Here is a 57,005-nt window from a genome sequence, read left to right on the forward strand (position 1 = left end):
GTGCCGGTTTTGTGCCGAGCGTGCTGAATACCGGAATCTACGACGAGATTGTCCGCGTCAAGAGTGATGACGCGTTTGCCACGGCCCGTGACATGGCGCGCAAGGAAGGCCTGCTGGTGGGGATTTCATCCGGTGCTGCCACCTGGGCGGCCCTTGAGCTGGCCAGACGGCCGGAAAATGCCGGCAAGACCATCGTGGTGGTGATTCCGAGCTTTGGCGAGCGGTACCTGTCGACCCCGCTGTTTGCCGATCTGGGCGACTGATCCCGGCGGCCTTTGCACCCATTAAAACCGGCGGCGCATGTCGAATGCGCCGCCGGTTTTTTATCTGGCTTTCCCGTTGCTCCGGCTGTTGCCGGATGCGCCGGGAAAGTGCCCTGAATCCGCATGACCGTCAGGTCATTCGATGACTTCCCTGGCCTGCTGGTCTGCGTGGTAGCTGGAACGCACCATGGCACCGACGGCTGCATGCCTGAAGCCCATGTCGTAGGCTTTTTTCTCGAATGCCTTGAACTGGTCCGGCGTCACGTAGCGCAGCACCGGCAGGTGGCCGTTGGACGGTTGCAGGTACTGGCCGATGGTCAGCATGTCCACGTCGTGGGCACGCAGGTCAGCCAGTACTTCCAGCACTTCTTCGTCGGTTTCGCCAAGGCCGACCATGATGCCGGACTTGGTGGTGACATCCGGGTTGCGGGTCTTGTAGTCCTTGAGCAGTTGCAGGGAGTGGGCATAGTCGGCACCGGGGCGGGCCTGTTTGTAGAGGCGCGGAGCGGTTTCGAGGTTGTGGTTCATCACGTCCGGCGGCGTGGCCGAGAGGATGTCGAGTGCCAGTTCCAGCCGGCCGCGGAAGTCCGGTACCAGCACTTCGATGCGGGTGGCGGGCGAGCTGGCACGGATGGCCTGGATGCAGTCGGCAAAATGCTGGGCACCGCCGTCGCGCAGGTCGTCACGGTCGACCGAGGTGATCACCACGTACTTGAGCCGCATGGCGGCCACTGATTCGGCCAGGTGCTGCGGCTCGTTCGGGTCCAGCGGGTTGGGGCGGCCGTGGCCGACGTCGCAGAACGGGCAGCGGCGGGTGCAGATGTCGCCCATGATCATGAAGGTGGCCGTGCCGTGGCTGAAGCATTCGCCGATGTTCGGGCAGCTGGCTTCTTCGCAGACGGTGTGCAGCTTCTGGTTGCGCAGGATTTCCTTGATCTCGAAAAAGCGCTGGCCGGTGGGCAGCTTGGCCCGGATCCATTCCGGCTTGCGCAGTTTTTCTTCCAGCGGCACGACCTTGATGGGGATGCGTGCGGTCTTGGCTTCACCTTTGTGCTTGATGCCGGTCTGGTTGTCTTGCTTCATGCTTCGGTCTCGTGTTGCGGGCGGGCAAGCCGCGTTTCAAGGTGCGGGATCAGTCGTTCGGCCACCTGGGCCAGCGTGGCCTCGACACCGAGGTCGGTCATCCGGGTGACTTCCAGTCCAGCGTAGCCGCACGGGTTGATCCAGCCAAACGGGGCCAGGTCCATGCTGACGTTGAGGGACAGGCCGTGATAGGTGGCGTGGTTCTTGATGCGCAGACCCAGTGAGGCGATCTTGCGGGCGCCGACGTAGACGCCGGGAGCGTTGACATCGCCACGGGCTTCGATGCCGTAGTCTGCCAGCGTGTCGATGATGGCCTGCTCGATCCGGCGCACCATGTCGCGCACGCCATAGTCGCGGCGGCGCAGGTCCATCAGCAGGTAGACCACCAGCTGGCCCGGGCCGTGGTAGGTGATCTGGCCGCCGCGGTCGGTCTTGACCAGCGGGATGGCGGTCTGCTGCAACAGGTGCTCGGGCTTGCCGGCCAGACCCAGTGTATAGACCGGCGGATGCTCGACGATCCACAGTTCGTCGGGCGTTTCGCCGGTGCGCGTTTCGGTGAACGCCTGCATGGCGTGCCAGGTGGGTTCGTAGTCAACGAGCCCCAGGTGTCGGATATGCATGATGAGTAGTGTCCGGACATGCCCGAACGCGCTCCGCTGGAGCGCGCCGGCCAGATGGCCGCCTAGAGTACGACCTTGACCAGCGGATGACCAGTCAGGTCCTGGTAAATCCGGTCCAGTTGCGCCTTGGAGGCGGCGTTGACGGTCATGGTCAGCGACTGGTACTTGCCGCTGGAGCTTTCGCGCATGACCAGGTCCAGCTCGGCATCGAAGTCCGGAGCGTGGATCCGGACGATGTCGACCACGGTCGGCACGAAATCGTCGTGGCGGTCACCCATGACCTTGAGCGGAAAGCGGCATGGAAACTCGAGCAGCGTGTCTTCGGTATTGGCAGGCAGGTCAGCCATGATGACGGAGTCCTTTATGAGCAGTACGGGATGGCAGGGCCATCCCGTCAGGTCGGATCAACGGGCCGGCAGGGCGGTGTCAGGCAAACCAGAGCTTGATGGTGTCGATCAGGCGCGAGAAGAAGCCGCCTTCGTCAACCGTCTTGAGCGCGACGACCGGACGTTCGGTAATCACCTTGCCGTCCAGTGTCAGCGTCAGCTTGCCGACAGCCTGTCCCTGCTTCACCGGGGCGATCAGCGGCTGCGTGCTGGTCATGCTGACCTTGATGCGGCTGGCGGCACCCTTGGGCACAGTGACATAGACATCATCGGCAAAGCCGACGTTCACGTCGTTGGCGTCGCCCTTGTAGACGCGCAGCGTCGAAACACTCTGGTTGGCCTGGTAAAGTCGGGGCGTATCGAAAAACTGCAAGCCGTAGTTGAGGAGCTTGGAGCTTTCGACCGCACGCGCTTCCGGGCTGGTGGTGCCGACCACCACCGAAATCACCCGGCGGTCGTCGCGCTTGGCGCTCGACACTAGGTTGAAGCCGGCGCTGGCAGTGTGCCCGGTCTTGAGGCCGTCGACCGACGGGTCACGGTACAGCAGCAGGTTGCGGTTGGGCTGCTTGATCTTGTTGTAGGTGAATTCCTTCATCGAGTAGATGGGATAGAACTCGGGGTAATCGTGGATCAGTGCGCCCGACAGGATGCCGAGGTCGCGCACGGTCATGTACAGGTTCGGGTCCGGCAGGCCGGTCGAGTTGGTGAAGTTGGAACCGGTCATGCCCAGACGCTTGGCTTCCCGGTTCATCATCTGTGCGAACACTTCTTCGCTGCCGCCAATGGCTTCGGCCAGTGTCACGCAGGCATCGTTGCCCGACTGCACGATCATGCCGCGCATCAGGTCGTTGACCGATACCGGGGTGCGCAGGTCGAGGAACATGCGCGAACCTTCGGTGCGCCAGGCCTTTTCGGACGGTTGCAGCATCTGCTCGCCCTTGAGGCGGCCTTCCTTGATTGCCTTGAAGGTCAGGTAGGCCGTCATCAGCTTGGTCAGGCTGGCCGGTTCGATGCGGGTATTCGGATCGCGGGACGCGAGGGTCTGGCCGCTGTAGAAATCGTTGACGATATAGGCCTTGCCGGCAATGTCCGGTGCCGGCGGCACAAAGCCGGCCGTTCCCTCGGCGAGGGCCCAGCTCGACGTGAACAGCAGGGCGGTGGACAGGGAGGCTGCGATCAGTTTCTTCATGGATGAAATTCGGTGTTACGGGACAGGAAATGCGGGGGATTATACCCAGCGCGCCGTGAGGATGTTTGTTTGCGAAACCCGTGATGCGTAATGGTTTTTCGCACACGAATACAAAAGTTTCAGTTACCCTGCGTCATACCGAATTTGCATTATCAGATACTGAATCATGGCTACTGACTACCTGGAACGCATCCTGACGGCAAGCGTATACGATGTCGCCGTCGAAACCCCGCTGGACCCCATGCCCAACCTGACCGGGCGCCTGCAAAACACCGTGTTGCTCAAGCGTGAAGACCTGCAACCGGTGTTTTCGTTCAAGATCCGCGGGGCCTACAACAAGATGGCGCGCCTGTCGCCCGATGAGCTGCGCCAGGGCGTGATTACCGCCAGCGCCGGCAACCATGCACAAGGCGTGGCGTTGTCGGCCCAGCGGCTGGGTTGCGAAGCCACCATTGTCATGCCCTCGACCACGCCGGCCATCAAGATCAACGCCGTGGCCTCACGCGGTGCCCGGGTCGTGCTGCACGGCGACTCGTTCAGCGACGCCTATCTGCATGCGGTCAAACTGACCGAAACCACCGGTGCCACTTACATTCCGCCGTTTGACGATCCGGACGTGATCGCCGGCCAGGGCACCATCGGCATGGAAATCCTGCGCCAGCACACGCGGCCGATCCATGCCGTGTTCGTGGCCATCGGCGGCGGCGGGCTGGCCGCCGGGGTAGCTGCCTACATCAAGCGCCTCAAGCCGCAGGTCCGCGTGATCGGCGTGCAGACTGCCGACTCGGACGCCATGGCGCGTTCCATCGCTGCCGGCCAGCGGGTCGAACTCAAGGACGTCGGCCTGTTTTCCGACGGTACGGCGGTCAAGCTGGTCGGTGAAGAAACCTTCCGCCTGTGCCGCGAGCTGCTGGACGAAGTCATCTTGGTCGATACCGACGCCATCTGCGCCGCCATCAAGGACGTGTTCGAAGATACCCGCAGCATTCTCGAGCCGGCCGGTGCGCTGGCGCTGGCCGGTCTCAAGGCCTACGTCGAGCGCGAACAGCTTGGCGGCCAGACACTGGTGGCGGTTGCCAGCGGTGCCAACATGAATTTCGACCGCCTGCGCCATGTTTCCGAACGCTCGGAGCTGGGCGAGCGGCGCGAGGCGATCCTGGCCGTGACCATTCCGGAACAGCCGGGCAGCTTCAAGAAGTTCATTGCCCTGCTGGGCAACCGCAACATCACCGAGTTCAACTACCGTTACGGCGATGCGCGCGAAGCGCATGTCTTTGTCGGCATGCAGACCGAAAAGCGCGACGTGATGGCCGGCATCCTGCAAGAGCTGGCCGTCAGCGGCTTGCACGGCATCGACCTGACCGACAACGAGCTGGCCAAGCTGCACGTACGGCACCTGATGGGCGGCCATGCGCCGGCCCGCAACGAGCGGGTGCTGCGCTTCGAGTTTCCGGAGCGTCCCGGCGCACTGATGAAATTCCTCAGCACCCTGCATACCGACTGGAACATCAGCCTGTTCCACTACCGCAACCATGGTGCCGACTACGGCCGGGTGCTGGTCGGCCTTCAGGTGCCGGACAGCGATGCCGGCAAGTTCTACGAATCGCTGGACCAGCTGGGTTATCCGTACCTCGACGAAACCGACAACCCGGCCTACCGGTTGTTTCTGGGGGCCCTGCCAAACGCCTGAGTGCGTTCCGGCAGATTCACCGGCCCGGAAAGCCGGCACACGCTGCATGACCTTAGTCATGCAGCTTTTTTTCGTCTGCCGGACGGAGAAAACAATGGCCGGAAAACAGTCATCAGTGGCCGCATCCGACTTGATAATGGAATTTTCAAAAATTTTTTAGCAATCGATTCATTTTGTTCAAAACATGGCTTGACCCCGTATTTGAACTTGATAAATATCAAATTTGCACTAGTGGGTGAAGCGAAGATGGCCTCGTCTTTCACACTAGGAGCAGCCAATCATGGCCATGCTGCAAACCGTCCCCATGGAGGATCGCCGCTGCGGGATCCCTGGCTGGTGGATTACCGTTTTCCTGTTCTGGCTCGGCTGGGTGTTCATGTACGCCGACCGTACCATCCTCAACCCGATCATGAAGGACATCCAGCTTGAATACGGTCTGAGCGCAACCCAGCTGGGCCTGCTCAACTCGGTGTTCTTCCTGTCGTATGCCTTCCTGCAGGTGCCCGCCGGCGTGCTGGGCGACAAGATCGGCAAGAAAAAAGTGCTGGTGCCGGGCTTCATCTTCTTCGGCGTGTTCACCGCCGTGTCCGGCATGATGAAGTCGTTCACCGCCCTGCTGTTTGCCCGAGTGATGACCGGTGCCGGCCAGGCAACCTACTACGGCCCGCAATACGGCCTGTCGTCCGAGCAGATTCCGCCGGAACGCCGTACCTTCGGCAGCGCCATCATCAACTGCGGCATGGCCTTCGGTCTGGCCCTGGGCATGATGGTGTCGAGCTATCTGGTGTATGACCAGGGTTACAACTGGCGCGTGCCGTTCTTCGTGATGTCGGTGCCGACCGTGGTGATCGCCCTGCTGATCTGGTTCCTTGTCAAGGAAAAGAAATCCGAGCCGGTGGCCCAGCAGGCAGCTGACACCAAGAAGGGTTCCTTCATGGACCTTCTGAAGAACCGCAACCTGATGGTGACCTACCTGATGGTGTTCTGCTCGCTGTTCGGCTTCTTCCTGATGGTGACCTGGCTGCCGTACTACCTGCAGAACGAGCGCGGCATCGACGGTAGCCAGATCGGCAACATCTCCTCGCTGATCGCATGGGTATCGATCCCGGGCGGCCTGCTGTTCGCTTCGATCTCCGACAAGCTGGGTCGTCGCAAGCCGCTGATCATGTTCATGGTTCCGGTTGCCATCATCAGCCTGATCAGCATCGTGCAGATGCAGGACGTCAACATGATGATCGTGGCCCTGTGCGTGTACGGCCTCTTCGGCAAGCTCGCCATGGACCCGGTGCTGGTTGCCACCATCGCCGACAACGCTCCGAAAGAGTCCTACAGCTCGGCCTTCGGCATGTTCAACTTCGTCGGCATGTCCTCGTCGATCCTGGCCCCGACCATCGCCGGTGCCATCACCGACGTGACCGGTAGCCTGGCCGCTGGCTTCTACCTTTCTGCTGGCCTTCTGGTGATGGGTCTGGTGGGCATCATGTTCCTGAAGGAACACAAGCCGGCCAAGACTGCCACCGCCTGACTGGAGCGAACCATGTTGTACAGCTTTCTCCTCAAAGGCAGTTTCCAGGACTCGGTGAGCCTGATGCTGCTGTCGCGCAGCCTGAGTGATTACGACGACGTCAACAAGGTCTCGGTCATGATGGGCACGCCGGCCAACAAGGACGTGTTCCGCGAAACCGGCATGTGGCATGACGACCTGGCCGATGCCACGCCGAACGACATCTGCGTGGTGATCGACAGCAACGCTGACGAAGCAATCGTGGCGAGCGTGCGCGAACGTCTGGAAGCAGGCCTGACGGCCTTGAGCCAGAGCCGCAAGAGCGGTGGCCTGAGCTTCCCGACCGTGCGCAGCTGGCGCCGTGCCTGCCAGATGCTGCCGGAAGCCAACCTGACCCTGATCTCGATCGCCGGCGCCTACGCCTTCGAACCGGCCATGGCCGCGCTCAAGGCCGGCCAGCACGTGATGCTGTTCTCGGACAACGTCAGCCTCGAGCAGGAACTGGCGCTCAAGCAGTACGGCCGTGACCAGCGCCTGCTGGTGATGGGTCCGGACTGCGGCACCACCATCGTCAGCGGTGCTCCGCTGGCCTTCTCCAACGTGGTCGCCAAAGGCCCGGTGGGCGTGGTGGGTGCTTCGGGCACCGGCATCCAGGAAATCACCACCCAGCTGGCCCGTCTGGGTTCCGGCATCACCCACGCCATCGGCCTGGGCGGCCGCGACCTGTCGGAAACCATCGGTGGCCTGTCGGCCCTGACCGCACTGGAAATGATGGCTGCCGACCCGGCCTGCAAGATCGTGGCCTTTGTGTCCAAGCCGCCGGCTGCCAGTGTCAAGGCCCGCATCATCGAGGCCATGCAGGCACTGGGCAAACCGGTGGTGGCGCTGTTCCTCGGCGAAGTGCCGGCCCGTCGCCGCGTTGGCAACGTGCATCTGGCCTACACGCTGGACGAAGCCGCCCGCATGGCTGCCGAACTGGCGAACATCGAGCTGCAAATGGCTGATCTGCCGTCCGTGGCCGGCAAGAAGCTCTCCGGCCTGTATTCGGGCGGCACGCTGGCTGCCGAAGCCGCCATGCTGTTTGCCGAAGCCATGGGTGCGGAAACCGATCATGAACACGCGGAAGGCTACATGTTCCGCCATGACGGCCACACCATCATCGACCTGGGCGACGACGTGTACACCCGCGGTCGTCCGCACCCGATGATCGATCCGACCCTGCGCATGCAGATGATCAAGGACACCGGCGACGACGAAAACTGCGGCGTGCTGCTGCTGGATGTGGTGCTGGGCTTTGGTGCCCATGCCGATCCGGCCGGCGAAATCGCCCGGGCCGTGGCCGAGGCGCAAGCCCGCCGCGCCGGCAAGAGCCCGCTGGTGGTGATCGCCACCGTGACCGGTACCCGCGAAGACCCGCAGGACCTGGAAGCCCAGATGGAAGTGCTGGAAGACGCCGGCGTGGTGCTGGCCGACAACGTGCAAAGCGCCATCCTGCTGGCTCACCGCCTGCTCGAAACCGGTACGGCCAGCGAAGGCAGCGTGCCGGCCCTGTTCGACAGCCCGGCCCGCGTGATCAACATCGGCCTCAGGGGTTTTGCCGAAGACCTGCACAAGAACGGCACCGCCGTGGTGCAGCTGCAATGGGCGCCGACTGCCGGTGGCAACGAGCGTTTGCAGCGCCTTTTGGCACAAATGGTTTAAAGATCCGGAAAGACACAGACATGTACAGCGATATCAATCAGGCCAACGCCGCCGTTATCGAAAAGATCAAAGCCGCCCGCCCGCGCTGGGTGGACGTGAAAACCGCCGCCGACTGCATCCCGGCCCTGCGTGAAGGCAAGACCCTCCTGCACGCCGGCCCGCCGATCGAGTGGGCCGACATGACCGGTCCGATGCAGGGTGCGGTACTGGGTGCCTGCCTGTTCGAAGGCTGGGCCAAGGATGCCGAAGAAGCCCGCGCACTGGCCGAGAGCGGTGCCATCCGCTTCTCGCCGTGCCACCACAACTCCGCAGTCGGCCCGATGGGCGGCATCACCTCCGCCAGCATGCCGGTGCTGGTGGTGAAAAACGAAACCGACGGCAACGTGGCCTACTGCAACCTGAACGAAGGCATCGGCAAGGTCATGCGCTTTGGCGCTTTCGAAGGCGAAGTGCAGACCCGTCTGGTGTGGATGCGCGACGTCCTCGGCCCGGTTCTGGCCAAGGCACTGGCCGGCATCGACAACGGGATCGACCTGACCGCCCTGATGGCGCAGGCCATCACCATGGGTGACGAGTTCCACCAGCGCAACATCGCTGCTTCGGCCCTGCTGCTGAAGGCCTTGGCTCCGGCCATCATGACCACCGATGCCGGCGAAACCGCCAAGCAGGAAGTGGTGTCCTTCCTCGGCCGCACCGACCAGTTCTACCTGAACGTGGCCATGGCCTACTGCAAGTGCGTGATGGATGCCGCCGCCACCATCAAGGCCGGTTCGATCGTGACCGCATTGACCCGCAACGGCCGCATGTTCGGCATTCGCGTGTCGGGTCTGGGCGACCGCTGGTTCACCGCACCGGTCAACACCCCGGTCGGCTTGTTCTTCACCGGCTACACCCAGGCAGATGCCAACCCGGACATCGGCGACAGCGCCATTACCGAATGCCTCGGCATCGGTGGTGCCGCCATGATTGCCGCCCCGGGCGTGACCCGCTTCGTGGGTGCCGGCGGCTTTGCCGACGCGCTGGCTGTCAGCGAGGAAATGTGCGAGATCTATCTCGACCATAACCAGGCACTGCAGATCCCGACCTGGGATTTCCAGGGTGCTCCGGTGGGTCTGGACATCCGTCGCGTGGTCGAAACCGGCATCACGCCGCTGATCAACACCGGCATTGCCCACAAGGACCCGGGCATCGGTCAGGTGGGCGCCGGCACCGTGCGTGCTCCGCTGGGCTGCTTTGAACAGGCTCTGGAAGCGCTGGCTTCCGAACTCGGCATCAAGGCCGAGTAATCCCCTCCAGGCCGGGGCCGGCGACGGCCGGTCCCGGTAGTGAGGCATCGGTATGATTGAACTCTCCGTAATCGCAACAAACCGGCACTGCGTACTTCCCGCAGTGCCGGGCCGGTGCCTGAGCGTGTACCGGCATGCCATCAACCTGCTCTGGCCATCCGGCGATCTGCTGACCCTGCACCGGCGCGGCAGCGGGATGTCCCCCATGGGGATGGTATTGCGACAGGACGATTTCGACTGGCTCGCCGGGTGTATTGCGCCCGGCGAACCTGTGTGTGCTGTTTCTGCCTGCATCCTGCAGCTTGGCGGATGCAGGCTGGCGCTGGACCGCGGACGCTGCCTGTCCATGGAACTTCCGCATCACGATGTTGCCGGCACCCGGGCGTGCGGCCTGTCTGCCTGGTTGCAGGCACAGCTGCAACCGGCAGGGCTGGGGCTGCCGGCCGCGACACTGCTGGCCGGAGCGCCGGGCTTGCTGGGGCAGCACGTGCAGGGACTTGCGCTGGCTCTAAGGTCTGACCGTTGTCCCCCTGTAGAATCCGTGCGCTTCCTGCTGGGGCGTGGCGAAGGTGTCACGCCCGCGGGTGACGACATGCTGGTCGGCATGCTGGCAGTCCTGGCCCTGAACGGCCGTTCGCCGGCACCGCTGGCGCAGGTGCTGTCGCCCTTGCTGGACGGACCGTTGCTGACCACGCCGGTCAGCCGGGCCTATCTGCTGCATGCACTGGCCGGGCGTTTTTCGTCGTCCCTGCTGCGGCTGTTGCGGCGCATGGCCGGCGGTCGGGCCGGAGTGAACGATTTCACGCACTTTTCCCGTCATGGTCATACCTCTGGTATGGATACCCTGTGCGGCATGGCTTTGCTGGAAAGGATGGGATAAATGACGACGGATCGTGCGCGGCGGCTGGACCCGGAGGCCCTGAAAACCTTCATGGAAGTGGCGCGTCAGGGGAGCTTTTCGGCAGCGGCCGAACGGCTCAACAAGACGCCGGCGGCGATCAGCTACCGCATCCGTGCCCTTGAAGACAACATGGGTACGCCACTGTTCGAGCGCACGACCCGTTCCGTCACGCTGACTCCGGCAGGTGAACTGCTCTTGGAGCGGGGGACGCAGATTTTCGAGTGGATGCAGCATCTGCCCGAAGAGTTGCAGCAGGTGAATGACGGCGTGGAGCCGCGCTTTCACCTGGTAATCAACAACCTCCTGTTCAACGCCGAGGCAGTCGGACGCCTGTTGGCCACGTTGTCGCGCAGCTTTTCGCATACCGCGTTCCGGGTGCGGCGTGCCGTCTACATGGGCGTGTGGGACGAGATGGTGTATGGCAGCGGCCATTTCGCCATCGGCATTCCGGGCTGGCATCCGATTTCGGATGCTTTTGAAACCCTGCCGCTCGGACAGATCGAATGGGTGCTGGTCATGAGTCCGGCCCATCCGCTGGCCGGCATCCAGCAGCCGTTGACCAATGATCTCTTGCGCCAGTATCCGGCAGTGAATGTGGAGGATACGTCAGAGCGCTTGTCCAAGCGCACGGCCTGGCTGCTGCCGGGCCAGCACGAAGTACTGGTGCCCAGCCTGCGCGCCAAGATTGCCGCCCATGTCCACGGACTGGGCGTGGGCTTTTTGCCGCGCAGCATCGCCGAACAATATGTCAGGACGCGCCAGCTGGTGATCAAGCAGGTGCGGCATGGCCGTACGCCCTCGCCGATGGCGCTGGCGTGGCGGCGGGAAGACAGCGGCCGTATCGGCGCTTACCTGCAAGCCCTGTTTGCAGCCGAAGATCCGCTGGTCAGTCCCTTTTTGAACAAAATCCAGCGGGGTCCGGGCCTGTCCTGAACTCCGCCATGCTTTGCAGGAGTTGGCATGAGGCGAATTCTCCTATCGGTTCTGTTTCTGGTGAACCTGGGGTGGCTGTCCCCGGCAACGGCCGCAAGTCAGGTGCTGCGCATGCACCACGACATGCCGGCCGACAGTGCGTTGCACAAGGGTGTCATGGTTTTCAAGCAACTGGTCGAAGCCCGCAGCCAGGGGCAGTACCGGGTGGAGGTGTTTGCTGCCAATTCGCTCGGAGACGATCTCGAGGTCGTCCAGCAGTTGCAGATCGGCGCGGTCCAGGCTGCGCCCATTCCGTCGGCCAAGCTCAGCAACCTGGCGCCGGCCTTGCAGATGCTCGACCTGCCTTTCCTGTTTGCCAGCGAGGCGAGTGCCGACCGCTTCATGGACGGCCCGGCCGGCGCACGCCTTCTGACCACCCTGCCGGCCCGCGGTCTTGTCGGCGCCTCATTCTGGGAATCCGGCTTCAAGCAGATGACCTGCCAGAACGTGCTCAGCCGCCCGTCCGGCCTGAAGGGCGCGCATGTGCGGGTGATGGAAAGCCCGATCCTGGCGGCCCAGTTCCGGGCCGTGGGCGGCCTGCCGGTGACGGTGTCGTTTGCCGAAACCTATATCGCCTTGCAGCAGGGCATGGTCAATTGCCAGGAAAACCCGATCGTCAGCATCGCCAAGATGCGCTTGCACGAGGTGCAGAACGAAATCTGGCTGAGCCGCCACGGCTACCTGGGCTATGTGTTCCTGTTTTCGCAGCACTGGCTCAGGCAGCAGCCGCCAGCCATGCAGGCCCTGCTGATGCAGGCGGCACGGGATGCGGCGCTGGAACAGCGGCGCATCGCCCGCGAAGAAGAGTCGACTTACCTCGAGACCATCATGGCCAGCGGCAAGGTGCGGCAGATCGACAATCCGGCCCTGCTGGCCCGGATGCGCAACGACATGCGCGCGATCTATCCGCAGTTCCGCAACGCCATCGGTGCGGGCATCTTTGACGCCTCGCTGGCCGACCTCGCCGCACAGGGAGGGAAATGATCATGCGCCATGCCCTTGAATGCTTGGATGGCTGGCTTGACCGCCTGTGCCACTGGCTGGAGCAGGTGTGCGCCGTGCTGCTGGCGCTGGCCTGCCTGGTCCTGCTGGTGGAAATCGTCCTGCGGGCGCTGTTTGGCCACGCCTTGCTGTGGGCCAACGAATTTGCCCGCTATGCGGTGATGTGGATGGTGATGCTGGGCAGCGTGGTGCTGGCCCAGCGCGGCGGCCACATCACCATCTCGGTACTGACCGAAGGCCGGCTCTGGCTGCAACGCCTGAGCCAGCTGGTCGCCGCCGGGCTGTGTGCCTGGCTGGCAGTGGTGTCGGTGCGTTTCCTGTTGCTGATTGCGCCGTTCGAGCAGGTGACGCCGACGCTGGCGCTGCCGACGGTGCTGATCTACAGCGTGTTCCTGCTGGCGTTTGCGCTGATGGCGGTGTGTTTTGCCGGGCGGGCCCTGTTGCTTGCCAAGGAGGTCTGAATGCTGCCCGCACTGGTCTTGTTGTTTGGCGTGGCCATCGGCCTGCCGGTTTTCCTGGTGCTGCTGGCTGCCGTACTGAGTTCGACGCTGCTGGACCCCAGCATTCCGGACCTGGTGATCATCCAGCGGGCGTTTGCCGGGCTGGATTCGTTCCCGCTGATGGCGATTCCGCTGTTTGTGCTGGGGGGCGAACTGATGGTACAGACCGGCGTGGCCGCCCGCATCATGAAGCTGGCGACGCTGGTGTTCGGCCACATCCGTGGCGGGCTGGCACTGGCCGTCGTCGGAGGCTGCACGTTCTTTTCCTCGATCAGCGGTTCGGCACCGGCGACGGTGCTGACCGTGGGCAAGCTCTCCGGCAAAAGTCTCGTCGACGCGGGCTACAGCCGCAATTTCATGCTGGGATTGCTGTTGAGCTGCGGTGGCCTCGGCATCGTGATTCCGCCCAGCATTTTCCTGATCGTGTTCGGCGTGGTGACCGGCACCTCGATCGCCCAGCTGTTTTACTGGAGCCTTCTGGCCGGCCTGCTGTTTGCCGGCGTGTTTGCCGTTTGCGCCATCATCTATGCCCGCATGCGTGATTTTCCGGTATTGCCGCGCCCGGTGCGGGCCGAGTTCGTGCGGGTGCTGCGCGACGCATTGCCCAGCCTGCTGATTCCGTTGCTGGTCATCGGTGGCGTGTCGTCCGGCGTGACCACCCCGACCGAAGCCGGCGTGACGGTGATTGCCTACGTGCTGCTGCTGGATGCCTTTCTCTATCACGAGCTGGACCGCAGCAAGCTGGTCCGGGTGTTCCGTGACGGCGCGCTGACCACGGCCAAGGTGATGATCATCCTGTCGGCCGCAGCGGCGCTGAGCTGGCTGATCACCGCCAGCGGCGTGGCGGCCGGGCTGGACCAGTGGTTTGGCGGATTTGAATCGAAATGGACGTTCCTGCTGGTGGCCAACCTGGTGTTCCTCGTGGGCGGCATGTTCCTCGATGCCACGTCGCTGGGCGTCATCGTGGGCCCGCTGCTGGTGGCGGCAGGCATGCAGTACGGGATTTCGCCGGTGGCCATCGGGGTGATCCTCGGGGTCAACGGCGCCATCGGCATGTATACGCCGCCCTTTGGCCTTAACCTCTTCGTGGCGCCCGAGGTCGGCGGTGGCTCGCTGGAAAGCACGGTCAGGACGCTGATCCCGTTCTACTGGGTGTCGCTGCTGGCGCTGGTGCTGGTCAATGCCATGGCGGTCCTGGTGATCTAGGCGCGCCCCACTGCCGTGACCGGCCCATGCGGCCCTTTGCAGCGGTCCCTGCCTGCCGGCAGGGGCCGCTTTGCTTTCCACTCCGCCGGCAGCGTACAGGCATCCTGCCGTGTGCTCCGGCGCTGGCGCCGCAGGGGGCATGAGGCGCACGGGCTGTACCCATGCCTGTACGGGCACAAAAAAGCCAGCCCGTGAGGGCTGGCGTGTCCTGGCACAGCCGGTCAGCAACCGGGGCGTTGCTCGATGATGCCGCCGGCCTTGAGTTCGGCCAGCTGCGCGTCGCTCAGTCCCAGCTGGCCTGCCAGCACGTCGTCGGTGTCCTGTCCCAGCATAGGTGCCGGCCGGCGGTATTCGACCGGCGTGCCCGACAGCTTGATCGGGCTGCCGACCATGCGGAACGCCGGATTGAGCGGGTGCGGAATGTTGACCAGCATCTCGCGTGCAGCGATCTGCGGCTCGGCCAGTGCCTGCTCGATGTTGTTGATCGCGCCTACCGGCACTTTCACGGCGTGGATGCGGCGCACCCATTCGTCGGCGCTGTCGGTCAGGAAATGTTGCGACAGGATGGCGACGATTTCTTCGCGGTGGATGATGCGGTCGGCGTTGCGGGTGAAGCGCGGATCTTTCGGCAGGTCGGGCAGGCCGATGCTGTCGCACAGGGCAACAAACTGGCTGTCGTTGCCGCAGGCGATGATGAAGTCACGGTCGGCGGCGCGGAACACCTGGTAGGGCACGATGTTGGCGTGGGCATTGCCGTAGCGGCCCGGCACCTTGCCTGACGCGAGGTAGTTCATGGTCTGGTTGGCCAGCGTTGCCACCTGCACGTCCAGCAGTGCCAGGTCGACATGCTGGCCCAGCCCGGTTTTTTCGCGGCTCAGCAGCGCGGCCTGGATGGCGATGGCGGCGTAGAGGCCGGTCATCAGGTCGGCAAAGGCAACACCGGTTTTCTGCGGCCCGCCGCCGGGCAGGTCGTCGCGCTCGCCGGTAATGCTCATCAGCCCGCCGAGGCCCTGGATGATGAAGTCGTAGCCCGGCTCGGCCGCACGCGGGCCGGTCTGGCCAAAGCCGGTGATCGAGCAGTACACCAGCCGCGGGTTGAGCTTCGACAGCGAGGCGTAGTCGAGCCCGTACTTGCCCAGCGAGTTGGCCTTGTAGTTTTCGATCAGCACGTCGCTGTTGGCTGCCAGCGCACGCACCAGCGCCTGGCCTTCTTCGGTGGCCAGGTTGATGGCCACCGAACGCTTGCCGCGGTTGGCCGACTGGTAGTACGCCGCCTCGCGCGTCGGCTGGCCGTCAGTGTCCTTCATCCACGGCGGGCCCCAGCCGCGGGTGTCGTCCCCGCTGCCCGGCCGCTCGACCTTGATGACATCCGCTCCGAGGTCGGCGAGTATCTGGCCGCACCACGGTCCGGCCAGTACCCGGCTCAGGTCCAGGACCCTGAATCCGCTCAATGCTCCCATGTCTTTCCCCTTTGTCAGCAACCCGCTTCTCGGTGGGTTTGGCTTCATGATGTGATATCCGGGCGGTATCGCGGTTTATACGCGTTCGATCACCATCGCCAGCCCCTGGCCGACGCCGATGCACAGGCTGATGACGGCATAGCGCTGCTGGCGGCGTTGCAGTTCGCGCGCCACGGTCAGCGCGAGGCGGGCACCGGAAGCGCCCAGCGGGTGGCCCAGTGCGATGGCGCCACCGTTGGGGTTGACGCGCGGATCGTCAAACGCCACGCCCAGTCCCTTGAGGCAGCCCAGTACCTGCGAGGCAAAGGCTTCGTTGATTTCGATGATGTCCATGTCGGCCAGCGTCAGGCCGGCACGTGCCAGCGCCTTGTTGACGGCCTCGACCGGGCCTACGCCCATGATGCGCGGCTCGACCCCGGCGGCAGCGGCCGACAGCACGCGTGCCATCGGCTTGAGGCCGAAGCGCTGTTCGACGCTGCGGTCACCGACCAGCAGGATGGCGGCACCGTCGTTGACGCCCGAGGCGTTGCCGGCAGTGACCACGCCGCCTTCAAACAGCGGACGCAGGCGCGACAGCGCGGCAAAGTCGGATTCGGGGCGCGGGTGTTCGTCGGTGGTGACAAGGCGCGGTGGCGTCTTGCGGCCAGTGGGCACGCTGACTTCGACGATTTCGTCGGCAAAGAAGCCCGCCTGGCGTGCGGCTTCGTAACGTGCCTGCGAGGCGGCGGCGAAGGTGTCGGCGTCTTCGCGGGAAATGCCGTAGACGTGCGCGACGTTGTTGGCAGTCTCGGGCATGGTGTCATTGCCGTACTGGGCGATGATCTTCGGGTTGGGGAAACGGGCACCGATGGTGCTGTCGTACATGGTGAAGTCGCGGGTGTAGGCTTTTTCCGGCTTGGCCAGCACGAATGGTGCGCGCGACATGCTTTCCACCCCGCCGGCGGCGTACAGGCTGCCCTCGTTGCAGCTGACGGCGCGGGCGGCGTCGATGACGGCTGCAAGACCGCTGGCGCACAGGCGGTTGACGGTCTGCCCCGGCACGCTGACCGGCAGGCCGGCCAGCAGCACCACGTGGCGGGCGATGTTGCGGCTGTCTTCACCCGCCTGGTTGGTGTTGCCGAGGATCAGGTCTTCCACTTCCCCGCCCGGAATGCCGTGACGTGCCAGGAGTTCGCGCAGCACGCCGGCAGCGAGGTCGTCCGGGCGGACCGGCGCCAGGGCGCCGCCGTGGCGTCCGAACGGGGTGCGCAGGCCGGCGTAGAGGTAAGCATCAAGCATGGTCGGAGTCCTTGGTAACAGGTTACGGGTGAAAGCGGCGCGACTCAGCGCACGACAGCAGGTTCGGTGTGGCGCAGCGACAGGCCGAGTACGGCGCGGCGGCGCAGCCACGGGCAGGGGCGGTAGCGCGGGTCGCCGGTAATGGCATGCATGCGCTCCAGTATCTGCAACAGCAGGGGGGCGCCGAGCTTGTCGCCCCAGGCCAGCGGACCTTGCGGATAGCCCAGCCCCAGGCGCACGGCTTCGTCGATGTCATCGACACCGGCAATGCCTTGCTGGGCAATCTCGCAGGCGAGGTTGACGATGGCCGCCAGCGTGCGCTGGGCGACAAAGCCGACGCTGTCGCGGATCACGGTGACGCCGACACCGTCGCTGGCCAGGAGGGCGTGGGCGGCGTCGCGCATGCCGGCGCCGGTAGCCGGCGTCAGCATCAGCGTGCGATGGCGGCGCAGGTCGGTCAGCAGGTCGATGCATACGGTCCGGGCCGGGTTGGTCTGCCAGAGCAGGGCGGCGCCGGTGGCGTCGCGGCCGTAGGGAGCCAGCAGGCACAGGGCAGCCGGCGAGGGCGTATCGCCGCTTTCCACCGTGGCGCCCAGTGAGGCCACCAGCGTGCGCAGGCGTTCGGCGTCGGCGGCGGATTCCGTGCCGATCCACACCGGCGGCCAGCCATCAACGGCCGGGACCAGCTGCGGGACCGGCGGATCGATCATCTGGCCGTGGGCGTAGCGGTAAAAGCCCTGTCCGGCCTTGCGGCCGACCCGTCCGCCTTCAAGCATCAGCCGGGTCAGCGCCGACGGGCGATAGCGCGGGTCGTGATAGAACTGGGTGTAGATCGACTCCATCACCGGGTGCGAAACGTCGAGCCCGGTCAGGTCGAACAGCTCGAGCGGTCCCATGCGGAAACCGGCGCCCTCGCGCAGGATGCGGTCGATGTCGCCGCGTGGTGCGACGCCTTCGTCGTGGATTTTCAGCGCTTCGGTGCCGTAGGCGCGTCCCAGGTGGTTGACGATGAATCCCGGCGTGTCCTTGGCGCGTACGCCGCGGTGGCCCATGCGTTCGGCCAGTGCCAGCAGCGCATCACCTACGGCCGGGTCGGTGGCGAGGCCGTCGATGACTTCGACCACCTTCATCAGCGGCACCGGATTGAAGAAGTGGAAACCGGCAACCCGTTCCGGCGTCTGGCAGGCACGGGCAATGGCCGTCACCGACAGCGACGAAGTGTTGGTGGCGAGGATGCAGTCCGGCGAGACAATGGCTTCCAGCCGGGTCAGCAGTTCCTGTTTGGCGTCCAGCCGTTCGATGATGGCTTCGACCACCACGTCGCAATCGGCCAGCGCTTCCAGCGTGTCGGCAACCTGCAGGCGCTCAAGGGCCGCCGCTGCGGCAACCGCTTCGATCTTGCCCTTGGCAACCAGTTTGTCGAACGTGGCGGCCAGGCTGGTCCGGGCGCTTCGGGCCGCACCGTCGCGGGCGTCAAAGAGGCGTACGGTCAGACCGGCCTGGGCGGCGATCTGGGCGATGCCGCTGCCCATGACGCCGGTGCCGACCAGACCGAGGATGTTGAGGGTCGGGGTCATGTTCATGCTCCGCGGTAGTCGGGTTTGCGTTTTTCAAAGAAGGCAGCGGCGCCTTCTTTCTGGTCGGCTGAATCAAACAGCAGCTGGAATGCCTTGCGCTCGAGTGCCAGCGCGCTGTCCAGCGGCAGGTCGGCTCCGGCCAGCATCACTTCCTTGATCTGGGCTACCGCGAGCGGCGGCAGGGCGGCGATTTCGGCAGCCAGCGCCAGGGCGCGCGGCAGTGTCTGTGCGTCTTCGACCACTTCGCTGACCATGCCGATGGCCAGCGCCTCGGGTGCCTTGACCATGCAGCCGGTCAGTGCGATGCGCATGGCCTGGAATTTGCCCACGGCGCGCACGAGGCGCTGGGTGCCGCCGGCGCCGGGCATCAGGCCGAGCTTGACCTCGGGCTGGGCGAAGCGCGCCGATGCGCCGGCGACGATGATGTCGCAGTGCATTGCCAGCTCGCAGCCGCCGCCCAGGGCAAAGCCGTTGACCGCAGCGATCACCGGTTTGGGGCAGCGGCCGATGGCTTCCCACAGGTATTCGGTATGGCGCTGGTACATCTCGATCGGCGAGGCATCGGCGAATTCGCGGATGTCTGCACCGGCGACGAAGAACTGTTCTCCTCCGGTCAGCACGATGGCGCGTACCTCAGGCCGGCTGGCCAGCTCGCGAAACGTGTCGGCCAGCCGCTGGCGGACTTCGGTGTTGAGTGCGTTTTTGGCTTCGGGGCGATGGATGCGTACGACTGCTACGCCATCTTCCTGCACGGTCAGACTGACTACGGCCTCGTTCTGGAGGGTCATTGGACAGCTCCTCAAAATAGTCGCCAATAATTGTTTCGCTATGCGGAATATTATTTCGCACAATGCCTAAATCATAAGTGACGCAGACTTTTCCTGTAAAGCGCATAGACGTATTCGATATGGGTTGCAGAAAAATTACTGTTTTTAATGGGTAATTTTTTGAAGGTTGTTTTTTATCTGTTTTGCATGTAAATTTCGCTATGCGAAATACTGTTTTGTTTTGTTGCATTTATGTCAAGAGGGATTTACGATGGCTTCAGAATTTGTGGGTAATGGATCGCAAGATGGCGCGAGGCAGGCCGGAAGCCTGTCAGAGAGCGACAAGATGGTTGTGGACCCGCTGGGGTCCGTGCAGGAAGAAGAGAAGGACCGGCAATTCGTCACGGCGCTGGCGCGCGGACTGGAGTTGCTGCGCTGTTTCACCCCGCGGGAAAACGTACTGGGCAACCAGGACCTGGCCAGAAAGACCGGTCTGCCCAAGCCCACGGTCACCCGGCTGACGCATACCCTGATGCGCCTGGGATACCTGCGGCAGGACGTGCTCTCCGGCAAGTACCAGCTGGACGTGGGCGTGCTGCGGATCGGTTACGCCATGCTGAGCAACCTGTCGATCCGGGCCGTGGCGCATGCGCAGATGGAAGAACTGGCCAATTACGCACAGGCCGCAGTGGCCATGGCCAGCCGTGACCGGCTGCACATGGTTTACCTCGATGTGGTGCAGGGGCAGGGAAACATGACCATGCGCCGCCAGATCGGCAGCAGCCTGTCGCTGCACCAGAGTTCGGTCGGCCGGGCGTGTCTGGCTGCCATGCCGGAAGAAGAACGGGAATTTTTGCTGGGGCACATCCGTACCCGTCATCCCGAGGAATGGCCGGCGATCCGCAAGGGGCTGGAGCGCGCCTTCCGCGATTACGCCGACTACGGCTACTGCCTGTCGATCGGTGAATGGCACCGGGATGTCAATTCGGTCGCCGTGCCGCTGCTGCACCAGCAGTACGGCGTGCTGGCGTTCAACTGCGGCGGCCCCAGTTTTCAGCTGTCACGGGAAAAGCTCGAGGACGACATCGGGCCCCGACTGATCAACATGGTGCAAAACATCGGCACCGCCACCCGCTGACCCGTGTTTCGGGGAGAGCGGTGCTACCAGAAGTCAGCCCGTTCTGCATACGGACCATAGAGGAGAAAAAAATGATCCGAGACCCCGAAACCCTGCAAATCCTGCTGGATTCCATCCATCAGTTCGTCAACAAGGAACTGATCCCGCGCGAAAACGAAGTTGCCGACACCGATACCATGCCGGCCGACATCGTCGAGCAGATGAAGGACATGGGCCTGTTCGGCCTGACCATCCCCGAGGAGTACGGTGGCCTGGGCGTGACCATGGAGGAGGAAGTCAACATCGCCTTCGAGCTGGGCCGCACCTCACCGGCTTTCCGGTCCTACATCGGCACCAACAACGGCATCGGTTCCATCGGCATCCTGCTCGACGGCACGCCGGAGCAAAAAGACCAGTACCTGCCGCAGCTTGCCAGCGGCGAGCTCCTCAGCTCGTTCTGCCTGACCGAGCCGGATGCCGGCTCCGACGCAGCCTCTCTGAAAACCACCGCCGTACGCGACGGTGATTTTTACGTCATCAACGGCACCAAGCGCTTCATCACCAATGCGCCGCACGCCAGCATCTACACCGTGATGGCGCGCACCAACCCCGAGATCAAGGGTGCCGGCGGCATCAGCGCCTTTATCGTCGAGCGCAATACCCCGGGCGTGTCGCTGGGCAAGTGCGACCACAAGATGGGCCAGAAGGGCGCCCATACCAGCGACGTGATCTTCGACAACGTGCGCGTGCCGGCCAGCCAGCTGATCGGCGGCGTGGAGGGTGTTGGTTTCAAGACCGCGATGAAGGTGCTGGACAAGGGCCGCCTGCACATTGCCGCCCTAAGCGTCGGCGCGGCCGAGCGCATGCTGGCTGATTCGCTGCAATACGCGATGGAGCGCAAGCAGTTCGGCAAACCGATTGCCGACTTCCAGCTGATCCAGGCAATGCTGGCTGACAGCAAGGCCGAAATCTACGCCGCGCGCTGCATGGTGCTGGATGCAGCCAGAAAGCGTGACGAAGGCCGCAATGTCAGTACCGAAGCCTCGTGCGCCAAGATGTTTGCCACCGAAATGTGTGGGCGTGTGGCTGACCGTGGCGTGCAGATCCACGGCGGGGCCGGCTATGTGAGCGAATACGCGATCGAACGCTTCTACCGCGACGTGCGCCTGTTCCGCATCTACGAAGGCACCACGCAGATCCAGCAGATCGTGATTGCACGCAACATGATCCGCGAAGCACAGGCCTGAGCGTAAACGCTGCATCCATCCCTGCTTGAATGACATGTCTTTTCTGCTGCGGCAGAAAAGGGTGCGGGCTGCCGGAATGACAACAGCGTTGCTGCGGCCGCCTGCTTACTGATAGGTACTGGTTATGCATACTCTTGCCAAGAATGACTCCGGCAATCCGGGCAGCAAGATCTGGATCCTGGTGTTCCTGTTCTGCTTTCTCGGTCTGCTGATCGACGGCGCCGACCTGATGCTGCTTTCCTACAGCCTCAGCAGCCTTAAAAGCGAATTCGGCCTCAGCAATGTCGAGGCTGGCAGTCTGGGCAGCTTTACCCTGGCCGGCATGGCCATCGGCGGCATCTACGGTGGCTGGGCCTGTGACCGCTTTGGCCGGGTGCAAACGGTGGTCTGGACTATCGTGCTGTTTTCGGTCGGCACCGCTGCGCTGGGCCTGACGCACAACTACTGGCAGTTTGCCATTGCCCGTTTTGTTGCCTCGCTGGGGCTGGGCGCGCTTTACGTGGCGTGCAACACGCTGATGGCCGAATACGTGCCGACCCGCTACCGCACCACGGTACTGGGCACGTTGCAGGCCGGCTGGTCGGTCGGCTACATCGTGGCCACGCTGCTGGCCAGCTGGATCCTGCCGGAGTACGGCTGGCGCTACCTGTTCTTCATCGCCATCATCCCGGTGGTGCTGGCCGTGCTGATGAAGCCGCTGGTGCCGGAACCCGCCGCGTGGGTGCAGGCCAAGGCCGAACGTGATGCCGCCCGCAAGGCCGGTGTCCGGCAGGTGGCCACCGAGAAGAAGGAAAGCGCTTACCAGATGATCTTTGGTGACAAGCGTGCCCGCAGCATGTTCCTGTTCTGGTCGCTGACTGCCGGCTTCCTGCAGTTCGGCTACTACGGTGTCAACAACTGGATGCCGACCTATCTGGAAACCGAAATGGGCATGAACTTCAAGTCGATGACGTCGTATCTGGTCGGCACCTATACCGCCATGATCCTGGGCAAGGTGCTGGCCGGGGTGGCTGCGGACTGGTTCGGCCGTCGTGCGGTGTTTGCCTTCGGTGCACTGGGTACCGCCATCTTCCTGCCGGTGATCGTGCTTTATCACAGCCCGGAACACATCCTGTGGATGCTGGTGGTGTTCGGCTTCCTGTACGGCATTCCGTACGGTGTGAACGCGACCTACATGACCGAGAGCTTTGAAGCCAAATTCCGCGGTACGGCTGTCGGTGGTGCCTACAACATCGGCCGTATCGGTGCGGCGATTGCACCGGCTGCCATCGGCTTCCTGGCATCGGCCGGTTCGATCGGCCTGGGCTTCCTGGTGATGGGCGTGGCCTACTTCATTTGCGGCGTCATCCCGGCGCTGTTCATCAAGGACAAGCAGTTCGACCCGCAGACCGAATAACTGCGGCGGCTGCATCAGTCTGATGCCCTGCTGTCTGCCGGCGAAATCCGGCAGGCAGCAGGGCATTTTTCATGGGCGGAAAATCACCCGGTCAAGCCGGTGAACCAGCCTGGCCGCTGGCGAGGCAAGCCTGCTGCCAATCGTCATGTCCGGACGGTACGTCTACCGGATGCGGCTGGCAGGGCCCGGGGAGAGGGTACGCTCTGGTGATGGAGCGGGTCATGCCCGTTGCGCATGAGAAGGCATGACCCGGCCGGGCGGATTATTCCGGTGCGCACCAGAGCTGCTGCTGGCCGCTCATGTCCAGCCAGCAGGTATCCGTGTCCGCGGCGGGAATGGTGGCGTGCAGGGTCAAGAGTTCATCGTCACGCATGACGGTAAACGTGACGGCATCGCCAGCCTGGTAACGGCTGAATGCCTTGTCCGGATCCCGCAGCCGCAATCCGTCCAGCGCCAGCAGCAGGTCGCCGGCGGCCATTCCGGCCAGGCGGGCCAGGCTGTGGTCCAGTACGTGTGTCACCACCAGCCAGCCTTGTTCGCTGCGGGTACGGGCGCCGAGTCTGGGGCGGGGGCCGGAGGCGGACGGTGGTGGTGGCAGGCCGCCTTCGTCGGTCGAGGACATGGCTGCGCGCCAGTCTGTCCGGACGCCGGCCTGTGCCAGCAGTTCATCGAGCGGGAGGTCTTGCGTACTGCGGATGGCCTGGTCGAAAAAGCCTGCCAGGTCCTGTCCGGTTGTACGCGATGCAGTGCTTTCCCATCCTGTTTCGGCCACGCCTTCGCCGGTTTGCTGCCAGTCATGCCACAGCTGCCGCATGACATCGTCGAGAGACTGCCGGCCGGAGCTGCGCTGACGAATGGTCAGGTCGAGTGCCAGTGCGGCCAATGCGCCTTTCTGGTAGTAGCTGACGATGGCGTTGGGGCTGTTTTCGTCCTGTTTGTAGAACTTGGTCCAGGCGTCAAAGCTGGAGTCGGACAGGGTCTGCTTGAGGCGGCCGCTGCTGCGGCGGACCCGGGTCATGCTTTTTGCCAGCAGGCCGAGATAGCGTTCGGGCGTGATCAGGCCGCTGCGGACCAGTGTCAGGTCGTCGTAGTACGAGGTGATGCCTTCGAATGCCCACAGCAGGCGGGTATGGTTGGGCTGGTCGAGACGGTAGGGCGTGAAGGCCGCCGGCTTGATGCGCTTGACGTTCCAGGCGTGGAAGTGCTCGTGGCTGCACAGACCCAGCAGTGACAGGTAGCCGTCGCTGATGGCCGGGTCGCCAGCGACGGGCAAGTCGTGCCGGCTGGCCATCAGGGCCGTGGAGTCGCGGTGCTCCAGTCCGCCGTACAGGTTTTCGCCCAGCTGGAGCTGGAACTGGTAGCGCGAGAAGGGGGCCGGGGTACCGAAAAAGCGGATTTGCCAGCCGCAGATCGTGCGCAGGTCACAGGCCAGCCGTTCGAGGTCGCCTCGGTGCCGGCCGGAAACGATGACTTCGTAACCGACGTTTTCTGCCGTGAACCGGACGGTATCGAACCTGCCCAGCGTGAAGGGATGATCCAGCAGGGCATCGTAATTTTCGGCCTGGTAGTGGCCGAAACCGTCCGCACCGGTTTCAACGGCAGGCAGGGTTGTAGCAACTTGCCAGTGTCCTTCAACGTCATTCTGCTGCGGGGATTGCAGCGACAGCCGCTGTGGCAGGTGACTTGAGCCGACAGCTTCAACACATAGGCTGCTGGCATTGAAAAAGCCGCGTTGCCGGTCCAGCCAGGCACCCCGGACCGACAGGTCGTGGGCAAACACTTCATAGCTGAAGCTTAATGAGCCCTTAGTTCCGCTTACCCGCCAGCCATGACTGTCCAGTGGCGTAACGACCAGTGATTTGCCATTGGCATCGCGCGCGACCGGGGTTGAGAGGTGGCGGGAAAAGTCCCGGATCATGTAGCTGCCGGGTATCCAGCTTGGCAGCCGAAAATCCTGAAATGGTGCTGAAACATCGTTCAAAAAACAGGTTACACGATAAATATGGGCTGCTGGATCGTGCAGGGCAATGGTGTAATGGATGCAGGAAATCATGACGTTTACCGGTGCAAGGGGTAGGGGCAGTTGATACAGGTCAAGGGGTTACCGTGAATGACAATATAATATCCATCGCCACCGAAGGGTCTGGCAGGTGCCTTGGGTGAGCAGTTTTAAGAAAGGATTCAGCTAGTTCAACGCTGAGCTTTGTTTTAAAATGCCCGGCTGCAAAAGGTGTGCTGATTGAATAAACCGGCTGCCTGTGACTACTTTTCGATCCGCTAGGCGCCATTGACACGCTTTATGTGTGTCGCATGAGCAGGCTGCCGTCTTGCTTGCCGGTGCGGCGCACTTTACGGATTACCCGTTCGCAACCTTGGAGAAACCTCAATGGAGACGCAATCCACATACAATTACAAGGTGGTGCGCCAGTTTGCCGTGATGACCGTAGTATGGGGCATCGTCGGCATGCTGGTGGGCGTCATTATTGCCGCGCAGCTGGTCTGGCCCGATCTCAACATCGGTCCGTGGCTGCACTTCGGCAGACTGCGCCCTCTGCACACCAACGCGGTGATTTTCGCCTTTGGCGGCTCAGCCCTGTTCGCTACGTCATATTATGTCGTTCAGCGGACCTGTCAGGTACGTCTGATTTCAGACAAGCTGGCTGCGTTCACCTTCTGGGCCTGGCAGGTCGTCATTGTCGCGGCAGCTGTTACCCTGCCGCTGGGAATGACCTTCGGCAAGGAGTATGCCGAACTGGAATGGCCGATCAAGCTGCTGATCGCCGTGACCTGGGTGGTATATGCAATTGTGTTTTTCGGCACCATTGCGATCCGCAAGGTCAAGCATATTTACGTCGCCAACTGGTTCTATGGTGCTTTCATCTTGGCCGTGGCCTTGTTGCACATCGTCAATAGTGCCTTTGTTCCGGTGACCCTGACCAAGTCCTATTCCGCGTACGCCGGTGCCGTGGATGCCATGATCCAGTGGTGGTACGGTCACAACGCCGTAGGTTTCTTCCTGACCGCAGCCTTCCTGGGCATGATGTACTACTTCGTGCCGAAACAGGCTGGTCGTCCGGTCTACTCCTACCGCCTGTCCGTGGTGCACTTCTGGGCCCTGATCTTCACCTACATGTGGGCAGGTCCGCACCATCTGCATTACACCGCCCTGCCGGACTGGACCCAGTCGCTGGGCATGGTGTTCTCGCTGATCCTGCTGGCTCCGAGCTGGGGTGGCATGATCAACGGCATCATGACCTTGTCGGGTGCCTGGCACAAACTGCGTACCGATCCGATCCTCAAGTTCCTGGTGGTATCCCTGTCGTTCTACGGCATGTCGACCTTTGAAGGCCCGATGATGTCGATCAAGACCGTGAATGCCCTGTCGCACTACACCGACTGGACCATTGGTCACGTGCACTCCGGTGCCTTGGGCTGGGTGGGCTTCATCACCATCGGTTCGATGTACTACCTGATCCCGCGTCTCTTCAACCGTGAAGAAATGTATTCGACCAAACTGATCGAAGCACACTTCTGGCTGGCTACCGTGGGTGTGGTGCTCTATATCGCTGCGCTGTGGATTTCCGGTGTGATGCAAGGCCTGATGTGGCGCGCCCTGAACCCGGACGGCACCCTGACCTATGCATTTGCAGAAGTGGTCAAAGTGACCTATCCGTACCACTTCGTGCGTCTGTTGGGTGGTCTGCTGTACCTCTCCGGTATGGTGATCATGGCCTACAACGTGTTCCGTACCGTGACCCTGGGACGTGCTGTTGATGCCCAGATCCCGGCCGTAGCGGCTCACGCCCACGCCTAAAGGCAGAAAGGTCAGAATCAACATGGACAAGATCCAGAAACTTATTGAAGAGAAGGTCGGCTATCTGATCGTTCTGACGTTGCTGGTCATCAGCATTGCCATGCTGGTGGAAATCCTGCCGCTGATGTTCCAGAAGTCCACCACGCAGCCGGTTGCAGGAGTCAAACCCTACACCGCCTTGCAACTGACCGGGCGTGACATCTACATCCGTGAGGGTTGCTACAACTGCCACTCGCAGATGATCCGTCCGTTCCGTGCCGAAACCGAACGCTATGGCCACTACTCTGTTGCCGGCGAATCCGTGTATGACCACCCCTTCCAGTGGGGTTCCAAGCGTACCGGTCCGGACCTGGCCCGCGTAGGAGGTCGTTATTCGGATGAGTGGCACCGTGTGCACCTGATCAATCCGCGTGACGTGGTTCCTGAATCGAACATGCCTGGATTCCCTTGGCTGTCGCGTAACCTGGCAGATGCCGATACGGTCGCTGCCAAGATGACGGCTTTGCGCAAGGTCGGCGTACCGTATACCGACGAGGAAATTGCCAAGAGCAAGGGCGAAGTGGAAGGCAAGTCCGAAATGGATGCGCTGGTTGCCTATCTGCAAGGTCTGGGCCTTGCGCTCAAGAACACTCGCTGATCTGACAGGCCATGGAAAACGTAGCCGATCTGATCCACATCATTGTCACTGTGGCGAGCTTTGTCTGCTTTGTGCTGATTGGCCTCTGGGCTTACAGCAAGTCGGCCAAGCCACACTTTGAAGAAGCTGCCAACCTGCTTTTTCAGGATGATGATGCGGTTACAAGCCAGGCAGCCGGCAAGCAGCCGGTTGCCCGTAACGGAGCAAAACAATGAGTGATTTTGTAAGCGATTTCTGGAGCATCTGGATTACCGCCATTGTTGTGGTGGGTATTGCCGGTCTGTGCCTCCTGCTCTTGACGCAATCCAAGACCACGATCAAGCCGGGTCAGGAAGTCGAGACCATGGGCCATGTGTGGGACGACAATCTGGAGGAGTACAACAACCCGCTGCCGAAATGGTGGATGTGGATGTTCGTCCTGACTCTGGTCTTCGGGGTGGTCTATCTGGTGCTGTATCCGGGGCTCGGTACTTTCAAGGGTATTCGTGGCTGGACTTCGGTGGGGCAGTACAAAAGCGAGCGTGCTGAGGCCGAAGCCAAGTACCAGCCGCTGTACGATGCCTACCTCAAGCAGGACATCAAGACTGTTGCCGCCGATCCCAAGGCTCATGAGATGGGGCAGCGCCTGTTTCAGACCTATTGCATGCAATGCCACGGTGCCGATGCCCGGGGTGCCAAGGGCTTCCCGAATCTGACCGACAACGACTGGCTGTGGGGGGGTGATGCAGCCACGATCCACACTACGATTGCTGCGGGTCGCGTCGGGGCAATGCCGGCATGGGGTGCCGCATTCGGCGAGGAGAAGGTAAAGGATGCTGCCAACTACGTGATGTCGCTGTCCGGCAAGAAGCATGACGCCGAGCGTGCTGCCCGTGGCAAGGAAACCTTCACGGCTGTCTGTGCCGCCTGTCACGGTCCGGACGGTAAAGGCAATCAAGCCTTGGGTGCTCCGAATCTGACGGATAACGTCTGGCTGTACGGTGGAACTGAAAAGGCAATCATTGAAACCATTACCAATGGTCGCAATAACCAGATGCCGGCATGGAAGGACTTCCTCGGTGATGGCAAAGTCCATCTGCTGACTGCTTATGTATGGGGTCTCTCCAATAACGTGAAATCTGCTGCACAGCAGTAAGTCGGGCGAATCCAATCGCTGCAAAAACACAGCCCGTGCAATGCGCGGGCTGTGTCATTTTATAATTGCATATAATATACTTATGACTCTTGGGCATAAGTAAATAGTCTGGTGTTCTGCCATTTCGGACATTATGGAAGTAATGAAAGAGAACGTTGGGTCGAGCCTCGATTTGCGGGGTTCCGTCGAGCTTTCTTGTTTAGGTTGGGAAACCATGAACGACATGCATAAACCGCCGGTTGATTCAGCCCCCAATGGGGTCAAAGAAGTCGCACTTTACGAAAGCCGCAAAAAGATTTACATGCGCAAAGCGAGTGGTACGTTTGCCAACTGGCGTATCGCCATGGTGCTGTTCACCCAGCTGCTGTATTACGGATTGCCGTGGCTGAGTTGGAACGGCCGGCAGGCAGTGTTGTTCGATCTGGTCAATCGCAAGTTTTACCTGTTTGGCCTGACCTTTTTCCCGCAGGATTTTATTTATCTTGCCGCATTCCTGATGGCTTCGGCATTTGGCCTGTTCCTGTGGACGACCATTGCTGGACGCCTGTGGTGCGGATATACCTGTCCGCAGACGGTCTACACCGAAATCATGATGTGGATCGAGCACTGGGTTGAAGGTGACCGTGCTGCCCGCATCAAGCTGGATCAAGGTCCCTGGAATGCCAACAAAATCGCACGAAAGCTGCTCAAGCAGGTCTTGTGGGTGGCCGTGGCGCTGTGGACCGGCGTAACGCTGGTCGGATACTTCATGCCCATGCAGGAAGTCATGCAGGATATTGCCAGCCTCAGCATCGCCGGGTGGCAGGCATTCTGGATATTTTTCTACGCCGGCTTTACCTATCTGCTGGCTGCTGTCATGCGTGAGCAGGTCTGCAAGTACATGTGCCCGTATGCCCGTTTCCAGAGCGTGATGTTTGATGCTGATACGCTGATCATTTCCTATGATGTCGAGCGTGGAGAACCGCGTGGTGCCCGTAAAAAAGGAGTAGATCCGAAAACGGTCAACAAGGGTGACTGCGTCAACTGCGGAATCTGCGTACAGGTGTGCCCGACAGGTATCGACATCCGGGATGGCTTGCAGTACGAATGTATCGGTTGTGCGGCCTGTATTGATGCCTGTGACGAAGTCATGGACAAAATGAAATATCCGCGCGGGCTGATCCGTTACACCACGGAGAATGCACTGGCCAAGCAGTATCCGGAAAGCCGCATCCTGTCCCGTCTCAAGCGTCCACGCGTCATCATGTATTCAGTGGTCTTGTTCTCCGTGCTCGGAGTCGCCGTGACCTCGCTGTTTTTCCGTCAGCCGGTCAAGCTCGACATCGTGCGTGACCGTGCATCCCTGGTGCGCGAAACGGATGATGGCTTGCTGGAAAATACCTACAACCTGCGTCTGATCAACAGTTCGGAAACCCGTCACAAGGTCGAGGTAAGTGTATCTGGCCTGCCTGACATCAAACTCGAAGCCAACCAGCGCGTGCTGGAGCTGGGGCCGACTGCCAATGAAGTGATTACGGTGCATGTCACGGCTAGTCCGGAGGTCGCTCCCAAAGGCAGCCATCCCATCTACTTTGCCGTCAAGTCGGTGGATGGCAGCGGAGTCGATGTGGAAGAAAAATCCAGCTTTATCGGCGAGTGACAAATGACGGACTGTTCGCATGCATTAAGCCGATCACGAACAAAAATCGCTAAAATTGCACGCTGAATGAAACAGGCACGCCGCCAAGTCCGGCGTGCCTTTGTCTGTCTGAGCAGAGGAGTGTCTTATGTCCCAACCTGTAATTCCCTGGTACAAGCAACGCTGGCCATGGATCCTGATGTCAGGTCCGGCCATCGTGGTGGTCGCCGGCTTCATCACCCTGGGTCTTGCCATCCATACGTCTGATAGCCTGGTCGATGATGACTACTATAAAAAGGGTAAAGCAATCAACGAGGATCTGGCCCGTGACCAGCAGGCTGCCACGGCTGGAATTGGCGCAACAGTCATGTTTGCCGATGGCCTGTCGGCCGTGCGGGTCCTGCTGAACAGTCAGGACGGCAAACCCTTGCCGGAGACATTGCTGTTGTCGATCCAGCATCCGACCATGGAAGGGATGGACCAGGTGCTTACGCTCAGGCAGGAAGGTCCGGGTACGTTTACCGCGCCACTTGCCATGAAAGGCGAGGCTCGCCACTGGTACCTGCGTATCGAGGATCCTGAGCGGAAATGGCGCATCGAAGGGGAGTGGAAACCCCTGAACGGGCCGATGATACGGCTGGTGCCGAATCTCGCTTCTGCCGACTCCTGAAACAGGCCGAAGTCATGGAGAGCCCCATGAAATGCATCACTCTGGCACATCATGCAGTCACGATTGTTTTCATGGGGATACTCCTTGCCGGATGCGCAAGTATCCCGCCACAGGCGAGGCCGACCGTAACCGCCCATGTGCAGCCAGCCAAAAATACGCTTCTTGCCGGGCCGGCCCTGTTGCGGGTTGATCTGGTGACCAGTGAGGAGAGAGTGCTGGGCCAGCGCTATGTTCCGCTGGATGATCCGGTATGGCCTTATCCGGTTGAATTCTGCATCGACCCGGTGGCTGGAAATCCGGTTGGCTGGTTTTTGCGGGCACGGATAACCAATGCGGCAGGAGCAGTGCAGGCCAGTGGCCAGCAACAGTTGCCAGCCCTTCTCCCGGACCAGCCCCTGACGGTTCTGGTGGACTGATCCGGTCTCCGTGTCGTAATCAGGATTCCACGGCGTAAGGCAGTTGCCCGCGTTGCAGCAACGGGCCATCCACCGATCGCAAATGTACGCCACTGTTCCATGCATTGCTCTGCACCACAACCAGCAGCTCTGTCCCGGCTTCCGTTGCGACCGCCAGCATGACCTTGCCGATGGCCTGCTCCCCTGTTTCCACACTGAACAGCTCATCACCAGGCATCGCCTGTGCATCTGCCAAAGCCCGGAACATGCGCCGTTTCACTTTGCCCAGATACTGCGTCCGCGCCACGATTTCCTGGCCGGGATAGCAGCCCTTCTGGAAACTCACGCCACCGATCAGCTCCAGATTGGCCATCTGCGGAACAAAGGCTTCCTGCGTGGCCTGCGTTATCCACGGTGTTCCGGTTGCAATGTCCGAGAGCGTCCAGTTGGTCATAGGGGCTGGCTTGGCGCCATGTGCGCACAATTGAGGCCAGAGCGACATGGCAGCAGCCGGTGCCAGAGCCAGCACAAAACGGCCTTCCGGCAGACGTATCACGCACCCTTCGCTCAGGGTCTCCACGGCCAGTCCGGTCGCCGGAACAGCAAGGCCGGACTGCTGCATGACCCGTTCCGCCGCCGGCCCGGTCAGGCCCAGCAACACCAGATCATCCCGTTGCCGGTGACTGACCTTGCTGCGCAGGATGAACATGTTGAGCCGCTTGTCGATGGCCGCAGCCAGACCGGCAGACAGCATCAGCTGGTAATGCCCGGATTCCTGCCAGACCAGAAAATTGGCCAGCATGCGTCCTTTGGCCGTGGAGTAGCTGGACCACTGGGCTGCCTGGGGTGAAACCTGGCGGATGTCATTGGACAGCTGGCCCTGCAGGAAGGTTTCGGCATCGGCACCGGAAAAATCCAGTACGGCAAAATCGCTGAGCGGAACCAGCAGGGCCGGCTCGGTATCGGGCTGCATGGCAAACGGGGCGCCCGCGCGGGCCAGAAAGTCATTCCAGTTCTGCATTGTTGTTTCTCCATCCGGTATCCCGGATACCGGTTTGCACAGACCATCTACATCGGCCTGCCCGACCGGAATTCAACCCTTCCGGCATCAGGGCGGCGCAGCAAAAACGCCCGCAACCAGTGCGGGCGCCGGCAACAGCTGTCTGGCTTACATCGATTCGAGCACTTCGATGCCCAGCAGGCCCAGACCGGTCTTGAGGGTATCGGCGGTGATGCGGGCCAGTTTCAGGCGGCTAGCCTGGGTGGCTCCTTCGCTCTTGAGGATCGGGCAGGCTTCGTAGAAGCGCATGAACTGGGTCGCAACCTGGTACAGGTACTGGGTCAGCAGGTGCGGGAAGCAGGTACGCGCCACTTCGTTGAGCACATCGCTGAACTGCGCCAGCATGAGGGCCAGCTGCTTCTCGGCCGGTTCGGTGATCAGGAGCGGAGCACTGGCATCAAAACGGTCGACCTTGCGGAAGATGCTGGCGACACGGGTGTAAGCGTATTGCAGGTACGGCGCCGTATTGCCCTCAAAGGCCAGCATCAGGTCCCAGTTGAAGATGTAGTCGCTGTTGCGGTTCTTCGAGAGGTCGGCATATTTCACCGCGCCAATGCCGACGGCGTGGGCGATCTTGCGCTTTTCCTCTTCGGGCAGGTCCGGGTTCTTTTCGCTGACCAGTGCGTAGGCGCGCTCTTCGGCCTCGTCCAGCAGTTCGATCAGCTTGACCGTGCCGCCCGAACGGGTTTTGAACGGCTTGCCGTCGTCGCCCATCATGGTCCCGAAACCGACGTGTTCGAGCGACATGGCTTCTGGAGCAAAGCCGGCCTTGCGGCAGATGGTGAACATCTGCTGGAAATGCTGGCTCTGGCGTGCATCCACCACATAGATCACACGGTCAAGGTTCAGCTCCTTGTGGCGGTAGCGGACCGCACCAAGGTCGGTGGTGGTGTAGAGGAAGCCACCGTCCTTTTTCTGCACGATCACGCCCATCGGGTCGCCGTCGTGGTTGCGGAATTCGTCCAGGTACACCACCTTGGCGCCGTCATCCTCGCTCAGCAGGTTCTTGGCAGCCAGTTCGTCAACGATGACCGGCAGGTCGTCGTTGTAGGCCGACTCGCCCCGCACGTCGGCGCGGGTCAGGCCGACGCCGAGCTTGCGGTAGACGGCTTCGCAGTGGGCCAGTGACACGTCGACAAACTGTTCCCACAGCTTGAGCACGTCAGCGTCGCCACCTTGCAGGCGCACCACGTAATTGCGGGCGGTGTCGGCGAACACCGGGTCTTCGTCAAAGCGGATCTTGGCGTTGCGGTAGAAGGTTTCCAGGTCGGAGAGCTCCAGATCAGCCTTGCCGGCCTGGCGGGTTTCGACCAGATAGGCCGTCAGCATGCCGAACTGGGTGCCCCAGTCGCCGACGTGGTTACCGCGCACCATGTTGTTGCCAAGGAACTCGACCACACGCGCCAGCGTGTCACCGATGATGGTGGAGCGCAGGTGGCCGACGTGCATTTCCTTGGCGAGGTTCGGGGACGAATACTCGACCATCACGCGCTGCGGTTCGGTAACCGAGCGCACGCCGAGCCGGGCATCGTCCAGTACCGTATCCAGGCGCTTGGCGAGGAAATCCGGGGCCAGCGTGATGTTGATGAAGCCCGGACCGGCGATTTCGATCTTGCTGGCAATGCCGGCGAGGTCCAGCTTGTCGATCACCTGCTGGGCCAGCTCACGCGGGTTCATCTTGCGCTGTTTGGCGGCCGCCATCACGCCGTTGGCTTGGAAGTCGCCGAACTCGGGGCGGCTTGCCGGTTGCAGCAGCGGTTGGGCATCAGGAACACCAGCCGCAATCAGGGCGGCAGCAAGCTTGTCATGCAGGAGTTGGGTCAGGGTCATCGGAAAAGCTTTCAGTCGATGTGCAAAGGGCGGGCTCGGGAACTGGTGCCGGGTCGTCACCAGCGGGCTGAACCAGGTCAGCCGGAGAGAAAAAGCAGTCTTTCCGATTCTACGACCGGGGGCGTGACTGTTCAATGTTTAGACGGCGCGCTTTGCCACATGAAAACGCCGCCCAAACGGGCGGCGTGACGATTTTGCACCAGATTTTGCTCAGTGCATGGCATGACCTGCGTGTCCGGCCGGTGCCATCAGCGAATTGACCGGGCCGACTTCCACTTCCACGGCCAGCGGTCTGGCCTGGCGGAATTCCAGCGTCAGCGGAATGCGTGCCCCTTCAGCCAGCGGTTTTTTCAGACCGATCAGCATGATGTGATAGCTGCCTGGCTTGAGTTCGGTCGTCTGCCCGGCCTTAAGGGGAATGTCCGCTACCTGGCGCATTTTCATGACACCGTTGTCGTTGATGTGCGTGTGCAGCTCGATGCGCTCGGCCACGTCACCGCGGGCCGCAAGCAGGGCGTCGTCTTGGCTGCCGGTATTGCGCAGGCTCAGGTAGGCCGCACCGTTTTTGGCGCCCTGGGGCGTGGCGCGGGCCCAGGGCGAGGAGGCCGTCAGGTCTCCGGCGGGATCGGCTGCCAGGGCCGGCAGGGCAGTGCAGAGTGACAGCAGCAGGGCAAAGGCGGTTTTTTTCATGGCGGGCTCGCTTGGGTTCACAACGGTAATTTCAGCCGGCTTCATCCAGCCGGAAACGGATCGGGACTCGCGCCCACGCGGCGACCGGAACATCCCCTTGGCGGGCCGGGGCAAACCGCCACTGGCGCACGGCTGTCACGGCGGCCTGGTCTAGACGGGCAAAGCCGCTGCTGGTGTCGATTTCCACGTTTTCGGCCTGGCCATCCCGGTTTACCCGCACCCGTAACAGGACCCGGCCTTCTTCACCCAGCCGGCGCGACGATGCCGGATAGGCCGGGGCCGGATTGTTCAGGCTGGCGAGATCGTAGCGTGCCGCACTGACCGGTCCTCCCTGGACCGGCTGGCCACTGCTGGCCGTGCCGGTGTCTGTCACTATGCCAGCCGGGTGCTCGGCAGGTGGCCGGGGGCTGGTGGCCTGGGGGGCATGGCTGGCTGGCTCTGCCGAGGGGGGCGTTACTGTTCCGGTGTCCGCCAGAGCCAGGGAGGCTGGCTGGGGTGAGGGTGGGCGCGGAGTTGCCACGGTGGCCTTTGGTGCTGCAGTGGCAATCCGTGGCCCGGATGCAGGGGGCGGGGATGGTGCCGCAGGGTCAGGCTGTACTGTGCTGACCGGGGCCGCATGAGTCCGGGCGGGGCCGCTGTTGACCAGTGCAACGGAAAAGGGTTGGGCAGGCAATACGGCCGGTTGCTGGCCCGCCTGCCAGACGCCTGCTGCCGCAGCGAACACGGCCGCATGGGCAGCGGCTGAGGCACAGGCGGAAATGAGGGTCGGTCGCGGCAGCTTCATGGCAGGCGTATTGTAAATACCTCGGCAGGTTAGGCGGGGCCGGCTGACAGGTCAATGCGACGGATTGTCGCAGCGACGCCAGACCTGCCAGCGTTCGCGCCCGGCAAAAATCTCCAGCGCAGTACGGCTCGGCTCGTCGGTTTCGCAGACAAAGGCCGGGGTCAGCAGGGCATCCAGTTCGTCTGCGACCAGGCCAAAAGGAGGCCCCTTGGGCGTGTCGGCATAGAAAAAGTAGCCAGCCAGCCAGCCGCCCGGACGCACTAGGGCTGCCATCTGGCGGGCCCAGTCTTGCCAGGTCTTGCGTGGCAGCGCGCACAGCAAGGCGCGTTCGTAGATGCCGTCGTAGGCGGGCGCCTCATGCCGGAAAAAATCACCCGGTTGCACGCGCACGGCCTCAGGACCGAGAACCTGCCGGGCCTGCTCGCAGGCTGCCGGACTGAATTCCAGTCCCAGCACGTCAAGTCCCAGACCGGCAAGCCAGCCGACTTCGTATCCGCTGCCGCAGCCCGGAACCAGGATGCGTTCTCCGGCCGGGAGCTGGCGGGCAAAAACCCGGAATTCGGCCGGAACATGACCGGCATCCCACGGCATGACTTTTTCCTGGTAGCGGCGGTCCCAGAAATCCGGCAAGGAACTGTCCTGCGCCATGTTCCGATCTCCTGTTCGGCAATGTATGTCAATAAAATATCATCGGCTGGCGCGGATTCTACATGCGCAGTGACCCGCGTCACGAATGACTCGTGTAAGATTGCCCGCCATGTTGCTACCCTCGTTTTCCCTGAATTTTGCTGCCCGTCGTGTGCGCTTGATCGCCGCGATCGTGGCTGGTCTCGCACTTGCTTGGGGAGGCAGTGCTTATTGGGCGGGCTTGCAGGCGGAAAAGACGCTTGACGAGCAATACCGCCTGCTGACAGGTCTGCCGTTTTTCGTGGTCAAGTCCCACAGCTACGACCGTGGCTGGTTCAGTTCGACCGAAACCACCGAGCTGACCTTCAACAAGAAGCTCTTTGCGCCGTACATGGGCATGCTGCCCGAGCAGGCTGCCGGCTGGCTGGACTCCACCGTCCGCTATACCAACACGGTCGAACACGGTCCGTTGCCTGGCCTGCGCGATTTTGATTTCCGTCCGGCCCGTGCACTGGTCAAGACCGAATTTGCCATGAGCGATGCCACGCGCAAGACGCTGGAAAAGTTCTTTGGCGACCAGCCGCCGGTCACGGTGACCAACCGGCTGAATTTCAGCGGTGGCGGTACGCTGGCGATCCGGATTCCGCGGTTTGACTACGAGGAAACCCTGTCCGGCGTCAAGGTGGCCTGGCAGGGGCTCGATACCACTGTGCAGTACGATGCCGGCTATGCCCATTACGCGGTCGATGCCAGCATGCCGGGCCTGCTGGTCAAGGCGGTGACCAAGGGCGAAGTGCAGCTCAGGGGACTGAGTTATGTCTCGGACCACCGCCCGGGTGCCTCGGGCGTGACGCTGGGCTCGTCGGAGCTCAAGGTCGGCCGCATCGAACTCGACAGCAAGGAAAGCCTGCCGTACGAGATCAAGCTCAATGAACTGGTGTACCTGCTGACGCGCCTGCGTGTGGGCGAGTTCATCAACCCGGTAGGGGAAATCCGCCCGTCCCGGGTGGATCTGGACGGGCTGGCTTACCAGATCGTGACCAGCGAGCAGGATGATTTCGTCAACACCCGCGGCAAGCTGTCGTTTGCCAGTCTGGACCTGAACCAGAAGCGTTATGGCCCGATGCGGCTGGATGTGTCGGCCAACCATCTGCACGGCCCTACGCTGGTGAGCCTCGACAAGGCGTTGTCGGCGATTCCGGTCGAAGGGGTCGAGCCGGCGCAGCTGCGCGAACAGTATCTGGAAACCGTCAAGGCCAAGGGCCTGCCCCTGCTGACCAACAATCCGAAGATTCTGGTCAACGATTTCTACCTCAAGCTGCCCGCCGGTGACGTAAAGGTGCAAGGCGACCTGGCCCTGACCGGACTGACCGATGCCGACCTGCAGACGCCGACCGCTTTCCTGAAAAAAGTGGATGCACGCCTGGAGGTCGAAGTACCCAAACAGACGCTGGAAGACCTGGTGGTGGCGCAGGCCCGCAACCTCTTCGTGGTGGACCAGACGGCCGAAGATCCGCCAAGCCTTGACGAAATCGACGACCTGGCAAAAAACCTGCTGGCATCGCAACTGGACGTCTGGCAGGAAGCGCGCTACCTGACGCTGTCGCAGGGGCAGGTCAAGACCCGCATGAGCTGGCAACAAGGGAAAATCCGTGTCAACGACCAGCCGGTCAGCCTGCCGTGGGAAGAGGAAACGGCGCACGAACCTGCTGGCCCGGACGGAGCGCCAGCCGGCAACGTGACGCACTGAACCGGGGATTGCACAGGGCGCGGCGGGAGGATTTCCCGCCGCGTTTTGCATGGCGGATCAGTCGTGGTGTCCGCGGGCCCGCATGGCCAGCAGGATCATGCCGGCAGTCACGGCATCCGTCAGGGCGTCATGCCGGCCCATCCGGGGCAGGTCCAGCGTCTTCAGGATTTCTTCAAGCCGCAGGTCGACATAGCCGTCCGGCGTCTGCTTCAGTCGCCAGTCGTAGTAGAGGCCGGACACCTCGATCTGCCGTTGCGGCAGCGTAATGCCCGTCAGCGGCTTGACGTACTTGTTGAGGACCGCCACGTCGTATTCGAGATAGTAGCCAACCAGTGCCCGGCCACCGATGAAATCCAGCAGCCGGCTGACTGCATCGGCCGGTGCCAGCCCGTCCGACAGGTCGCTGGGACGCAGCCCGTGTACCACCACGCTGCCGGGAGCCGGCAAATGCTCCGGACGGACCAGCAGGTACAGCGATTCACTGGCCAGAATGCGGCCCCGGCGGATCCTGACCGCACCGATCGACAGCAGCTCCGCCTCGCGCACGTTCAGGCTGGTGGTTTCACAGTCAAGGCTGACCACTTCATCCGGTATCTCCTCGAAGAGCGTATTCCAGCGCGGGTCGACCTGTTTTTTTTGCCAGGCATGGCGCATCCGGGCCAGCATCAGAACGCTCCCGTCTTGAAGTGGTAACGCACCATGTTCTTGAAGCGCTTGACCACGGCCAGCGCGTCTTTCAGCAGGTCGCGTTCGAGTGTCGACAACTGCTCGGGCACGATCAGGTTGCCAGGAGTCTGGCCCAGTTGCAGGGCTTTCAGTCCGTGTTCCAGCCGCTGCTCCAGCAGGAAGCCCAGCGCTTCGGCAAGATCATGACCCAGGTCGGCATCCAGCTGCTCAGCCCGTACCAGGACCTGGATGCGGTCAAAGGTGTTGGTTTCACTCAGGCCGTTTTCCAGTGCCAGCGCCCGGATGCCGTGCACGATCGGGAAAATGCCGCCTTTTTTCAGGTCGAGCGTGTCGCGGCCGCTGTGGGCCGTGGTGACCAGCTGCGAAAAGATGCCCAGCGGTGTGTCGAACTGTTCGACGGCACGGGCAAAACGCGCAAAGTAGCTGGCGTCATCCTGCATGATGTTTTGCAGGTACTGGCGTGCGTCGGCCAGCAGGGCGGCATCGCCTGCCACGGCGCAGGCATCGGTGAAGATGGCCAGTTTCATCTGCGCTTCGGGATCGGGCAGATACACCCAGCGGTACAGGCGGTCCTTCATGGCCGCCAGCGGCTGCACCCAGTCCGGATTGCTGACCATGATCCGGCCCGGGCAGGGCGGATAGCCGAAATCGGCCAGCGCTTGTGAAAAGGCCGCGCAGGCCTCGGCCAGGGCCGGGCTTTCAAAGCCGTCGCGGACGATCAAGGCATTGTCCTGGTCGGTCTTGATGATCTGTTCGCCGCGTCCTTCCGATCCCATCACCACGAGGCAGCTGTTGGCCACCAGCCCGGCCGGGGCGACCAGTTCCCAGGTACGGGCAAACAGCTTGCTGTTGAGTGCCTGCACCAGCCGCGCCAGTTCGCGGGCCTTGACCCCGTGGCCGGACAGGATGGCAACCAGCTTGTCCATCTGGCGGGCAATGCCGCGAAGGGTGTCCAGTGACTGTGCCAGTTCGAGCTGTTGGGCAATCAGGTGCGAGTGATTGGAGAAATACGACAGCAGGTCGATCTGCTCCAGTACGCCCACTGGCTGGCCGGACTCGGTGACCACTACCCGCTGGATGGTGTGGCGGGTCATGACCAGCAGGGCGTTGAAAAGATAGTCGTCGATGTCGCAGGTAATCAGCTGGAAACGGCAGCGCTGGCGCAGCAGCGTGTCACCGGGCAAGGCATCGATGATGACGTCCCGGCAGTCACTGGCGGTGAAAATGCCGGTCTGTTCGCCGTCCTGTACCAGGATCGACTTGGTCTTGTACGCACGCATGGCCAGCGCGGCGTCCAGCAAGGTGGCGTCGCCCGGCAGGCAGACCGGTTCGCGCACGCAGGCATCGCGCACGGTGGCGGTCAGCAGTGTCTGCAACTCCCGGTTGCCGCCACGTTGCGCCAGTGCCGAAAACTTTTGCGAAACACTCTGGAAGAAAAACGCGGCAAACAGGCTGTTGGATTCGATGAGCTGCATGACCACCGCCTTGGGGATGGCGTACAGCAGCGTTTCCTCGTGTGCAACGATGCGCTGGCTGCCGCTGCCCTTGATCAGGGCCCGCGAATCAAACGTGTCGTCACTCCGGAAAACCGCCGTGATTTCATCGTGGTCGGCCAGTTCGCAGGCCAGTCCCTTGATGACCACATACAGCTGCTCCACCGGCTGGCCGGGGTTGATGATGGCCTCGCCCACACTGAAATAGAGGATGTCGACCGACTGTTCGAGCTGCTCACGCTCCAGCGGCGTCAGTACGTCAAACGGCGGTTCCTTGAAGCTGAAGCGATGCATGGTGTTTCTCCTTTATATTGTTTTGTCATGATACGTTGGCTCACGTGGCCAATCTTGCTTTTTGTCAGACAATCATGTCTGTTTGCGACAGGAAAACCCAGGGGCATGCTGGACTGCGGATACTGGGGTTCCGCAGCCTCCGGGATGTTTGCCGGGCAGCTCAAAGCGCACCGGCATGCCACCCATACGGGCACGCTATGCCAGGAGGCCGTGCCAATAGCCTAGCGTGCAGCCTGCCTGCGCTGGCCGTAGTGCAGCAGCGGCAGCGTGACGGCACCGGCCACCAGACCCCAGAAGGCTGAGCCGATACCCATGACGGTCAGGCCCGAGGCCGTGACCAGGAAGGTGACCAGTGCGGCTTCGCGGTCGTGCTCGTCGCGCAGCGCAGCGGCCAGACCGTTGCCGATGGTGCCCAGCAGCGCGAGCCCGGCCAGTGCCAGTACCAGCGAGGGTGGAAACGCTGCAAACAGGGCGCCGACCGTGGCACCGAAGATGCCGGTCAGCAGGTAAAAACCACCGGCCGCGACGGCGGCCACATAGCGGCGGGCCGGGTCTTCGTGCGCTTCGCGGCCCATGCAGATGGCGGCGGTAATGGCCGCCAGGTTAAGGGCAAAGGCACCGAACGGCGCCAGCAGCAGGTTGGCAAGGCCGCTCCAGCCGACCAGTAGCGATACCGGCAGCGAGTAGCCGGACGCCCGGATGACGGCAACGCCCGGCACGTTTTGCGAGGCCATGGTCACGGCAAACAAGGGCAGGGCCACGCCGACCAGTGCAGGCAGGCTGAAGGCCGGCCAGGTCAGGACCGGACGGGCCAGTTCCAGCGTCAGCCCCGACAACGACAGCGAGCCCGTGCCGGCAGCTGCCAGCATGCCTGCCAGTCCGGTCAGCGGCACGGCATAGCGCGGCCACCACAGGCGGCCGGCCAGATAGGCGGCGCACATCGGCAGCACGATGGCCGGTGCCACCGACAGCGAGGTAAACACGTCCAGCCCGAAGCGCAGCAGCACGCCTGCCAGCATGGCAGATGCCAGTGACAGCGGAATGCGGCGCATCAGGCGTTCAAAGAGGCCGGTAAAACCGGCCAGCGTGATCAGCAGCGCCGACACCATGAAGGCGCCGATGGCCTGGTCCAGCGGCAAGCCGGCCGTGGCGGTGATCAGCAGGGCTGCCCCGGGTGTCGACCAGGCCGTGACCACCGGCTGGCGATAGGCCAGCGACAGGCCGATGCAGGTCAGGCCCATGCCCAGCCCCAGCGCCCACATCCACGAGGCAATTTCGGCCGGACCGGCGCCGGCAGACGCCGCAGCCTGGAACACGATGACTGCCGAACTGGTAAAGCCGACCAGCACCGTGACAAAACCGGCCAGGACGGCCGACAACGAGATATCTTGCCAAAAGCGCATGGGGACAGCCTGCTGCAGACATGAAAGCCACACAGCATAAAAGCCCGGACGGTGCCGGGCAATACTGTTGGCATGGCTGGCGGGACGTATCCGGGGGTTATTGTCCGCGCAGGAACAGGGCATCGAGTTCGGTCATGGAGAGTTCGCGCCAGGTGGGCCGGCCGTGGTTGCACTGGTCGGCGCGCTCGGTGGCTTCCATGTCGCGCAGCAGGGCGTTCATTTCCGGCAGGGTCAGCGGCCGGTGGGCCCGGACGGCACCGTGGCAGGCCATGCTGGCCAGCAGGGCATCGCGGCGGGCATCCACGGCATCTGTGGCGCCGTGTTGCTCCAGGTCTGCCAGGACCCCGCGTACCAGTGCCACGGCATCTGCCTGTGCCAGCATGGCCGGAACAGCCTTGATGGTGAGGCTGCCGCGGGACGGCGCATCCAGCTGGATGCCGAGGCGAGCCAAGGCATCGGCGTGCTCCTGTGCCAGTGCCTGTTGCAGGACATCGGCTTCAAAAGCCAGCGGCATCAGCAGCGGCTGGGACGGCAGGCCGTCGCGGTCGAAGGCCCGCTTGAGCCGTTCGTAGACAATGCGTTCATGCGCGGCATGCATGTCCACGATGACCAGCCCGCGGGCGTTCTGGGCCAGCACGTAAATGCCGTGCAGCTGCGCCACGGCAAAGCCCAGCGGCGGCACCGGGGCCGATTCGTGACCGGCTGCCGGCACGGAGGCCTCAGCTGGCAAGGGCGCGGAGTCGGCCCTTGCTGCCGGGGCTTGCGCGCCGGCACGAGAAGGCGCACCGAAATCCAGCGGTGCTGTGGCCGGTGGCGTTGCCGGAGTCTGGCGGGGAGCCGGCGCAGCCGGCAGGTCGCCGAACAGCAGGCGGTAGGCATCCAGCCCTGCACCGTGGTCGTTGACACGGTGGGTGGCCGGGCGAGGCGGAGCCGTCGGATAACTGAACGACGGGCGCGGCATGTCGGCTGCCACGGGCGAGGGCAGCACTGTCGCCGTTCCTGCATCTGCAAGAGGCGTGTCGTCCTGCTCCGGCAGTCGCGGTTCCAGCCGGGTGTCGGCAATGCGTGTGGCCGGTTCCGGCTGGCCGGCGCTCTCGGTCCGGCTGGCGGCCAGCACCCGGTTGACGGCATGGAAGACAAACTGGTGGATGGCCTGCGACTCACGAAACCGCACCTCGATCTTGGTCGGGTGCACGTTGACGTCGACCTCGGCTGGCGGCAGCTCCAGAAACAGCACGTAGCATGGCTGGCGTTCCAGATGCAGCACGTCGCGGTAGGCCTGGCGCACGGCATGACTGAATACCCGGTCGCGGACAAAGCGGCCATTGACGAAAGCATGCTGGGCTTCGCGGCTGGTTTTCGACAGTGAAGGGGCGGCGACAAAGCCGCGCAGCCGCAACGGGCCGGCTTCGGCTTCGAGCGGCAGGGCGACTTCCAGAAAGTCCTTGCCCAACAGCGCGCCGACCCGCTCGGCCAGCGTTTCTGCCGGGCGGTTGAGGGTGGTCTTGCCGTTGTGTTTCAGGACGAAGCCGGTGTGCGGATGCGCCAGTGCCAGTCGTTCCACCACTTGTGCACAATGACCGTATTCGGTGCTTTCGCTCTTGAGGAACTTGCGGCGCGCCGGCGTGTTGAAGTAGAGGTCGGCCACGCTGACCGTGGTGCCGGTATCGCGGGCCGCCGGCCCGAGCGTACCCAGCACGCCGTCTTCGGCGCTGATTTCGCTGGCATGAGGGGCGTCTGCCGTGCGGCTGGTCAGTGTCAGGCGCGACACGGCCGCAATGCTGGCCAGCCCTTCTCCGCGAAACCCGAGCGTGGCGACGGCTTCGAGCTCGTCCAGCGAGTGGATCTTGCTGGTGGCGTGGCGGTCCAGTGCCAGCGGCAGATCATCCGGCAGCATGCCGCCACCGTCGTCTGCCACCCGGATCAGGCGGATGCCGCCACCGGCCAGTTCGATCTGGATGGCCCGGGCGCCGGCATCCAGGCTGTTTTCCAGCAGTTCTTTCAGGGCCGAGGCCGGCCGTTCGACCACTTCACCGGCAGCAATCTGGTTGACCAGGTGGTCCGGCAGGCGCTGGATGCGGCGCATGGGGCTTCTCCGGTTCAGGAGGCACGGGCGCCGGCACGGCGGCTGCGCCAGATTTCAATGATGCCCGGCAGGACCGACACGACGATGATGGCGAGGATCAGCAAGGACAGGTTGCTCTTGACTACCGGCAGGTTGCCGAAAAAGTAGCCGGCATAGCTGAAGCTGAGGACCCAGGCCAGCGCGCCGACGATGTTGTAGCTGAAGAAATGCCGGTAAGTCATGCGTCCGACGCCGGCGACAAACGGTGCGAACGTCCGCACGATGGGCACGAAGCGGGCGAGGATGATGGTCTTGCCGCCATGGCGGGCGTAGAAGTCGTGGGTCTTGTCGAGATACTGGCGGCGGAAAATGCGCGAGTCGGGATTGGAAAACAGCTTCATGCCGAAGAAATGGCCGACGGCGTAATTGACGGCGTCTCCCAGTACGGCGGCGAGGATCAGCAGTGCCACCAGCAGGTGGACGTTCATTTCGCCCATGGCTGCGATGGCACCGGCAACAAACAGGAGCGAGTCGCCCGGCAGGAACGGTGTGACGACCAGGCCGGTTTCGGCAAACACGATCAGGAACAGGATCAGGTAGATCCAGGGGCCGTAGGCGGCAACCAGCTCGAGCAGATGCTGGTCGATGTGCAGCACGAAGTCGATGATGAAGCTGATGAATTCCATGGGATCGCAGTGGTGGGCCTGAGAATGGGCAAGCAGCCTGATGGGCCTGCATTAACCCTGTATGAAAAGAGCGGCAGGGTGCCTGCCGCTCGTGAAGCAAGGGCTGTCGGAGGGTTTACACCACGGCTTCCTGCTTGGGTTTGACCGGCTTGATCATGTGTTCGCGCTTGACGCCCAGAGCCAGGGCGATCGGGCTGGCAACCAGCACCGACGAATAGATGCCGAACACGATGCCGATGGTCAGGGCCATGGCAAAGCCGTGCAGGGCCGGGCCGCCGAACAGCAGCATTGCCAGCACCATGGTTTCGGTCGAGCCGTGGGTGATGAAAGTCCGGCTCATGGTGGCGGTAATGGCGTTGTTGATGATTTCGGCCGTGGTGTGGCCGCGCATGGCCGGCTTGCGGAAGTTTTCGCGGATACGGTCGAAGACCACCACCGATTCGTTGACCGAGTAGCCGAGCACGGCAAGGATCGCTGCCAGCACCGTCAGCGAGAATTCCCACTGGAACAGGGCAAAGCAGCCAAGGATGATGACCACGTCGTGCAGGTTGGCGATGATGGCCGATACGGCAAACCGCCATTCAAAGCGGGCCGCCAGGTAAAGGATGATGCCAAGGCAGACCATCGCCAGCGCAGTCAGGCCGTTGGTGACCAGCTCGTCACCGACCTGCGGGCCGACAAATTCGACCTTGCGCAGCTCGACCTGGTGGCCGTCTTTTTTCAGCACGGCCAGCACGTCGTTGGACAGCTGCGCCGAGGTGCGGTCCTTGATGTTGGGCAGGCGGATCAGTACGTCATGGGAGGTGCCGAGTGCCTGCACGGTGGGTTCGCCGAGCTTCAGGGTCTGGATGTCGGTGCGGATCTGTTCCAGCGGTGCGGTCTGCGCGTACTGGACTTCCATCACGGTACCGCCGGTAAATTCCACCGACAGGTTCAGGCCTTTGCTGAACAGGAAAAACACTGCCGCAATGAAGGTCAGCAGTGAAATGGACGTGGTGAGCTTGCCATAGCTCATGAACGGGATGTCGTGCTTGAGGATGTGCTTCATCCACCACGATTTCTGGCCGTTCGATTTCTGGTTTTGCGGTGCTTGCATGGGTTCCGGGTGCCTGGGGGCGGTAAGCCCATTCGAAACGAAAGGAAGAGCGGATGGTAGCACACCCGTCCGGTGCTGCCGCGTTTGCTGCGTTGCGGCAAATCTGGCGCTTGGCATCTGGCATTTGTCGCTTTATGACATAGAGTTTATGAAGGGTTCACTTTGGCGTCGTGCACAGGGATGGCTGCCGCTCTGTCGCGGTCGCTCATCATTCCGGGGATGCTGATGAAAGACGTTATTCTGGCCAGACAGCTGGCGCGGGTACTGAAACGACCGGAGCCGGTTGAGCCTGCGGCACTGGTAGCACTGCTCCGGCAAAAGGCGGATGGCCTGGACGACCCCGAACTGGCGGCCTATCTGTACGGGTTTGCCGGGCTGGTAGGCGAAAGCTGCCGGCCTTTCATTCCGGTCGTGTGTGCCGACACTGGTTATGCCTCTTGTCCGGTCCATATGCTGGATACCCCGCCGCAGTTCCATTGCCAGGTCCAGGACGACATGGTCAGGCAGCAGCGCGCCATTGCTTCCCTGTTTGAAAGTGCCCGGCAGCTGTCGCGCCAGCTGGGGCTGGGGGCGCAAACCGAAGAAGGCGGCACGCTGGACGACGTTGCCTTGCTGCTGTCCCGGCTGGTAAACACGCTTGACGATACCCGCAGCCAGCTGGTGGCGGCCGAGCATTCCTACCGCGAAGTCATCGACAGCCTGTCGGAAGTGGTCTGCCGGATCGACAGCCATGGATACTGGCAGTTCCTTAACCCCGCCTGGGAAACCGTCAGTGGTTATCCGGCCGCACTCAGTCTCGGGCACAGCTGGCTGGCCCGCTGGCATCCGGCTGACCAGGTGCAGGCGCAAATCCGGTTTGCCGACCTCATTGCCGGCGCCGTGGAGGTCTGCCGCTTCGACGTCCGCTGCATTGCCGCCGACGGCAGCCTGCGCTGGCTGTCGGTCCACCTGCGGCCCATGCACGGCAGTGACTGCCTGGTCAGTGGTTGTGTCGGTACGCTGACCGATGTGACCGAAACCCGTCTGGCAGAAGCAGAGCTGGACCGTACCCGGGGTCAGCTGGCCGATGCCGTCGACAGCCTGGATGCCGGCCTGCTGATGTTCGATGCCGAGGACCGGCTGGTGTTGTGTAACCGCAAACTGTTCGAACTCTATCCGGACTGGACGGCGCACCTGCGTCCGGGAACAACCCTGGAGTCGTTCCTGCAGGCCCAGGTCAGCCTGGGCGGACCGCAGGCAATGGGCATGAGCGAAGAAGCATTCCGCCAGTACAAGCTGGCGCAATACCGGGATGGCTGCAAAGGACAGATCGAGCTGTTTGTCCGGGGCTGGTTGCAGGTCGACAGCTCACGTACCCGCGATGGCGGCATGGTCAGCCTTCATGCCGACATCAGCGAATACAAGGCACTGGAAGCCGCCCTGCGGCTGTCGGAGGAACGTTTCAAGCTGGCGGTGGAAAGCGCCAGCCTTGGCCTCTGGGACTGGGACCTGGTGAATGGCGACATGTACGGCAGCGAACTGCTGTACCGGACGACCGGGCAGCCGCATCCGGTCGATGCTGGCGCCCGCCGCGACTGGTTTGATCTCGTGCATCCGGCCGACCTGCCGCACAGCCGGGCGGCGCTGGTGCAGCACCTCAAGCGGCAGACACCGGTTTTCGACAGTGAAATCCGCATCCGCGACCAGTCCGGGCAATACCGCTGGGTACGGGTGTGCGGACGGGTGGTAACGCGCCAGGCCAGCGGCCGGGCCTTGCGCATGATCGGTACGCTGGCCGACATCGAGGCCCGCAAGGCCAGCGAGGCTGCCATCCTGTCTGCCAAGGAGGCAGCAGAGGAAGCCAGCCGGGCCAAAAGCGACTTCTTGGCCAACATGAGCCATGAAATCCGCACGCCGATGAACGGCATCCTGGGCATGACCCGGTTGTGCCTTGCCACCGAGCTGTCCGAAGAGCAGCGCGAATATCTCGACATGGTGGATTCATCCGCCCAGCTGCTGCTGACCGTCATCAATGACATCCTGGATTTCTCCAAGATCGAGGCGGGCAAGCTTGAGTTGTCAGCAACCGATTTCAGCCTGCGCGAACTCGTGCGCGATACCTTGCAGCCGCTGGCGCTCAAGGCCGGTGAAAAAGGGCTGGAAATCCTGTGCGACATCCCCCCGTCGCTGGCCGACAGCCGGCATGCCGACGCCACCCGGTTGCGACAGGTGCTCGGCAACCTGCTCGGCAACGCCGTCAAGTTCACAGAAGTGGGCGAGGTGGAGTTGCAGGTTCGTGAACAGGCTGACGGCCTGCTGCGTTTTTCGGTACGTGATACCGGCATCGGCATCAGCCGGGAAGGGCTGGCGCAGGTATTCGAGTCGTTTTCCCAGGCCGACAGTTCGATCTCGCGCCGTTACGGCGGTACCGGACTGGGGCTGACGATTTCCAGCCGGCTGGTCGGCATGATGGGCGGCACGCTACAGGTGGAAAGCGAGGCCGGGCTTGGCTCATGCTTCCATTTTGCCGTGCCGCTGCCGCCGGGCGACATCCTGCCGGACCAGAACAACCTGCCGGTTTCTGCCCTGTATGGCGTGCCGGTGCTGGTGGTCGATGACCATCCTACCAACCGGCGGCTGATGTATGACACCCTGCGGCAGTTCGGTGCCCGTCCGGTCGTGACAGAGGGCGGAATGTCCGCCCTGCAATACCTGCACGGAGCCCAGTTGCGCGGTGAATTGCCGCAACTGGCGCTGATTGACGGTGAAATGCCGCAAATGAGCGGGATGGAACTGATGCGGCACATGCAGCATCAGGCCGCCTGGCGCGACATTGCCTGCATCATGCTGACGTCGCAGTGGGACCCGGCCATGCAGGGCGAGCTGCGGCTTCAGGGCGTGGTGCACTGCCTGCAAAAACCGGTCGAGGCCAGCCGGCTGTTGAGGGCCATGCTGGATACCTTGCACCAGAGCGGTGGCGACCTGATGAAGGGATCGCTTGACCGGACCGGTCCGGCTGCGTCCCTGCCGGCCCTGCCGCCGTTGCGGGTGTTGCTGGTCGAAGACAATCCGGTCAACCAGCGGCTTGCCAGCCGGTTGCTGGAAAAGCTCGGGCATGGCGTAACCCTGGCTTCCAACGGGCAGGAGGCGGTCGACTGGTACGGGCGCGAGCAGTTCGACATGATCATGATGGACGTGCAGATGCCGTTCATGGACGGCTTTGAGGCTACCTCTGCCATCCGGGCGCTGGAGCTGGGAGGGAGTCGCCGCCAGCCCATCATTGCAATGACTGCCCATGCCATGCGCGGAGACCGGGAGCGCTGTCTCGAAGCCGGCATGGACGGCTACGTTCCCAAACCCATCATGCTGGATGAACTGGCAGCCGAAATGCACCGGGTCTGGCTGCCGTCCGAACCGGCAGCGGGCCGGGCGGCTTTGGTGACGGGCGGGTTTGACTGCCAGACGGCCCTGGCGCGGCTGGCCGGAGACCGTGAACTGCTGGCCGAACTGGTGCAGCTGTTTGTTGCAGGCTGGCCCGGCCGGCGTGCTGCCTTGCAGGCTGCGCTGGCCCAGAAGCAGGCGGACGCATTTTCACGGATTGCCCACCAGCTCAAGGGAGAAGTGGCCAGTTTTGCCGCTGTCCGGGCCACGGATCTGGCCCGGCAGGCCGAAATGCTCGGGCGCCAGTCCCCTTCGCTTGAAGGGGCGGACAGGTTGCTGGAGGCCATTGATGCTGCTGTCAGCCAGCTGCTGGCTGGATTTGGCCATGCGGGCCTGCTGAATGATCCGCTGTCAGTTTGAGGCGTTGCGGGCCATTTCGGCAGCCAGTTCCGGAGGCAGGGTCAGCAGGCCGGCTGACAGGCCCAGGTTGACCAGCAGGGACACGGCAATGATGGCCAGCGGGGCAAAGACCAGCAGGCCACAGGCCACGCGCAGGCGCGTCATGCCGCTGAGCAGCACCAGGGCGTGCAGCAGGATCAGCAGGCTCCAGACCGACAGGGCAAACACCACGCCGTTGCCGATGTCGGCCGGCAACCAGCTGGCCAGTGGTTCGAGCAATTGCGGGGCATTGGCGAGTGCTACCAATCCCAGCAGCGAGTGCGGGGCCTGCCAGCCGGCGTGGCGCAGCCATCCTGTCATGAAAACGGCCAGGAGGCCGGTTTCCAGCCAGCTGACGGCGACAAAGAAGCCCACACGGGCTGACCAGTCCCCCTGGATCCAGCCATCGCCGGCCGCCGCCGCGATAACACCCAGCAGGGTGATCAGCAGGGCGGTTTGCCACAGGGGATACTGATAGGCTTCCAGTGGCCGGACCCGCAGGCGTGCGAGGTCCAGTGCGTCGTCAATCATGGCCTGCATCAGTCGAAGACAACCGTCTTGTTGCTATAGGACAGGACCCGGTTGTCGACGTGCCAGCGCACTGCACGCGAGAGGACGACCTTTTCCAGGTCGCGTCCGCGCTCGACCAGGTCTTCGACGCTGTCGCGGTGCGAGATGCGGGTGACTTCCTGTTCGATGATCGGACCTTCGTCGAGGTCTTCGGTGACATAGTGGCTGGTTGCGCCGATCAGCTTGACGCCACGGGCGAAGGCGCGGTGATAGGGCTTGGCACCGTCGAATGCCGGCAGGAAGCTGTGGTGGATGTTGATGACGCGGTTCGGGTAGCGTTTGACGAACTCGCCCGACAGCACCTGCATGTAGCGTGCCAGCACCATGAAATCCACGCCTGCCTCTTCCAGCAGCCGGAACTGTTCGGCTTCGGCTTCGGCCTTGTTGTCGCGGGTGACCGGAATGACATGGAAGGGGATACCGTTGAATTCGACGATGCGGCGGCAGTCTTCGTGGTTGGAGATCACCAGCGGGATGTCGCAGGCCAGTTCGCCGATGCGCCAGCGGTGCAGCAGGTCGACCAGGCAGTGTTCGTACTTTGAGACGAAGATCGCCATGCGCGGTTTGCGGCTGGACAGCGAAACATGCCAGCTCATCTGGTGCTCGTCGGCGATGGGCTGGAATGCGGCAGAGAAGCTTTCCATCGGCAGGGTAAAGCCGTCGAGGTCCCATTCAACCCGCATGAGGAACAGGTTTTCCACCTCGTCCTGATGCTGGTCGGCGTGCAGGATGTTGGCGTTGTAGGTCATCAGGAAGTTGGCGATGGCGGCGACCAGACCCTTTTTGTCCGGGCAGCTCATCAGCAGGGTGGCGGATTGGCGGTTGCTCATGTTTGAAACCAGATCTGAAGTAAGGCGCACGAGCCGCATGGAGCGGCTCGTGCGTGAAGGCAAAATGACAAGGGGGCGAGCTTACGCGTGCAGGTTGGCGGCGTCGAGCGTGTTGGCCAGCAGGGTGGCGACAGTCATCAGGCCGACTCCGCCCGGGACCGGAGTGATCCAGCTGGCGTGCTCTTTGGCTGCGTCGAAATCCACGTCGCCACACAGCTTGCCGTCTTCGAGGCGGTTGATGCCCACGTCGATGACCACGGCACCCGGCTTGACCCAGTCGCCCTTGACGAAGCGCGGGATGCCTACGGCAGCCACGATGATGTCGGCGCGCTTGACCTCTTCGGGCAGGTCGCGGGTGCGGCTGTGGCAGATGGTGACCGTGGCGCGTTCCATCAAGAGCTCCAGAGCCATCGGACGGCCGACGATGTTCGACTGGCCGATCACCACGGCGTGCTTGCCTTCCACGCTGATGCCGGCATGTTCCAGCATGATCATGACCCCGCGCGGCGTGCAGGGGCGCAGCAGCGGCATTTTGACGGCCAGACGACCCATGTTGTACGGGTGGAAGCCGTCAACGTCCTTTTTCGGATTGATGCGTTCGATCACGGTTTCCGGATTGATGTGCCTCGGCAGCGGCAGTTGCACCAGAATGCCGTCCACGTCGCTGCGGGCGTTCAGTTCATCAACCAGTGCCAGCAGGTCGGCCTCGGAGGTGGACTCGGGCAGGTCGTATGCCAGCGACTGGATACCGGCTTTTTCGCAGCCTTTTTTCTTGTTGCGGACATAAACCTCAGAAGCCGGATTGTTGCCGACCAGAATGACTGCCAGCGCAGGCGCCCGCTTGCCGGCTTCGGTGCGGGCCTTGACACCTGCGGCCACACGGTCGAGCAGGGCGGCGGAAATGGTTTTTCCATCAATCAGTTGAGCAGTCATGCGCTTGGTTCCAGTGCAAACAGAAGAAAGCGCGATTTTCGCATTTTTGTAAAAACTTTTACAGAGGGTGTTGACAGGGTAAAGGTCGATGGATATAGTGGCGACCTCTCGTTCGGCGGGGTGTAGCGCAGCCTGGTTAGCGCACCTGATTTGGGATCAGGGGGTCGTGAGTTCGAATCCCACCACCCCGACCAGGCAGACACGAACCGTGCGCCCGTAGCTCAGTTGGATAGAGCATCGGCCTTCTAAGCCGAGGGTCACAGGTTCGAATCCTGTCGGGCGCGCCAGAGTTCTGGATGCCTTAGCGAGAAACAGTTTGACCAGTGGTGGATGTAGCTCAGTTGGTAGAGTCCCGGATTGTGATTCCGGTTGTCGTGGGTTCGAGTCCCATCATCCACCCCAATAGATTCAAGCAGTTAGGCCAGCTTTCACAAGCTGGCCTTTTTGCTTTTCTGAACCGTGTAGCTACTGTGCGTAACGCTGCACGGTTTTCGTCCCTTTTTTACGGGATATTTGGCACTGCACCAGCATCACTCAATTTCCTTGTCTGGTACCTGATTTGTTTCCTGATGCGAGGTATTTGCTGGTGAACGCTGCGAGCCAGCTGGCCAGACTGGTGCACCGATCCGGTCGCTGGCTCTCTCCATGTTTGGGCTGGCTCGGGGCAGTCGGATGAAAACCTTCAAGCTGCTTACAGCTCATGCCGGTAACCTGCATCTCCATTTGCCGCTCCTCCGCGTCAGGGAAAACACCAGGTACTGATCCGGTCGGCGGGGCAGGCCAAAGCCAAATGGCATGGGCATGCCCGTCACCGGAGTGGATTCCGGTACTGGACATACGTACAGCCCGGGTATTCCCGGGCTGCTGGTGAAGCGGTATTCCTGCATGCGGGAATACCAGCAGAAAAACCTGCCGCTTATTCGTCGTGGTCGTTGAGCACAACCTGCAACAGCAAGGCCGTAATGGCCGGGTAGAAGCCGAAGCGGTCGGAAATGCTCTGGCACCGTTCGTTGAAGGCCGGCAGCCAGTCCAGCAGGTCTTGCTGCATTGCTTGTGCTGCGGGAGGATCGTTCAGGATCATCCAGGACAACAGCTCAAGCTCCATGGCCAGATGATCCATTGGCTCCCGGCAGTCGGGGTCCGTCCGCAGGTCGTGGCTGGCCATGTAGGCCGCCAGGCGATCGGCGGTAGCACCAAACAGGCGTGGGGTCGTTCCGGGCTGGTAGCACGAGGCATACAGCGGGGCACTGCTTCTGGCGTCCAGCAAAAAGCACTGGGCGTAATCCGCGGCGAGTTCCAGCTGTATGTCAGGTATGCCGGCCATGGCTTGCAGGCTGTGGCGGACTGCTTGCACTTCGCGCTCCATGCCGCCGTCGGCCAGTGCCTGCAACAGGGGATCCGCTCCGTGCCCCAGCCAGCCGGCCAGTCGGTCCTCCGGCATTTCTTCGGCGTATACCGTGGCAAACCAGGCATAGAGTGCCGCCCGCTCGCGGGCGAGCGGCACGTCCTGGTGCGACGGTTGCCCTGTGGCTGCCATCGCTGCGTGGGTCATGGTGCGGTAACCTCGGTGGGGCCACCGAACGCCGTGACTTCCGGCACCTTGCCCTTGAATTTTTCCACCTGCACGAGGCAGGTATTGGCACTGACAGCCTGCGCCAGGCTGGAGCTGGGGATGTCTGCCGTCATGGTGTTCGGGTCGCCGTAGGTATCCAGTGCGCCGATTTCCGGGCCGGTCGGGCCATACCAGGCACCTTCTTGCAGGCGGACCACGCCAGACGGGAAATCATCGGAAACCACCGCACCGACGATGGCCTGGCCACGATCGTTGAAAATCCGTACCAGATCACCGTTCCGGATGCCGCGTGCCCTGGCGTCCTGCGGGCTCATGTACAGCGGCTCGCGTCCCTTGACGGCGTAGGTCTGGCGCATCGGTTCGGAATCGCACATCTGCGAGTGCAGGCGTTTGTCCGGGTGGACCGACTGCATCCACAGCGGGTAGCGGTCGGATCTGGGACCGCCGTGCGAGCGTTCCTGTTTTTCCATCCAGACCGGGTGTCCCGGGCAGTCGGCATAGCCGTAGTTGGCGATTTTGCGGCTGAAGATTTCAATAAAGCCCGATGGCGTTCCCAGGGCATTCAGCTCGGCATCTTCACGGAATTCGGCATGCCGGACGGTCGGCTGGCCGGCGGGAAACAGGACGTAGCCTTTTTTCCAGAACTCGCCGAACGGCGGCATGGGGAATTTCCTGGCGTTTTCCTTGCGGCAGGCTTCGTAGAGGGTTTCCAGCCACTGCATTTCTTCCATGCCGCGGCAGTACTCCTTGTCACGCCCGAAACGGCGGGTAAGGTCACGGAAGATTTCAAAGTCGGGCCGCGAGTGGAACAGCGGATCGACCAGTTTTTGCATGGCGATGACACCGCGACCGCTGTACGAGCCGTAGGCGTCGATATCGTTGCGCTCGAACTGGGTGCAGGCCGGCAGCACGATGTCGGAGAAACGGCAGGTGGCGGTCCAGGTGTAATCGACGCAGACCACGGTTTCCAGCTTGCGGTAGGCCGCTTTCATCTTGTTGCGGTCCTGCTGCCGGTGCCATTGGTTGCCACCGCAGTGCACCACCATCTTGTAGGGGGGCAGCTTCACCTTGTTGCCGTTGGCGTTGATGACCTTGCTGGGTTCCAGCAGGGCATCGATCACGCGGGCGCACGGAATCACCGGGCTGTAACCCTTGTAGTTGCCGTTGGGGTATTTCGGCGTCTTGCCCGGATCGAGGTTGAGCGGGAAGGCGCCGGGCATGGCTGCGCCGGATGACGGTACGCCGATCGAGCTGTAGTGGTGGGCATAGCTCACGCCGCCGCCCGGCAGGCCGATCTGGCCCAGCATGGCGGCCAGTACGGCGCCCATCCAGTAGGGCTGTTCGCCATGCTGCTGGCGCTGGATGGCCCAGCCGAAGATCAGCTGGGTGCGGCCCTTGGCCATCAGCCGGGCCAGTTCGCGGATGCGCCCGGCCGGTACGCCGCAGATCTTTTCCGCCCATTCGGGGGTTTTGGCCGTCTTGTCGGCGCCCTGGCCCAGGAGATAGGGCAGGAATTTTTCAAATCCGAGCGTATAGGTGTCGACGAACTTCTTGTCGTACAGCTTTTCGGTGTACAGCACATGAGCCAGTGCCAGCATCAGGGGCACGTCGGTCATCGGGTTGACGTACTGGCGCTCGCAACCCAGATAGTTCTGGGTCTTGCTCTTGACCGGATCAATGCTGATGACCTTGATCTGGCGGGCTGCGATCTTGCTCTTGAGCTGGGCGAGGTAGTCGTAGGCCTCGTGGGTTTCGCAGTTCCAGCCGACCTGGAGGTTCTTGACCGGGTCACTGGCCCAGAAGATGACCGTGTTGCTGTTCTTGAGGATGATTTCCCATGACGTGCCTTGTGAATACACCTCGGTCGAGCCCAGCACGTAAGGCAGGATGACCTGGCCTGCGCCGGTGGAATAGTCGCCGGAGGTGGAAACCGACAGGCCGTGCATGCCGATGGCCCGCAGCATGTGGTTGCCGCAGCTGTGGAACTGCCCGGTCTGGCGCCAGCCGACCAGCCCGGTATGCAGAGCCCATGGACCGTGCTGTTTCTGGATGCGTTCCAGTTCGCCGTAGAAGAGGTCGAGAGCCTGATCCCAGGTCACGCGGACAAAGCGGTTGTCGCCACGCTGCGTGGTATCGCTCTTTTCGCGCTTCTTGAGCCAGTCCAGCCGCACCATAGGGTAGCGGGTGCGCGACGGGCTGTAGATCAGGCCGATGATGCCGTTGATCATTTCCGTCGGGTGCTTGTCAAACTCAAAGGGCTTGACCTCGACCACCTTGCCGCCGCTGACACGTGCGCGGATGGCGCCCCAGTGCGAGCCGGTCAGTTTCCATTCCGGCCCGGCCGTGGCGGCAGCTGCGCCTGTACCGGTGCCGGCGGCCGTGGCTGCCTGGCTTTCGCGGGACAGGAGCCAGCCCGGTCCCATCAGGGCGACTGCCGAAGCCACCGACAACCCTTTTAAAAAATCACGACGTCCGATCGGGTTCATGGCTGGCTCCTTAATGGTTGCCCTTGGCAAAATCAGAAGAATGGTTTTGCAGGTATTTGAGTACGACGGTCCGCGTGTCTTTGTCCATGCTGGTAAAGCCGACCATGCCGCCAAACAGGCCAGGCCAGGTATTGGCATCAAAGTGCGTGACGACAGGCTGTTTGTGGCAGACGCTGCAACTGGTCTGGTAGCTGTCCTTGGCCATGGACCAGATCGGGTCGATGCTGTTCAGCAGTTCGCCTTTCTTCATCCAGCCGACCATGCGGGCTTCCTGCCAGAGCAGACCGGTATTCGGGTCTTCCTTGCCGGCAGAGGCCTTGATCAATTCGGCATTCTGGGCCACTTCTTTTTCCAGCACGGCCACGGTGATGTTCTTGCCGAAGTGGCTGTACCAGACCCGGCCCAAGCCCTTGGTCTTGCGCCAGGCGGCCAGTTCGACCTGCACGGCATTGCCTTCCTGCTTGAGGATCTTCACCGGGGCAGCCACTTCGAGCTTGCCGGCAGCCTGGGTCAGTCCCTGGTCGAGATAGAAAGGTGTTGCCATCACGCTGAAGTACACTTTGCCGGTTTCGGGGCTGGCGCCGCTGGCCTGCTGGATCAGCGCGTCCAGTGCCGGGTTATGGCTGTTGCTCATGTCCGGCAGATGGTGGGCAATGCCCTTGTGACAGTCCATGCAGCTCTGGTTGCGCTGGGCGGCACCGAGCATGGCCTGCTTCGACGTTTCGCGCATCTTGTTGAAATCCATGGTGCTGTAGTCGTGGCAGGTCCGGCATTCTTTCGAGCCATTGGCACGGAAGCGCAGCCATTCGTTTTGTGCCAGGCGCAGGCGGTTGCTTTCAAAGGATTCCGGGGTGCTGATCTTGCCGGTCAGGTGCGACCAGACTTCGACGCTGGCCTTCATCTTGCGGGCCATCTTGTCGGTAAAGTCATGCGGGA

Annotated in this window: 48 protein-coding genes and 3 tRNA genes (2 of these 51 only partly in view); 25 read left to right on the forward strand and 26 right to left on the reverse strand. The window is 62.5% G+C overall.

What is annotated here, in order from left to right; translation table 11 throughout:
* Positions 1 to 263: the 3' portion of a cysteine synthase A gene (cysK, locus tag G542_RS0106080; protein ID WP_012696454.1), read on the forward strand. Its footprint begins 670 nt before the window's first position; the window shows 263 of its 933 coding nt (coding positions 671–933); the start codon falls outside the window, past its left edge; the stop codon is at positions 261 to 263.
* A gap of 135 nt (positions 264 to 398) precedes the next feature.
* Here cysK and lipA read toward each other — a convergent pair whose 3' ends face one another.
* The 4 genes from lipA to G542_RS0106100 form a co-directional block, all read right to left on the reverse strand.
* On the reverse strand, positions 399 to 1,346 hold the full coding sequence (gene lipA / locus G542_RS0106085; RefSeq protein ID WP_012696455.1) for a lipoyl synthase: 948 nt from the start codon (positions 1,344 to 1,346) through the stop codon (positions 399 to 401).
* Positions 1,343 to 1,966, reverse strand: a complete 624-nt coding sequence (gene lipB, locus G542_RS0106090) for a lipoyl(octanoyl) transferase LipB (RefSeq protein ID WP_012696456.1) — start codon at positions 1,964 to 1,966, stop codon at positions 1,343 to 1,345. Before lipB ends, lipA begins: the two co-directional genes overlap by 4 nt.
* Before the next feature lie 62 nt (positions 1,967 to 2,028).
* The gene (locus G542_RS0106095; protein WP_012696457.1) at positions 2,029 to 2,313 is read right to left on the reverse strand and encodes an HP0495 family protein; all 285 of its coding nucleotides are present in this window, start codon (positions 2,311 to 2,313) and stop codon (positions 2,029 to 2,031) included.
* Positions 2,314 to 2,392: 79 nt separating this feature from the next.
* Positions 2,393 to 3,541 carry a D-alanyl-D-alanine carboxypeptidase family protein gene (locus tag G542_RS0106100; protein WP_012696458.1) on the reverse strand — a complete coding sequence of 383 codons (1,149 nt, stop codon included), beginning with the start codon at positions 3,539 to 3,541 and terminating at the stop codon, positions 2,393 to 2,395.
* A gap of 166 nt (positions 3,542 to 3,707) precedes the next feature.
* Here G542_RS0106100 and ilvA point away from each other — a divergent pair, with 166 nt between their 5' ends.
* The 9 genes from ilvA (at position 3,708) to G542_RS16120 (ending at position 14,303) form a co-directional block, all read left to right on the forward strand.
* The gene (ilvA, locus tag G542_RS0106105; RefSeq protein WP_012696459.1) at positions 3,708 to 5,231 is read left to right on the forward strand and encodes a threonine ammonia-lyase, biosynthetic; all 1,524 of its coding nucleotides are present in this window, start codon (positions 3,708 to 3,710) and stop codon (positions 5,229 to 5,231) included.
* Positions 5,232 to 5,511: 280 nt separating this feature from the next.
* Positions 5,512 to 6,756, forward strand: coding sequence for an MFS transporter (locus tag G542_RS0106110; RefSeq protein ID WP_012696461.1), 1,245 nt, complete (start codon positions 5,512 to 5,514; stop codon positions 6,754 to 6,756).
* A 12-nt stretch (positions 6,757 to 6,768) separates the two neighbouring features.
* Positions 6,769 to 8,436, forward strand: a complete 1,668-nt coding sequence (locus G542_RS0106115; RefSeq protein ID WP_012696462.1) for an acyl-CoA synthetase FdrA — start codon at positions 6,769 to 6,771, stop codon at positions 8,434 to 8,436.
* Between the two features lie 20 nt (positions 8,437 to 8,456).
* Positions 8,457 to 9,722 (forward strand): YlbE family protein, encoded by a 1,266-nt coding sequence (locus G542_RS0106120; RefSeq protein WP_027823661.1) that lies wholly within the window; start codon positions 8,457 to 8,459, stop codon positions 9,720 to 9,722.
* A 52-nt stretch (positions 9,723 to 9,774) separates the two neighbouring features.
* Positions 9,775 to 10,602 (forward strand): oxamate carbamoyltransferase subunit AllH family protein, encoded by an 828-nt coding sequence (locus tag G542_RS17420; protein WP_162142338.1) that lies wholly within the window; start codon positions 9,775 to 9,777, stop codon positions 10,600 to 10,602.
* Complete coding sequence (gene allS / locus G542_RS0106130) at positions 10,603 to 11,556, forward strand: HTH-type transcriptional activator AllS (RefSeq protein WP_012696465.1); 954 nt, start codon at positions 10,603 to 10,605, stop codon at positions 11,554 to 11,556.
* Positions 11,557 to 11,583: 27 nt separating this feature from the next.
* Positions 11,584 to 12,579: a TRAP transporter substrate-binding protein gene (locus G542_RS0106135; protein WP_081666762.1), complete on the forward strand. Its 996-nt coding sequence runs from the start codon at positions 11,584 to 11,586 to the stop codon at positions 12,577 to 12,579.
* A 2-nt stretch (positions 12,580 to 12,581) separates the two neighbouring features.
* Positions 12,582 to 13,058 carry a TRAP transporter small permease gene (locus G542_RS16115; RefSeq protein ID WP_012696467.1) on the forward strand — a complete coding sequence of 159 codons (477 nt, stop codon included), beginning with the start codon at positions 12,582 to 12,584 and terminating at the stop codon, positions 13,056 to 13,058.
* Positions 13,059 to 14,303 (forward strand): TRAP transporter large permease, encoded by a 1,245-nt coding sequence (locus G542_RS16120; RefSeq protein ID WP_012696468.1) that lies wholly within the window; start codon positions 13,059 to 13,061, stop codon positions 14,301 to 14,303.
* 221 nt (positions 14,304 to 14,524) lie between these two features.
* On the opposite strand, the gene G542_RS0106150 is transcribed toward G542_RS16120, so the two are convergent.
* The 4 genes from G542_RS0106150 to G542_RS0106165 form a co-directional block, all read right to left on the reverse strand.
* Entirely contained in the window at positions 14,525 to 15,763 is a 1,239-nt protein-coding gene (locus G542_RS0106150) for a CaiB/BaiF CoA transferase family protein (protein ID WP_027823664.1), read from the reverse strand.
* A 75-nt stretch (positions 15,764 to 15,838) separates the two neighbouring features.
* Entirely contained in the window at positions 15,839 to 17,041 is a 1,203-nt protein-coding gene (locus G542_RS0106155; protein ID WP_027823665.1) for a 3-oxoadipyl-CoA thiolase, read from the reverse strand.
* 44 nt (positions 17,042 to 17,085) lie between these two features.
* On the reverse strand, positions 17,086 to 18,618 hold the full coding sequence (locus G542_RS0106160; RefSeq protein ID WP_027823666.1) for a 3-hydroxyacyl-CoA dehydrogenase: 1,533 nt from the start codon (positions 18,616 to 18,618) through the stop codon (positions 17,086 to 17,088).
* Positions 18,619 to 18,620: 2 nt separating this feature from the next.
* Positions 18,621 to 19,406 (reverse strand): enoyl-CoA hydratase, encoded by a 786-nt coding sequence (locus tag G542_RS0106165; protein WP_027823667.1) that lies wholly within the window; start codon positions 19,404 to 19,406, stop codon positions 18,621 to 18,623.
* 250 nt (positions 19,407 to 19,656) lie between these two features.
* Here G542_RS0106165 and G542_RS0106170 point away from each other — a divergent pair, with 250 nt between their 5' ends.
* The 3 genes from G542_RS0106170 to G542_RS0106180 all read left to right on the forward strand — a co-directional run bounded on the left by G542_RS0106170 (position 19,657) and on the right by G542_RS0106180 (position 23,145).
* Positions 19,657 to 20,523 (forward strand): IclR family transcriptional regulator, encoded by an 867-nt coding sequence (locus G542_RS0106170; RefSeq protein ID WP_012696474.1) that lies wholly within the window; start codon positions 19,657 to 19,659, stop codon positions 20,521 to 20,523.
* 71 nt (positions 20,524 to 20,594) lie between these two features.
* Positions 20,595 to 21,749, forward strand: a complete 1,155-nt coding sequence (locus tag G542_RS0106175) for an acyl-CoA dehydrogenase family protein (protein WP_012696475.1) — start codon at positions 20,595 to 20,597, stop codon at positions 21,747 to 21,749.
* 124 nt (positions 21,750 to 21,873) lie between these two features.
* The gene (locus tag G542_RS0106180) at positions 21,874 to 23,145 is read left to right on the forward strand and encodes an MFS transporter (RefSeq protein ID WP_027823669.1); all 1,272 of its coding nucleotides are present in this window, start codon (positions 21,874 to 21,876) and stop codon (positions 23,143 to 23,145) included.
* A gap of 262 nt (positions 23,146 to 23,407) precedes the next feature.
* On the opposite strand, the gene G542_RS0106185 is transcribed toward G542_RS0106180, so the two are convergent.
* Positions 23,408 to 25,198 carry a M61 family metallopeptidase gene (locus G542_RS0106185; RefSeq protein WP_051189943.1) on the reverse strand — a complete coding sequence of 597 codons (1,791 nt, stop codon included), beginning with the start codon at positions 25,196 to 25,198 and terminating at the stop codon, positions 23,408 to 23,410.
* A gap of 333 nt (positions 25,199 to 25,531) precedes the next feature.
* On the opposite strand from G542_RS0106185, the gene ccoN reads away from it, so the two are divergent.
* The 7 genes from ccoN to G542_RS0106220 all read left to right on the forward strand — a co-directional run bounded on the left by ccoN (position 25,532) and on the right by G542_RS0106220 (position 31,435).
* On the forward strand, positions 25,532 to 26,959 hold the full coding sequence (gene ccoN / locus G542_RS0106190) for a cytochrome-c oxidase, cbb3-type subunit I (protein ID WP_012696478.1): 1,428 nt from the start codon (positions 25,532 to 25,534) through the stop codon (positions 26,957 to 26,959).
* Between the two features lie 22 nt (positions 26,960 to 26,981).
* Positions 26,982 to 27,596 (forward strand): cytochrome-c oxidase, cbb3-type subunit II, encoded by a 615-nt coding sequence (ccoO, locus tag G542_RS0106195; protein ID WP_012696479.1) that lies wholly within the window; start codon positions 26,982 to 26,984, stop codon positions 27,594 to 27,596.
* A gap of 11 nt (positions 27,597 to 27,607) precedes the next feature.
* Positions 27,608 to 27,811, forward strand: coding sequence for a cbb3-type cytochrome oxidase subunit 3 (locus G542_RS0106200; RefSeq protein WP_012696480.1), 204 nt, complete (start codon positions 27,608 to 27,610; stop codon positions 27,809 to 27,811).
* On the forward strand, positions 27,808 to 28,731 hold the full coding sequence (gene ccoP, locus G542_RS0106205) for a cytochrome-c oxidase, cbb3-type subunit III (RefSeq protein WP_027823671.1): 924 nt from the start codon (positions 27,808 to 27,810) through the stop codon (positions 28,729 to 28,731). The genes G542_RS0106200 and ccoP overlap by 4 nt, the downstream gene beginning before the upstream one ends.
* A 214-nt stretch (positions 28,732 to 28,945) precedes the next feature.
* Positions 28,946 to 30,370 carry a cytochrome c oxidase accessory protein CcoG gene (gene ccoG, locus G542_RS0106210; protein WP_012696482.1) on the forward strand — a complete coding sequence of 475 codons (1,425 nt, stop codon included), beginning with the start codon at positions 28,946 to 28,948 and terminating at the stop codon, positions 30,368 to 30,370.
* A 127-nt stretch (positions 30,371 to 30,497) separates the two neighbouring features.
* Positions 30,498 to 31,019 carry a FixH family protein gene (locus tag G542_RS0106215; RefSeq protein WP_012696483.1) on the forward strand — a complete coding sequence of 174 codons (522 nt, stop codon included), beginning with the start codon at positions 30,498 to 30,500 and terminating at the stop codon, positions 31,017 to 31,019.
* Between the two features lie 26 nt (positions 31,020 to 31,045).
* On the forward strand, positions 31,046 to 31,435 hold the full coding sequence (locus G542_RS0106220) for a hypothetical protein (RefSeq protein ID WP_155826621.1): 390 nt from the start codon (positions 31,046 to 31,048) through the stop codon (positions 31,433 to 31,435).
* A 19-nt stretch (positions 31,436 to 31,454) separates the two neighbouring features.
* On the opposite strand, the gene ygfZ is transcribed toward G542_RS0106220, so the two are convergent.
* The 5 genes from ygfZ to G542_RS0106245 form a co-directional block, all read right to left on the reverse strand.
* A complete protein-coding gene (ygfZ, locus tag G542_RS0106225; protein ID WP_012696485.1) occupies positions 31,455 to 32,435 on the reverse strand; it encodes a CAF17-like 4Fe-4S cluster assembly/insertion protein YgfZ in 981 nt (326 codons plus the stop codon).
* Positions 32,436 to 32,582: 147 nt separating this feature from the next.
* Positions 32,583 to 34,304 carry an arginine--tRNA ligase gene (gene argS / locus G542_RS0106230; protein ID WP_012696486.1) on the reverse strand — a complete coding sequence of 574 codons (1,722 nt, stop codon included), beginning with the start codon at positions 34,302 to 34,304 and terminating at the stop codon, positions 32,583 to 32,585.
* Between the two features lie 210 nt (positions 34,305 to 34,514).
* Positions 34,515 to 34,994 (reverse strand): copper chaperone PCu(A)C, encoded by a 480-nt coding sequence (locus G542_RS16125; RefSeq protein WP_051189966.1) that lies wholly within the window; start codon positions 34,992 to 34,994, stop codon positions 34,515 to 34,517.
* Between the two features lie 31 nt (positions 34,995 to 35,025).
* Entirely contained in the window at positions 35,026 to 35,367 is a 342-nt protein-coding gene (locus tag G542_RS18945; RefSeq protein WP_051189944.1) for an energy transducer TonB, read from the reverse strand.
* 462 nt (positions 35,368 to 35,829) lie between these two features.
* Positions 35,830 to 36,426, reverse strand: coding sequence for a methyltransferase (locus tag G542_RS0106245; RefSeq protein WP_012696490.1), 597 nt, complete (start codon positions 36,424 to 36,426; stop codon positions 35,830 to 35,832).
* Between the two features lie 109 nt (positions 36,427 to 36,535).
* On the opposite strand from G542_RS0106245, the gene G542_RS0106250 reads away from it, so the two are divergent.
* Entirely contained in the window at positions 36,536 to 38,155 is a 1,620-nt protein-coding gene (locus G542_RS0106250; protein WP_027823673.1) for a YdgA family protein, read from the forward strand.
* Positions 38,156 to 38,212: 57 nt separating this feature from the next.
* On the opposite strand, the gene G542_RS0106255 is transcribed toward G542_RS0106250, so the two are convergent.
* The 6 genes from G542_RS0106255 to secF form a co-directional block, all read right to left on the reverse strand.
* Complete coding sequence (locus tag G542_RS0106255) at positions 38,213 to 38,821, reverse strand: 3'-5' exonuclease (RefSeq protein WP_027823674.1); 609 nt, start codon at positions 38,819 to 38,821, stop codon at positions 38,213 to 38,215.
* Complete coding sequence (locus G542_RS0106260) at positions 38,821 to 40,629, reverse strand: putative nucleotidyltransferase substrate binding domain-containing protein (protein ID WP_027823675.1); 1,809 nt, start codon at positions 40,627 to 40,629, stop codon at positions 38,821 to 38,823. The genes G542_RS0106255 and G542_RS0106260 overlap by 1 nt, the downstream gene beginning before the upstream one ends.
* Positions 40,630 to 40,850: 221 nt before the next feature.
* Positions 40,851 to 42,155 (reverse strand): benzoate/H(+) symporter BenE family transporter, encoded by a 1,305-nt coding sequence (locus G542_RS0106270; RefSeq protein WP_280513442.1) that lies wholly within the window; start codon positions 42,153 to 42,155, stop codon positions 40,851 to 40,853.
* Complete coding sequence (gene mutL / locus G542_RS0106275; RefSeq protein WP_027823677.1) at positions 42,130 to 44,118, reverse strand: DNA mismatch repair endonuclease MutL; 1,989 nt, start codon at positions 44,116 to 44,118, stop codon at positions 42,130 to 42,132. The genes G542_RS0106270 and mutL overlap by 26 nt, the downstream gene beginning before the upstream one ends.
* Before the next feature lie 14 nt (positions 44,119 to 44,132).
* Entirely contained in the window at positions 44,133 to 44,783 is a 651-nt protein-coding gene (locus G542_RS0106280; RefSeq protein ID WP_027823678.1) for a DedA family protein, read from the reverse strand.
* Between the two features lie 115 nt (positions 44,784 to 44,898).
* Complete coding sequence (secF, locus tag G542_RS0106285; protein ID WP_027823679.1) at positions 44,899 to 45,831, reverse strand: protein translocase subunit SecF; 933 nt, start codon at positions 45,829 to 45,831, stop codon at positions 44,899 to 44,901.
* 273 nt (positions 45,832 to 46,104) lie between these two features.
* Between secF and G542_RS16135 the strand changes: the two genes are divergently transcribed.
* A complete protein-coding gene (locus tag G542_RS16135) occupies positions 46,105 to 49,659 on the forward strand; it encodes a response regulator (protein ID WP_162142339.1) in 3,555 nt (1,184 codons plus the stop codon).
* Here the strand turns inward: G542_RS16135 and G542_RS16140 are convergent.
* From G542_RS16140 to folD, 3 genes are all read right to left on the reverse strand, one after another.
* Positions 49,651 to 50,208: a hypothetical protein gene (locus G542_RS16140; RefSeq protein WP_155826622.1), complete on the reverse strand. Its 558-nt coding sequence runs from the start codon at positions 50,206 to 50,208 to the stop codon at positions 49,651 to 49,653. The two genes, G542_RS16135 and G542_RS16140, sit on opposite strands and share 9 nt — an antisense overlap.
* Positions 50,209 to 50,216: 8 nt before the next feature.
* Positions 50,217 to 51,077 (reverse strand): formyltetrahydrofolate deformylase, encoded by an 861-nt coding sequence (gene purU / locus G542_RS0106300; protein ID WP_027823680.1) that lies wholly within the window; start codon positions 51,075 to 51,077, stop codon positions 50,217 to 50,219.
* A gap of 81 nt (positions 51,078 to 51,158) precedes the next feature.
* Positions 51,159 to 52,010 (reverse strand): bifunctional methylenetetrahydrofolate dehydrogenase/methenyltetrahydrofolate cyclohydrolase FolD, encoded by an 852-nt coding sequence (folD, locus tag G542_RS0106305; RefSeq protein ID WP_012696501.1) that lies wholly within the window; start codon positions 52,008 to 52,010, stop codon positions 51,159 to 51,161.
* Between the two features lie 116 nt (positions 52,011 to 52,126).
* Between folD and G542_RS0106310 the strand changes: the two genes are divergently transcribed.
* The 3 genes from G542_RS0106310 (at position 52,127) to G542_RS0106320 (ending at position 52,412) form a co-directional block, all read left to right on the forward strand.
* A tRNA-Pro gene (locus G542_RS0106310) sits at positions 52,127 to 52,204 on the forward strand.
* 16 nt (positions 52,205 to 52,220) lie between these two features.
* Positions 52,221 to 52,297: transfer RNA gene (locus tag G542_RS0106315), tRNA-Arg, on the forward strand.
* Positions 52,298 to 52,336: 39 nt separating this feature from the next.
* A tRNA-His gene (locus G542_RS0106320) sits at positions 52,337 to 52,412 on the forward strand.
* 514 nt (positions 52,413 to 52,926) lie between these two features.
* Here G542_RS0106320 and torD read toward each other — a convergent pair.
* The 3 genes in view from torD to torC are tightly spaced (at most 10 nt apart) and all read right to left on the reverse strand, a layout consistent with a single transcriptional unit that may run on beyond the window.
* On the reverse strand, positions 52,927 to 53,562 hold the full coding sequence (gene torD, locus G542_RS16145; protein ID WP_051189946.1) for a molecular chaperone TorD: 636 nt from the start codon (positions 53,560 to 53,562) through the stop codon (positions 52,927 to 52,929).
* Positions 53,559 to 56,069, reverse strand: coding sequence for a trimethylamine-N-oxide reductase TorA (gene torA, locus G542_RS0106330; protein WP_027823681.1), 2,511 nt, complete (start codon positions 56,067 to 56,069; stop codon positions 53,559 to 53,561). The genes torD and torA overlap by 4 nt, the downstream gene beginning before the upstream one ends.
* Before the next feature lie 10 nt (positions 56,070 to 56,079).
* A protein-coding gene (gene torC / locus G542_RS0106335; protein WP_027823682.1) for a pentaheme c-type cytochrome TorC crosses the window boundary here: on the reverse strand, positions 56,080 to 57,005 show its 3' portion. Its footprint extends 256 nt past the window's final position; only the last 926 of its 1,182 coding nucleotides appear in the window; the start codon falls outside the window, past its right edge; the stop codon is at positions 56,080 to 56,082.

It is taken from the genome of Laribacter hongkongensis DSM 14985 (assembly GCF_000423285.1).
GTDB lineage: Bacteria > Pseudomonadota > Gammaproteobacteria > Burkholderiales > Aquaspirillaceae > Laribacter > Laribacter hongkongensis.

Coding starts and splice junctions, on each gene's coding strand:
- allS (WP_012696465.1), top strand. CDS start 10,603: ATGACGACGGATCGTGCGCGGCGGCTGGACCCGGAGGCCCTGAAAACC.
- G542_RS16140 (WP_155826622.1), bottom strand. CDS start 50,208: ATGATTGACGACGCACTGGACCTCGCACGCCTGCGGGTCCGGCCACTG.
- G542_RS0106150 (WP_027823664.1), bottom strand. CDS start 15,763: ATGGGAGCATTGAGCGGATTCAGGGTCCTGGACCTGAGCCGGGTACTG.
- torD (WP_051189946.1), bottom strand. CDS start 53,562: ATGACCCACGCAGCGATGGCAGCCACAGGGCAACCGTCGCACCAGGAC.
- G542_RS0106135 (WP_081666762.1), top strand. CDS start 11,584: ATGAGGCGAATTCTCCTATCGGTTCTGTTTCTGGTGAACCTGGGGTGG.
- G542_RS0106155 (WP_027823665.1), bottom strand. CDS start 17,041: ATGCTTGATGCTTACCTCTACGCCGGCCTGCGCACCCCGTTCGGACGC.
- ilvA (WP_012696459.1), top strand. CDS start 3,708: ATGGCTACTGACTACCTGGAACGCATCCTGACGGCAAGCGTATACGAT.
- G542_RS0106175 (WP_012696475.1), top strand. CDS start 20,595: ATGATCCGAGACCCCGAAACCCTGCAAATCCTGCTGGATTCCATCCAT.
- G542_RS0106220 (WP_155826621.1), top strand. CDS start 31,046: ATGAAATGCATCACTCTGGCACATCATGCAGTCACGATTGTTTTCATG.
- G542_RS0106165 (WP_027823667.1), bottom strand. CDS start 19,406: ATGACCCTCCAGAACGAGGCCGTAGTCAGTCTGACCGTGCAGGAAGAT.
- G542_RS0106120 (WP_027823661.1), top strand. CDS start 8,457: ATGTACAGCGATATCAATCAGGCCAACGCCGCCGTTATCGAAAAGATC.
- torA (WP_027823681.1), bottom strand. CDS start 56,069: ATGAACCCGATCGGACGTCGTGATTTTTTAAAAGGGTTGTCGGTGGCT.
- lipB (WP_012696456.1), bottom strand. CDS start 1,966: ATGCATATCCGACACCTGGGGCTCGTTGACTACGAACCCACCTGGCAC.
- G542_RS17420 (WP_162142338.1), top strand. CDS start 9,775: ATGATTGAACTCTCCGTAATCGCAACAAACCGGCACTGCGTACTTCCC.
- G542_RS0106180 (WP_027823669.1), top strand. CDS start 21,874: ATGCATACTCTTGCCAAGAATGACTCCGGCAATCCGGGCAGCAAGATC.
- G542_RS0106270 (WP_280513442.1), bottom strand. CDS start 42,155: ATGCCCTGTTCCTGCGCGGACAATAACCCCCGGATACGTCCCGCCAGC.
- G542_RS0106245 (WP_012696490.1), bottom strand. CDS start 36,426: ATGGCGCAGGACAGTTCCTTGCCGGATTTCTGGGACCGCCGCTACCAG.
- G542_RS0106170 (WP_012696474.1), top strand. CDS start 19,657: ATGGCTTCAGAATTTGTGGGTAATGGATCGCAAGATGGCGCGAGGCAG.
- ccoG (WP_012696482.1), top strand. CDS start 28,946: ATGAACGACATGCATAAACCGCCGGTTGATTCAGCCCCCAATGGGGTC.
- folD (WP_012696501.1), bottom strand. CDS start 52,010: ATGACTGCTCAACTGATTGATGGAAAAACCATTTCCGCCGCCCTGCTC.
- G542_RS0106250 (WP_027823673.1), top strand. CDS start 36,536: ATGTTGCTACCCTCGTTTTCCCTGAATTTTGCTGCCCGTCGTGTGCGC.
- G542_RS0106260 (WP_027823675.1), bottom strand. CDS start 40,629: ATGCATCGCTTCAGCTTCAAGGAACCGCCGTTTGACGTACTGACGCCG.
- G542_RS0106255 (WP_027823674.1), bottom strand. CDS start 38,821: ATGCTGGCCCGGATGCGCCATGCCTGGCAAAAAAAACAGGTCGACCCG.
- G542_RS0106110 (WP_012696461.1), top strand. CDS start 5,512: ATGGCCATGCTGCAAACCGTCCCCATGGAGGATCGCCGCTGCGGGATC.
- secF (WP_027823679.1), bottom strand. CDS start 45,831: ATGAAGCACATCCTCAAGCACGACATCCCGTTCATGAGCTATGGCAAG.
- mutL (WP_027823677.1), bottom strand. CDS start 44,118: ATGCGCCGCATCCAGCGCCTGCCGGACCACCTGGTCAACCAGATTGCT.
- argS (WP_012696486.1), bottom strand. CDS start 34,304: ATGACCCTGACCCAACTCCTGCATGACAAGCTTGCTGCCGCCCTGATT.
- ygfZ (WP_012696485.1), bottom strand. CDS start 32,435: ATGCAGAACTGGAATGACTTTCTGGCCCGCGCGGGCGCCCCGTTTGCC.
- G542_RS0106215 (WP_012696483.1), top strand. CDS start 30,498: ATGTCCCAACCTGTAATTCCCTGGTACAAGCAACGCTGGCCATGGATC.
- G542_RS0106095 (WP_012696457.1), bottom strand. CDS start 2,313: ATGGCTGACCTGCCTGCCAATACCGAAGACACGCTGCTCGAGTTTCCA.
- G542_RS0106115 (WP_012696462.1), top strand. CDS start 6,769: ATGTTGTACAGCTTTCTCCTCAAAGGCAGTTTCCAGGACTCGGTGAGC.
- G542_RS0106100 (WP_012696458.1), bottom strand. CDS start 3,541: ATGAAGAAACTGATCGCAGCCTCCCTGTCCACCGCCCTGCTGTTCACG.
- lipA (WP_012696455.1), bottom strand. CDS start 1,346: ATGAAGCAAGACAACCAGACCGGCATCAAGCACAAAGGTGAAGCCAAG.
- ccoN (WP_012696478.1), top strand. CDS start 25,532: ATGGAGACGCAATCCACATACAATTACAAGGTGGTGCGCCAGTTTGCC.
- G542_RS16120 (WP_012696468.1), top strand. CDS start 13,059: ATGCTGCCCGCACTGGTCTTGTTGTTTGGCGTGGCCATCGGCCTGCCG.
- ccoP (WP_027823671.1), top strand. CDS start 27,808: ATGAGTGATTTTGTAAGCGATTTCTGGAGCATCTGGATTACCGCCATT.
- ccoO (WP_012696479.1), top strand. CDS start 26,982: ATGGACAAGATCCAGAAACTTATTGAAGAGAAGGTCGGCTATCTGATC.
- G542_RS0106200 (WP_012696480.1), top strand. CDS start 27,608: ATGGAAAACGTAGCCGATCTGATCCACATCATTGTCACTGTGGCGAGC.
- G542_RS16115 (WP_012696467.1), top strand. CDS start 12,582: ATGCGCCATGCCCTTGAATGCTTGGATGGCTGGCTTGACCGCCTGTGC.
- G542_RS0106160 (WP_027823666.1), bottom strand. CDS start 18,618: ATGACCCCGACCCTCAACATCCTCGGTCTGGTCGGCACCGGCGTCATG.
- G542_RS16125 (WP_051189966.1), bottom strand. CDS start 34,994: ATGAAAAAAACCGCCTTTGCCCTGCTGCTGTCACTCTGCACTGCCCTG.
- purU (WP_027823680.1), bottom strand. CDS start 51,077: ATGAGCAACCGCCAATCCGCCACCCTGCTGATGAGCTGCCCGGACAAA.
- G542_RS0106280 (WP_027823678.1), bottom strand. CDS start 44,783: ATGGAATTCATCAGCTTCATCATCGACTTCGTGCTGCACATCGACCAG.
- G542_RS16135 (WP_162142339.1), top strand. CDS start 46,105: ATGAAAGACGTTATTCTGGCCAGACAGCTGGCGCGGGTACTGAAACGA.
- G542_RS0106185 (WP_051189943.1), bottom strand. CDS start 25,198: ATGATTTCCTGCATCCATTACACCATTGCCCTGCACGATCCAGCAGCC.